The organism is Variovorax paradoxus, assembly GCF_000834655.1.
Taxonomy (GTDB): Bacteria; Pseudomonadota; Gammaproteobacteria; order Burkholderiales; family Burkholderiaceae_C; genus Variovorax; species Variovorax paradoxus_F.
Genome location: NZ_JXQQ01000039.1, coordinates 1 through 40988, shown reverse-complemented (window position 1 = coordinate 40988; position 40988 = coordinate 1). Strand labels below are relative to the sequence as shown.

37 protein-coding genes are annotated in these 40988 nt (G+C 68.0%); 16 read left to right on the top strand and 21 right to left on the bottom strand.

Annotated features, from left to right (window positions below):
- From RT97_RS17400 to RT97_RS17390, 3 genes are all read right to left on the bottom strand, one after another.
- Positions 1–1323, bottom strand: a 1323-nt coding sequence (locus RT97_RS17400; protein WP_042580053.1) for a sugar ABC transporter ATP-binding protein, incomplete at its 3' end; no start/stop codon positions are given.
- 25 nt (positions 1324–1348) lie between these two features.
- On the bottom strand, positions 1349–2269 hold the full coding sequence (locus tag RT97_RS17395) for an ABC transporter substrate-binding protein (RefSeq protein WP_042580052.1): 921 nt from the start codon (positions 2267–2269) through the stop codon (positions 1349–1351).
- A 117-nt stretch (positions 2270–2386) separates the two neighbouring features.
- Positions 2387–3277, bottom strand: coding sequence for a helix-turn-helix domain-containing protein (locus tag RT97_RS17390; protein ID WP_042580051.1), 891 nt, complete (start codon positions 3275–3277; stop codon positions 2387–2389).
- A gap of 302 nt (positions 3278–3579) precedes the next feature.
- On the opposite strand from RT97_RS17390, the gene RT97_RS17385 reads away from it, so the two are divergent.
- A complete protein-coding gene (locus RT97_RS17385; protein WP_042580050.1) occupies positions 3580–4836 on the top strand; it encodes a CaiB/BaiF CoA transferase family protein in 1257 nt (418 codons plus the stop codon).
- A gap of 90 nt (positions 4837–4926) precedes the next feature.
- Here RT97_RS17385 and RT97_RS17380 read toward each other — a convergent pair whose 3' ends face one another.
- Entirely contained in the window at positions 4927–5187 is a 261-nt protein-coding gene (locus RT97_RS17380) for an acyl-CoA-binding protein (protein ID WP_042580049.1), read from the bottom strand.
- A 63-nt stretch (positions 5188–5250) separates the two neighbouring features.
- Between RT97_RS17380 and RT97_RS17375 the strand changes: the two genes are divergently transcribed.
- Positions 5251–6132 carry a dienelactone hydrolase family protein gene (locus RT97_RS17375; protein ID WP_042580048.1) on the top strand — a complete coding sequence of 294 codons (882 nt, stop codon included), beginning with the start codon at positions 5251–5253 and terminating at the stop codon, positions 6130–6132.
- A 10-nt stretch (positions 6133–6142) separates the two neighbouring features.
- Here the strand turns inward: RT97_RS17375 and RT97_RS17370 are convergent, their stop codons facing one another.
- The 5 genes from RT97_RS17370 to RT97_RS17350 form a co-directional block, all read right to left on the bottom strand.
- The gene (locus tag RT97_RS17370; RefSeq protein ID WP_172672218.1) at positions 6143–6979 is read right to left on the bottom strand and encodes a hypothetical protein; all 837 of its coding nucleotides are present in this window, start codon (positions 6977–6979) and stop codon (positions 6143–6145) included.
- A 15-nt stretch (positions 6980–6994) separates the two neighbouring features.
- Positions 6995–7693, bottom strand: a complete 699-nt coding sequence (locus RT97_RS17365) for a TetR/AcrR family transcriptional regulator (RefSeq protein WP_042580047.1) — start codon at positions 7691–7693, stop codon at positions 6995–6997.
- A gap of 125 nt (positions 7694–7818) precedes the next feature.
- On the bottom strand, positions 7819–8301 hold the full coding sequence (locus RT97_RS17360) for a phasin family protein (protein ID WP_042580046.1): 483 nt from the start codon (positions 8299–8301) through the stop codon (positions 7819–7821).
- Between the two features lie 87 nt (positions 8302–8388).
- The gene (locus RT97_RS17355; protein WP_042580045.1) at positions 8389–8838 is read right to left on the bottom strand and encodes an acyl-CoA thioesterase; all 450 of its coding nucleotides are present in this window, start codon (positions 8836–8838) and stop codon (positions 8389–8391) included.
- Between the two features lie 98 nt (positions 8839–8936).
- Complete coding sequence (locus RT97_RS17350; RefSeq protein ID WP_042580044.1) at positions 8937–9833, bottom strand: LysR family transcriptional regulator; 897 nt, start codon at positions 9831–9833, stop codon at positions 8937–8939.
- Between the two features lie 132 nt (positions 9834–9965).
- Here RT97_RS17350 and gtdA point away from each other — a divergent pair, with 132 nt between their 5' ends.
- The 12 genes from gtdA (at position 9966) to RT97_RS17290 (ending at position 22313) form a co-directional block, all read left to right on the top strand.
- Positions 9966–11063: a gentisate 1,2-dioxygenase gene (gtdA, locus tag RT97_RS17345; RefSeq protein WP_042580043.1), complete on the top strand. Its 1098-nt coding sequence runs from the start codon at positions 9966–9968 to the stop codon at positions 11061–11063.
- Between the two features lie 70 nt (positions 11064–11133).
- Positions 11134–11838 (top strand): fumarylacetoacetate hydrolase family protein, encoded by a 705-nt coding sequence (locus tag RT97_RS17340; protein ID WP_042580042.1) that lies wholly within the window; start codon positions 11134–11136, stop codon positions 11836–11838.
- Positions 11839–11864: 26 nt separating this feature from the next.
- Positions 11865–13118 (top strand): 3-hydroxybenzoate 6-monooxygenase, encoded by a 1254-nt coding sequence (locus RT97_RS17335; RefSeq protein ID WP_042580041.1) that lies wholly within the window; start codon positions 11865–11867, stop codon positions 13116–13118.
- Between the two features lie 55 nt (positions 13119–13173).
- Positions 13174–14160, top strand: coding sequence for a Bug family tripartite tricarboxylate transporter substrate binding protein (locus tag RT97_RS17330; protein ID WP_042580040.1), 987 nt, complete (start codon positions 13174–13176; stop codon positions 14158–14160).
- 84 nt (positions 14161–14244) lie between these two features.
- A complete protein-coding gene (locus RT97_RS17325) occupies positions 14245–15222 on the top strand; it encodes a Bug family tripartite tricarboxylate transporter substrate binding protein (RefSeq protein ID WP_042580039.1) in 978 nt (325 codons plus the stop codon).
- Positions 15222–16577, top strand: coding sequence for an FAD-dependent oxidoreductase (locus RT97_RS17320; protein ID WP_042580038.1), 1356 nt, complete (start codon positions 15222–15224; stop codon positions 16575–16577). The genes RT97_RS17325 and RT97_RS17320 overlap by 1 nt, the downstream gene beginning before the upstream one ends.
- 136 nt (positions 16578–16713) lie before the next feature.
- On the top strand, positions 16714–17331 hold the full coding sequence (locus tag RT97_RS17315) for a hypothetical protein (RefSeq protein WP_080898336.1): 618 nt from the start codon (positions 16714–16716) through the stop codon (positions 17329–17331).
- 90 nt (positions 17332–17421) lie between these two features.
- Positions 17422–18330 carry an acyl-CoA thioesterase gene (locus RT97_RS17310; RefSeq protein WP_042580036.1) on the top strand — a complete coding sequence of 303 codons (909 nt, stop codon included), beginning with the start codon at positions 17422–17424 and terminating at the stop codon, positions 18328–18330.
- Positions 18327–18938 carry a glutathione S-transferase gene (locus RT97_RS17305; protein WP_042580035.1) on the top strand — a complete coding sequence of 204 codons (612 nt, stop codon included), beginning with the start codon at positions 18327–18329 and terminating at the stop codon, positions 18936–18938. Before RT97_RS17310 ends, RT97_RS17305 begins: the two co-directional genes overlap by 4 nt.
- A 271-nt stretch (positions 18939–19209) precedes the next feature.
- Complete coding sequence (locus tag RT97_RS17300; RefSeq protein ID WP_042580034.1) at positions 19210–19923, top strand: SDR family oxidoreductase; 714 nt, start codon at positions 19210–19212, stop codon at positions 19921–19923.
- 232 nt (positions 19924–20155) lie between these two features.
- The gene (locus RT97_RS17295) at positions 20156–21613 is read left to right on the top strand and encodes a SulP family inorganic anion transporter (protein ID WP_042580033.1); all 1458 of its coding nucleotides are present in this window, start codon (positions 20156–20158) and stop codon (positions 21611–21613) included.
- Between the two features lie 88 nt (positions 21614–21701).
- Positions 21702–22313, top strand: coding sequence for a class I SAM-dependent methyltransferase (locus RT97_RS17290; RefSeq protein WP_042580032.1), 612 nt, complete (start codon positions 21702–21704; stop codon positions 22311–22313).
- A gap of 13 nt (positions 22314–22326) precedes the next feature.
- Here the strand turns inward: RT97_RS17290 and RT97_RS17285 are convergent, their stop codons facing one another.
- The 12 genes from RT97_RS17285 to RT97_RS17230 all read right to left on the bottom strand — a co-directional run bounded on the left by RT97_RS17285 (position 22327) and on the right by RT97_RS17230 (position 38041).
- Complete coding sequence (locus RT97_RS17285; protein WP_080898335.1) at positions 22327–23055, bottom strand: ABC transporter ATP-binding protein; 729 nt, start codon at positions 23053–23055, stop codon at positions 22327–22329.
- A complete protein-coding gene (locus RT97_RS17280; RefSeq protein WP_042580031.1) occupies positions 23052–23807 on the bottom strand; it encodes an ABC transporter ATP-binding protein in 756 nt (251 codons plus the stop codon). Before RT97_RS17280 ends, RT97_RS17285 begins: the two co-directional genes overlap by 4 nt.
- Positions 23804–24766: a branched-chain amino acid ABC transporter permease gene (locus RT97_RS17275; protein ID WP_042580030.1), complete on the bottom strand. Its 963-nt coding sequence runs from the start codon at positions 24764–24766 to the stop codon at positions 23804–23806. The genes RT97_RS17280 and RT97_RS17275 overlap by 4 nt, the downstream gene beginning before the upstream one ends.
- Positions 24763–25683, bottom strand: a complete 921-nt coding sequence (locus RT97_RS17270) for a branched-chain amino acid ABC transporter permease (protein ID WP_042580029.1) — start codon at positions 25681–25683, stop codon at positions 24763–24765. Before RT97_RS17270 ends, RT97_RS17275 begins: the two co-directional genes overlap by 4 nt.
- Positions 25684–25807: 124 nt before the next feature.
- Positions 25808–27013: an ABC transporter substrate-binding protein gene (locus RT97_RS17265; protein ID WP_042580028.1), complete on the bottom strand. Its 1206-nt coding sequence runs from the start codon at positions 27011–27013 to the stop codon at positions 25808–25810.
- Positions 27014–27206: 193 nt separating this feature from the next.
- Entirely contained in the window at positions 27207–27446 is a 240-nt protein-coding gene (gene atpE / locus RT97_RS17260) for a F0F1 ATP synthase subunit C (RefSeq protein WP_013538854.1), read from the bottom strand.
- A gap of 142 nt (positions 27447–27588) precedes the next feature.
- Complete coding sequence (locus RT97_RS17255; protein WP_042580027.1) at positions 27589–32298, bottom strand: RICIN domain-containing protein; 4710 nt, start codon at positions 32296–32298, stop codon at positions 27589–27591.
- A gap of 226 nt (positions 32299–32524) precedes the next feature.
- Complete coding sequence (locus RT97_RS17250; protein WP_042580026.1) at positions 32525–33379, bottom strand: class I fructose-bisphosphate aldolase; 855 nt, start codon at positions 33377–33379, stop codon at positions 32525–32527.
- A gap of 58 nt (positions 33380–33437) precedes the next feature.
- Positions 33438–34424 (bottom strand): aldo/keto reductase, encoded by a 987-nt coding sequence (locus RT97_RS17245; protein WP_042580054.1) that lies wholly within the window; start codon positions 34422–34424, stop codon positions 33438–33440.
- A 14-nt stretch (positions 34425–34438) separates the two neighbouring features.
- Positions 34439–35455 (bottom strand): ABC transporter permease, encoded by a 1017-nt coding sequence (locus RT97_RS17240; RefSeq protein ID WP_042580025.1) that lies wholly within the window; start codon positions 35453–35455, stop codon positions 34439–34441.
- Complete coding sequence (locus RT97_RS17235) at positions 35452–36978, bottom strand: sugar ABC transporter ATP-binding protein (RefSeq protein ID WP_042580024.1); 1527 nt, start codon at positions 36976–36978, stop codon at positions 35452–35454. Before RT97_RS17235 ends, RT97_RS17240 begins: the two co-directional genes overlap by 4 nt.
- Positions 36979–36994: 16 nt before the next feature.
- Positions 36995–38041 (bottom strand): substrate-binding domain-containing protein, encoded by a 1047-nt coding sequence (locus RT97_RS17230; RefSeq protein ID WP_042580023.1) that lies wholly within the window; start codon positions 38039–38041, stop codon positions 36995–36997.
- A gap of 180 nt (positions 38042–38221) precedes the next feature.
- On the opposite strand from RT97_RS17230, the gene RT97_RS17225 reads away from it, so the two are divergent.
- Together RT97_RS17225 and RT97_RS17220 are read left to right on the top strand one after the other, a co-directional pair.
- Complete coding sequence (locus RT97_RS17225) at positions 38222–39769, top strand: FGGY family carbohydrate kinase (protein WP_042580022.1); 1548 nt, start codon at positions 38222–38224, stop codon at positions 39767–39769.
- Positions 39766–40988 (top strand): glycerol-3-phosphate dehydrogenase/oxidase (locus RT97_RS17220; RefSeq protein ID WP_042580021.1); only part of this gene is annotated, 1223 nt, incomplete at its 3' end. The genes RT97_RS17225 and RT97_RS17220, both read left to right, overlap by 4 nt.

Here is a 40988-nt window from a genome sequence, read left to right as displayed (position 1 = left end):
GCTGTAGATCTCGGCCTTGGCGCCGACGTCGATGCCGCGCGTGGGCTCGTCGAAGATCAGTACCTCGCTCGCGTGGCCGAGCCAGCGCGCGATCACCACCTTCTGCTGGTTGCCGCCCGAGAGCGTGGCCACGCGCGTCTCGATGCTCGGTGCCTTCACGCCGACACGCCTGGACAACTCTGCGGCCGACTGCTTCTCCGACTTCTGGCTCACGAGCCCGGCGCTCCTGTGCTTGACCAGGTTGTTCATCGAGATGTTGAAGCGGATCGTGAAGTCGGTGATCAGCCCCTCGACCTTGCGGCTCTCGGGCAGGAGGCCGATGCCGTTCGCGAGCGCTTGCGTGGGATCGTTCAGCCGCACAAGCTTGCCGTTGCGCAGCACCGTCTTGCGGTGCACGCGGTCGGCGCCCATCATCCCGAGCGCGAGCTCGGTGCGGCCCGACCCCACCAGCCCCGCGAAGCCGAGGATCTCGCCTTCGTGCAGGTCGAAGCTGTTGACCGGCCCGCCCTTGGCAAGCTGGATCTCGGGCACCTCCAGCACCTTGCGGCCGCGCGGGGCGGGCGCGGGCTTGGGCGGAAAGTTGTGCTCGATCTTGCGGCCGACCATCATCTCGACCAGCGCATCCACATTCGTTGCGCCCACGTCCGCATGCCCCGCGTTGGCGCCGTCGCGCAGCACGCTGATGCGGTCGCACACCTCGAAGATCTCGTCCAGGTGGTGCGAGATGAAGATCATCGCCACGCCCTTGGCGCGCAGCTCCCGCATGATCCTGAAGAGATGCCCGGCCTCGTTCGGCGTGAGCGTGGCGGTCGGCTCGTCGAGCACCAAGAGGCGCGCCTTCAGCGACAGCGCCTTGCCGATTTCCACGAACTGCTGCTGCGCCACCGAGAGCCGGCAGATCGGCACATCGAGGTCGATCTGCACGCCCAGTTCGTCGAAGAGCTGCTGCGCCGATCGCTTCATCGCCGCCTTGTCCATCAGCCCGAAGCGGTTCTTCAGGTAGCGGCCGAGAAAGATGTTCTCCACCGCGTTCAGGTACGGGATGAGGCTGAACTCCTGGAAGATGATGCCGATGCCCGCCGCGATCGCGTCGTTGTAGCCCGCGAACCTGCGCTCGCTGCCGTCGATGAAGATGCGGCCCTCGTCGGCCTGGTAGATGCCGCCCAGGATCTTCATCAGCGTCGACTTGCCCGCGCCGTTCTCGCCGAGCAGCGCGTGCACCTCGCCCTTGCGGATCGAGAGGTCGATGCCCGAGAGTGCCTTCACGCCCGGAAAGCGCTTGGAGACACCTTCCAGCCGGAGCATTTCTTCTGCGGAGTTCATGGCCAGGTCCTGAACTGTGGTGCAGTTACCAGGTGAAGGTCTTGGCGCCTTCGGCGTCGATCAGCTTCACATCCACCGGCACCGCGGCGGGCACGTTGGCGCCCCACTTCTTCGCGAGCGCGATGCCGATGGCCAGGCGGATCTGGTCGCGCGGGTACTGCGCGGTGGTGGCGACGAACTTGGAGCCTTGCTTCTGCATCGCCTTGATCGCTTCGGGCGCGCCATCCACGCTGGTGAGCTTCACGTCCTTGCCGCTCGCCTCGATGGCCGCGAGCGCGCCCATCGAGCCGCCGTCGTTCACGCTGAAGATGCCCTTCAGGTTCTTGTTGGCCTGGAGGATGTTCTCGGTCACGGTGAGCGCGGTGGCGCGCTCCTGCTTGCCGTTCTGCGTGCTCACGACCTTGATGCCGGGGTACTTGGCGAGCGCCTCGCGGCAGCCCTTCACGCGCTCCAGGATCGGCACCACCGGGATGCCGTCCAGGATCGCCACGTCGCCCTTCTCGCCGATGCTCTTGGCGAGGTAGTCGCAGGCCAGGCGCCCGGCGTCGGTGTTCTTGGAGCCGACGAAGGAGTCGACCGGGCCTTGCGCATTCGCATCGACGGCCACCACGATCAGGCCCGCTTTCTTGGCCGAACGCACCGCCGACTGCACGCCGGTGGAGTCGGTCGGGTTCAGCAGAAGGATGTCGACCTTCTTCTGGATCATGTCTTCCACGTCGCCGATCTGCTTGGCCACGTCGTGGCGCGCGTCGGTGGTGACCACGGTCGCGCCGATGCTGGCCGCGGCTTCTTCCAGCGCCTGTTTCATCGTCACGAAGTAGGGGTTGTTCAGTTCCTGGAAGGTCATGCCGATGCGCAGCGGCTGCCTGGGCGCCTGCGCTTGCGCGGCGGATGCGCCGCAGGCGAGGGCGGCGGTGAGGGCGGTGGCCTTGAGAAGGTTCTTCATGGTTGCGGTCTCCTTGGGTTCGAGTGGACTGTCGAAAAAGCGCGGGCAAAGGCGTGCCCCGCGCGGCGCCCGATGCGCCGCGCCGGTGACGACGCGGGAACGAAAAGCGAACGCCGGCTACGGCGTGCTGGCGGCACGCGAGGCCGCGGCCTGCATGCGATGGAAGTTGCGGAACTTGGTCGGCGGCATGCGCTTGTGCAGGAGGAACTGCCGGTTGAAGTTCGAGACGTTGTTGAAGCCCACGTCCATGCAGACGTCGAGCACCGGCTTCTCGCTGTTGGTGAGCAGCTCGCAGGCGCGGCTGATGCGCAGCCGGTTCACGTAGCGCACGAACGACTGGCCCGTGTGCTTGCGGAACGACCGCGAGAACGCACTCGGGCTCTGGCCCACCAGCTCGGCCAGCATCGGTTCGCGCAGCTCGTCGCCCAGATTGGCCGAGATGTGCGCGAGCACGTTGTTGATGGCGTGCGACATGAAGGCCTTCGGGTCGGGCTTGAACGCGGGGCTCGCGAGCCGCTGGCGGTCGTGGCTGTCGACCAGCAGCTCGAGCAGCGAGAGCAGCAGGATCACGCGGCGAAGGCCCCGCGCCTCGAGCAGCGACTCCATCATCGGCTTGGCCGCGAGGGCGGTTTCGGCGGAGAACAGCAGGCCCGAGCCCGACTCGGCCAGGAGCGGCGCGATGCGCTCGAATTCGGGGAAGGTGGCGGCCATGTTCTTCACGAGCCCGGCGGGGAACTGGATCACGATGCCGCGCCGTTCCACGCTCTGGCCAGCGGGCACGTCGCTGATCCAGTTGTGTGGAAGGTCCGGGCCCATCAGCACGAGGTTGCCGGGCTCGAAGTGGCCGACGTGGTCGCCCACGAAATACACGCCCCGGGTCTCCACGATCAGCTGGATCTCGTACTCGGGATGGAAGTGCCAGCGCACCGTGCGGTACGGATAGCCGTGCGCCCAGGCGGTGAACGATTCGTCCCCGCGGACTTCGACGATTTCCAGATCAGGCTGCATGAGCGGGTCCCTTTCCTTGTCTCTTTGTTGTGGTTGCGACGCGTGACAGTGGAGCGGACTGTACGAATCGCCCAGGACGTCAACAACCAGACTCGGTGTTCGAAATCGATACTTTTTTGACCTTTGCGCGAGTGCCAGGACGACGGCATTGCGGTGCAGCAACTGCCTTTCTCCTCGGGGGAGAGGCGCGCTCGGCGCCCGATTGCTGCGGTGCGGAAAGCGGGCGACGTGGGGTGTCAAGAATTCATAGGTGTTTTCCCGCCCCGCGGAGGGCATGCCGCGACACGGCACACTCTGGCGCCATGACGAATACCGCTTCTTCCCAGGCAATGCCGCCCGCCGCGGGCCCGCTGGCCGGCCTCAAGGTCGTCGAGCTCGGCCAGCTGATCGCCGGGCCTTTCGCCGCGCGCACGCTGGCCGATTTCGGTGCCGAGGTGGTGAAGATCGAGCCGCCCGGCGCGGGCGATCCGCTGCGCACCTGGCGGCTGCTCAAGGACGGCACCTCGGTCTGGTGGCAGGTGCAGTCGCGCAACAAGCGCTCGCTGGCACTCGACCTGCGCGAGCCCGAGGCGCAGGCCATCGTGCGGCAACTCGCGGCCGAGGCCGACGTGCTGATCGAGAACTTCCGCCCCGGCGCGATGGAAGGCTGGGGCCTCGGCCCCGATGAATTGCTGGCCGCCAACCCAGGCCTCGTGATGCTGCGCATCAGCGGCTACGGCCAGACCGGCCCTTACCGCGACCGTCCCGGCTTCGGCGTGGTCGCCGAGGCGATGGGCGGGCTGCGCCACCTCACGGGCGAACCCGGCCGCGTGCCGGTGCGCGTGGGCGTGTCGATCGGCGACACGCTGGCCTCGTTGCACGGCGTGATCGGCGTGCTCATGGCGATGCAGCACCGCCATGCGACGGTGAGCGCGCAGTACCCGAAGGGCAGGGGGCAGGTGATCGACGTGGCGCTGTACGAGGCGGTCTTCAACTGCATGGAGAGCCTCCTGCCCGAGTACGGCGAATTCGGCGCGGTGCGGCAAGCCGCCGGCAGCGCGCTGCCGGGCATTGCGCCGACCAATGCGTACCGCTGCGCCGACGGCGGCTACGCGATCGTCGCGGGCAACGGCGACAGCATCTTTCGCCGGTTGATGGAATGCATCGGCCGCCCGGACCTGGCCGCCGATCCGGCGCTGGTGGGCAATGCGGGCCGCGTGGCCCAGGTGGAAATGCTCGATGCCGCCATCGGCGACTGGACCGCCACGCGCACCGTGGACGAGGTGCTCGCCGCACTCGATGCCGCGCATGTGCCGGCCGGCCGCATTTACACCATCGCCGACATCGCGGCCGACCCGCACTACGCCGCGCGCGGCATGCTGCAAGAGGTGCGGATGCCCGACGGCAGCGCGCTCGCGGTGCCCGGCTTCGTGCCCAAGCTCTCGCTCACGCCGGCGAGCCACCGGCACAACGCGCCGGCACTGGGCGCTGACACGGACGATGTATTGAGGGAGATCGGCCTGAGCGCCGAGCAGATCGCCGCGCTGCACGCCCGCGGGATCGTCGGCTCGCCTTCGTGAATCGCGTAACCGGCTTCGCCGGGCCGCAGGTGTTGCCCCTTGAAGGGGGTTGGCGCCGCGACACGAAGTGCGGCAAGCCTGGGGGGGCGCCTAGCCCGCGCGCAGGGATTCGATGAGGTCGATGTACTTCTGCTTGGCTTCGTCGGCGCTCGCGCCCTTCTGGGCGGTCCACGCATCCCACTTGGCACGCGCGACGATGTCGCTGAAACTGGGCTTCTTGGCGGTGTTGTCGCCTTCGGTGGCCTGCTTGAAAAGGCCGTAGATCTTCAGCAGCGTCGGATTGTCGGGGCGCTCGGCCAGCAGCTTGGAGTTGGCTTGGGCGGCTTCGAATTGGGCGTTGAGGTCGGACATGGCGGGTGGGAAGAGGATGAATCGAAACGGCGATCTTAATAACCGTGAGCGGGAGGAGCATTCGTGAAGAAGACATCCGCACGCTGGTGGGCCGTGCTGCTGCACTTCCTGCTGGCCGCCATGAGCGCCCATGGCGCCTTGCGCGAGGAGCAGCTCGACGTGCCGGTGCAGGTGAGCGACATCTACGGCAAGCGCGTCGAGCAGTCCATCCGGGTCACGGTCTTCTCGGACGACGCGAACCCGGTGCCGGCTCCGCTGATCGTCCTGAACCACGGCCGGGCGGCAGAGGCCGCGGAACGTGCGGCCATGGGGCGCGCGCGCTATTCGGTGGCGTCGCGCTTCTTCGTGGCGCAGGGCTTCGTCGTGGCGGTGCCGACCCGCATCGGCTACGGCGTGACCGGCGGCGAAGACGTGGAGGCCAGCGGCCAGTGCGGCGCCAGGCGCTACGCACCCGCCTACGAGGCGGGGCTGGCGCAGACGCTGCAGGTGCTACAGCTGATGCGCGCGCGGCCCGATGTCGATCCGGCGCGCGCGGTCATCGTCGGGCAGTCGTTCGGCGGAACCATCGCCATCGCGGCGGCCGCCCGGAACCCCGCGGGCGTGGTGGCAGCCATCAACTTCGCGGGCGGCGGCGGCGGCAATCCGAAGACCCAGCCGCAGCGCCCGTGCTCGCCGCAGGCCATGGAGCGCCTGTTCGGCCAGTACGGCAAGACCGCGCACATCCCCACGCTGTGGATCTACACCGAGAACGACCAGTACTTCGGGCCCACCTATCCGCAGGAGTGGTTCAAGGCCTTCAGCGATGCGGGGGGCAAGGGCGAGTTCACGCAATTCCCGCCCCATGGCGAGGACGGGCATGCGCTGTTTTCGCGCTATCCCGAGGTGTGGCAGCCGCGCGTGCGGGCGTTTCTGGACCAGATCGGATTGATTCGCCAGCAGCGGTGACGCGCGCCGCTCAGTCCGACAGCCCGGCCCGCGCCAGCTCCACGTCCAGCCGCTCCCGCGCATCCGCCGGCTTCAGTGCCGCGGCCTCTTCGTAGAGCTGCGTGGCTTCGGCCATGCGCGAATCGCCGTGCAGCATCAGGAGGGCGCGGGCGTATTCCATCATTCCGGCGGCCGAATGCGGATGCAGCTGGAGGCCGCGCTCGAACAATTCCACCGAGGTCTCGGCGCGCACGCCGTAGGTCATGCGCCCGACCAGCGCGCCCACCTTGTCGATCACCTCGGCGTGGAACGCGGCCAGCGCGATGTGCGCGTCGGCGTGCTCCGGCTGCAGCGCGATCACATGCTCCAGCGCGCCCTTGAGCTTGCTGCCCAGCCCCTGCGCCAGCGCGCGCGCCACGCTGATGCCCTGGCTGTAGCGACCCAGGGCGTAGGCCTGCCAGTAGAGCGCCTGGCAGTTGTCGGGCTCGGCGGCGACCTGGGCGCCGGCGCGCTCGATCACCTGGCGGAACATCGCAAGCCGCGTGGCCTCGCGCGGCTCCAGGTAGTTGGCGTAGATCGCGGTGGCCTGGTTGGCGAGCACCAGGCCCTCGGAACCGTGCAGCAGGCCGATGGCGGCGGCGCGTTCGAATTCGCCGCTGTGGTACAGCGCCCAGCCCTCGGCCAGCGGCGCGTCGGCGTCCGGCGGGGGCAGGTGGTGGCCGGCATGCAGGCGCGGCCAGTGCGGCAGTACGCTGCGTGCGTCGAAGCGCGGCACGTCGGCGTAGGGGAGCGGCTTCCACGGTTCCGCGTTGGCGGCCACCGGGCCGGCGGACATCAGCGAGAGCGGTTTGAAATCGGGGTGGGGCATGGGTTGAACGAGGCCCTAGGCCGCCATGTCGACAGTGGGAACCACGTTGTGCGTGGCATCTTCGCCGTTGTAGGCATTGCTCAGTGTCAGCAGATGCCGTCGCTGTTCGCGCCCGAGGTAGGGCGCGAGCAGGTGCAGGGTGTGGTGGCCGCCTCGCATCAGCGCGCCCTGGGCGTGCGCCGGTTCGAGGGCCTCGCGCGGGTTGCGCACGTATTCGTAGCTCAGCCAGTAGGTCAGCACCACGACCATGCTCTGGGCCAGCGGGTCGATCTCGTGCGCGTCGATGTCCAGGTGGCCGGCGCGGCCGAGGCCCGCGATCAGCTGGCGGATGGCGCGTGCCTTGTTCTTGAGCACCAGCTGGAACTGGGTCTCCAGGTGCCGGTTCTTGCTCAGAAGGTCGTTCAGGTCGCGGTAGAGGAAGCGGTAGCGCCAGATCAGCTCGAACAGCGTGTGCATGAAGAACCACGCGTCCTCCACGTCGTGCACGCCTTCGCTGGCATGCAGCAGTTCGTTGAGCTCGGCCTCGTAGCCCTCGTAGAGCTTGTTGATCAGCTCTTCCTTGGCGGGGTAGTGGTAGTAGAGGTTGCCGGGGCTGATGTTGAGATCGCCCGCGATCAGCGTGGTCGAGACGTTCGGTTCCCCGAAGCGGTTGAACAGGTCCAATGCGGCTTCGAGGATGCGTTGCGCTGTGCGGCGTGGCGCCTTCTTTGCCATGTCGGTGCCCCCGGTGTGTCTCTTGCTCTTGGGAACACTCTAGCGTATGTGCACTGCACCATGAACGGTGCGGGACATGTTTTGCGGCGCCGGATTTTTGTGCAGCGCCGCAATTCGGGAGCAGGTCAGCCGGCCTTGGGGCGGCGCAGCGTCTTCTTGGCGGCGGGCACTGCCGCCGCCTTGCGCGCGGTGGTCTTGCGGGCGGTTGCTGCGGTCTTCGCGCTGCCCTTCAATTGCGCTTCGAGGGCGTCGACGCGCGCCTGCAGCGCGGCCATGTCGGCGGCCGAAGGGGCGCCGAGTTTCTCGAGCGCGCGCGCCACGCGCTCCTCGAAGATGTTCTCCAGCTTGCCCCACTGGCCCGCGGCCTTGGTGCCGAACTCGCTGGCGAAGCCGGCCATGCGCTGTTGGGCCTGGGCGAGGGTTTCTTCGGCGGCCGTCTGGGTCTTCTTCTGCATGCCGGCGCCGTCCTTGACCAGCGCCTCGAAGGCCTTGCTGCCTTCCTGCTGCATCTTGGCGAAGGCCCCGAGACCGGCCAGCCAGATCTGCTGCGCGGAATCCTTGATGCGGTCGGAGGCCTTGTTGTTGCCGTCGTCGTCTTGAGTCGCCATGCGAAGTAGTCCTTTGAAAACAATCGCCTGACTCTAGCTGCTGGCCATCGCTCCTGTTAGAGCCTGGCCTCTACGGCGACTGCTCGACTACGGCGTGGCGCCGGCGGCGCGGCTGGCATCCAGGTGCGCCTTGGCGCGTTCGGCCAGCGCCATTTCGCCGGGCGTGCCGGGCACGAAGGCTTCCACCGGGAGCGGCCGGCCGTGCGAATCGACCGAAACGAAGACGATCAGGCACTCGGTGGTCTTCTCCATCATTCCGCCCTTCATGTCACCGCTTCGCACCTCGACCGAGATGTTCATGCTGGTGGTGCCGGTGTAGGCGAGGCGGGCTTCGACCTCGACGAGGTCGCCGATCATGATCGGCCGGTGAAAGCGGATGCTGCCGATGAAGGCGGTGACGCAGTAGCGCTTGGCCCAGCTGGTCGCGCAGGCGTAGCCGGCTTCGTCGATCCACTTCATGACCGTGCCGCCGTGGACCTTGCCGCCGAAGTTGACGGTGCTGGGCTCGGCCAGAAAACGCAGGGTGATCGAAGACATGGGGCGCCGCCTTTGGTGTGTGGCTGTGGAAGGGAGCCGCGATTATGCGAGCGGGCGCCCGCTTGCAGTCGCGCCGCCCGTCGCACGGGCGCGCACGCTCAGCTGCCGCTGAAGAGCTGGGCCAGCGTGCGCCGCAGCCAGGCGTTGCCCGGGTCGGCATGAAAGCGCTCGTGCCAGTGCTGCTTGACCGCGTAGTCCGGCAGCGCGAAGGGCAGCTCCAGCAGCTTCACCGGCTCCTGCGTGGCCAGCACCTTGCCGAGGATTCGCGGCACCACCACGAGCAGCTCGGTGTGCGCCACGATTCGCGCCACGCTCAAAAAGCTCGACAGCCGCACCACCACGTCGCGCTTCAAGCCCAGCCGCGCGATGGTCGTGTCGACGATGGCATGCCCCGTGCCGGACGTGGACACCACCGCATGCGCCTCCGCCTCGAAGCGCTTGCGCGCGAGCCTGGCGCCGATGCGCGGATGGTTCTGCGCCGCCAGGCACACGAAGTTCTGCATGAAGAGCGTCTGCTGGTAGAAGCCCGCGTCCAGCTGCGGCATGAAGCCCACGGCCAGGTCGACCTCGCCGTCCTGCAGGCGGCGGCCGCTGTTGGTGGAGATGATCTCGGTCTCGATGTGAACGCCCGGCGCCACGTGCCTCAGGTGGTCCAGCAGGCCGGGCAGCAGCACCACCTCGCTGATGTCGGTCATGCAGATGCGAAAGCGCCGCTGGGCCGCGGCGGGCTCGAAGCTGCTGCGGTTGCCCTGGGCCTGCGCCAGCTGGGCCAGCACCTCGCGCAGGTTCGGGTAGATGCGCTCGGCGTGCGGCGTGGGCTGCATGCCCTGGGCGGTGCGGGTGAAGAGGCGGTCGTCGAAGTGCGCGCGCAGCTTGTTGAGCGCGGTGCTGGCCGCGGCCTGCGCCATGCCCAGCCGCTCGGCCGCCTTGGAGACGTTGCCGGTCTTGTAGACCTCGTCGAACACGGCGAGCCATTCGAGATCGAGCTTGGACATGGTTGATTTCCGGCGCTTGTTTTCGTAGGGCGAAAGACACCATTATCGAAATTTCGAATTCCGTGTATTGGCTACCGGTCTTGAGGAAATAGTGGGGCGACCCAACAATGCCGCAACGGAGACACCCACGCCATGAACCCCGCTTCCCAAGGCAGCGCGAAAAGCGCCACAAAAAGCGCCCCGGCCAATGCCGCCGAACGCAGCGACTACTACGCCCGCATCCGCCCTCTGAACCTCACCCCGCTGTGGGAATCGCTGCACGCACTGGTGCCCCGCGAGCCGCAGACGCCGTGCGTGCCGGCCCTCTGGCGCTACGACGAGATCCGCCCGCTGCTGATGGAGTCGGCCGACCTCATCACCGCCGAGGAGGCCGTGCGCCGCGTGCTGGTGCTGGAGAACCCGGCGCTGCCCGGCAACTCGTCGATCACGCAGTCGATCTATGCGGGTCTGCAGCTCATCATGCCGGGCGAGGTGGCGCCGTCGCACCGCCATGTGCAGTCGGCGCTGCGCTTCATCGTCGACGGCAAGGGTGCCTACACCACGGTGGGCGGCGAGCGCACCACCATGTACCCGGGCGACTTCATCATCACGCCTTCGTGGGCCTGGCACGACCATGGCAACGAAGGCATCGAAGGCGTGAGCGAGCCGGTGGTGTGGCTCGACGGGCTCGACATCCCGATGCTGCGCTTCTTCGATGCCGGATTCGCCGAGAACGACGACGCCAAGGTGCAGCACGTGGCGCGCCCCGAGGGCCACAGCCTCGCGCGCTTCGGCCACAACATGGTGCCGGTTCGGCACGACCATGTCTCGGCCACCTCGCCGATCTTCAACTACCCGTATGCGCGCAGCCGCGAGGCGCTTGCGCAGCTGCAAAAGCAGGAAGCGCCCGATGCGTGGCTGGGCCACAAGCTGCGCTACATCAACCCGCTGACGGGCGGCTCGCCGATGCCGACGATCTCGACCAACCTGCAGCTCTGCCCCAAGGGCTTCGCCGGCAGGACGCATCGTGCGACCGACGGCACGGTCTACAGCGTGGTCGAAGGCCACGGCATCGCCGAGATCGCGGGCCAGCGCTTCGAGTTCGCACCGCGCGACACCTTCGTCGTGCCGTCGTGGGCGCCGCTGCGGCTGCTTTCGCCCATCGCCGACGTGGTGCTCTTCAGCTTCTCCGACCGCCCCGTGCAGCAGGCCATGGGCATCCTGCGCGAAGCCTTCCTCGAAGACGCCTGAACGCGGCGGCCGACGTCTTTCTCCTTTTCATCGTTTGACCGTGTGCCGCCGCGTGCGGCAGGAGCCTTCCATGTCCTTCGTTTTCACACCCCCTTCCATCGTCGGCCTGCCCATCGCCGATTCCGACAAGCTGTTCCCCGTGCGCCGCGTCTACTGCGTCGGCCGCAACTACGCGGCACATGCCCGCGAGATGGGGTTCGACCCTGACCGTGAGCCGCCGTTCTTCTTCTGCAAGCCCAACGACGACGCCTCGGTGGTGCCGGTGGCCGAAGGCCAGACGGGCGCCATTCCGTACCCGCCGCTCACGAGCAACTACCACTACGAAGCCGAGCTCGTGGTGGCCATCGGCAAGGGCGGCAAGGACATCCCGGTCGACCAGGCCTCGGGCCACATCCACAGCTACGCCGTGGGCCTGGACATGACGCGCCGCGACCTGCAGATGAAGATGCGCGAGCAGGGCCGGCCGTGGGAAATCGGCAAGGCCTTCGACTTCTCGGCCCCCATCGCGCCGCTGCGCACGCTCGCCGACGTGGGCGAGATCAACGCGGGCGCCATCACGCTCACGGTCGATGGCGAGGTGCGCCAGAACAGCGACATCGCGCACCTGATCTGGTCGGTGAACGAGGTGATCGCCAATCTCTCGACGCTCTTCACGCTGCAGCCCGGCGACCTGATCTTCACCGGCACGCCCGAAGGCGTGGGCGCGGTGAAGGCGGGGCAGACGATCAAGGTGAGCATCGAGCGGCTGCCTTCGCTCACCGTTCGCATCGACTGATTCCACCGAAGCGCAAAGGCCACGCGATGAGCACATCCCCCAGCAAGAACCCGCCCTCCGTGCTGCTCGTCGGCGGCGGCATCGGCGGCATGGCCGCGGCGCTCGCGCTCGCACGCCTCGGTGTTTCCATCGACCTGCTCGAGCAGAGCGCGGCCATCGGTGAGATCGGCGCCGGCCTGCAGCTCGGTCCCAACGCCTTCGCCGCGCTCGACGCGCTGGGCGTGGGCGAGGCGGTGCGCCGGGGCTCGGTCTTCACCGACCGGCTGGTGATGATGGACGCGGTCGATTGCAGCGAAGTCGCCTCGGTGCCCCTGGGCGAGGCCTTTCGCGCGCGCTTCAGGAATCCCTATGCGGTGAGCCACCGCGCCGACCTGCACGGCGCGATCCACGAGGCGGTCAAGCGGCACCCGCTGATCCGCTTCCACACCTCGGCGCAGGTCGAATCGATCGACACTGGCGCGCACGGCGTCACCGCAGTCACGCGCGACGGACGCCGCTTCCAGGCCGATGCGATCGTGGGCTGCGACGGCGTGAAATCGGTGGTGCGCGCCAGGCTCATCGGCGATGCGCCGCGCGTCTCGGGCCATGTGGTGTACCGCGCGGTCGTGCGCGCGTCCGACATGCCGGCGGACCTGCGCTGGAACGCGCCCGTCGTCTGGGCCGGCCCCGACTGCCACCTGGTGCACTACCCGCTGCGGCATGGCGAGCAATACAACCTGGTCGTCACCTTCCACAGCCGCGACGAGGAAGAGTGGGGCGTCACCGACGGCAGCAAGGAAGAAGTGCTGTCGTACTTCGAAGGCGTGCATGCGCGCCCGCGCCAGCTGCTCGACCGCCCCACCTCATGGCGCCGCTGGAGCACCGCCGACCGCGACCCGGTCGACCGCTGGAGCGAGGGCCCGGCCACGCTGCTGGGCGATGCGGCGCATCCGATGATGCAGTACCTCGCGCAGGGCGCCTGCATGGCGCTGGAAGACGCGGTGACGCTGGGCGCCGCGGTGAAGGCGTGCGATTTCGACATGACCGCCGCGTTCAAGCTGTACGAAGCCGCGCGCGTCGCCCGCACGGCGCGCGTGGTGCTGTCGGTGCGCGAGATGGGGCGCCTGTATCACGCCAAGGGCGTCGAGCGGCTGGTGCGCAACAGCCTCTGGGTGGGGCGCACGCCGGAGCGGTTCTACGATGCCGTCGAGTGGCTCTATGCGTGGCGGCCCGAGCACTGCCTGGACGATGCGCCCGCATCGCTGCAGCCCGCCGCCGCGGTCGAGCTTTCGTTGCACTGAAACAGGTTTCTTCCATCATCACCATTCGAGGCCGAAGGCCCAGGAGACAAGCACCATGAATTTCTCGCGCGCATTGCTGACGGGCGCCCTCGCCCTCACCGCCACCCTCGCCGCCACAGGCGCGCTGGCGCAGGCCGGCGACTTCCCGAACAGGCCCGTGACGCTGGTCACCCCCTTCGCCGCCGGCAGCGGCCCCGATGCGGTGCTGCGCCTCGTGTCCGACAAGCTCTCGCGCCTGTGGAACCAGCGCGTGCTGATCGACAACAAGCCCGGCGGCGGCGGCTTCATCGCCATCGACCAGGCGCGCCGCGCCGCGCCCGACGGCTACACGCTGCTGCAGCTGGACAGCGAGCACGTGGCCGCGCTGCCGCACCTGTACAAGTCGAAGAACTTCGTGACGCTGCAGCACTTCGACCCGGTGGCCTCGCTCTTCCGCACGCCCTTTTTCGTGGCGGTGGGCACCGATTCGAAGTGGAAGACCATGGGCGACCTGATCGCCGCCGCCAAGGCCGAGCCCGAAGGCGTGGTGTACGGCTCATGGGGCGTCGGCAGCCCCGGCCACCTGGGCGCGCAGCAGCTGGAGGCGCTCACCGGCATCCGCATGCGGCATGCGCCGTACCGCGAGGTGTCGCAGCTGTATTCGAACGTCGGCACGGGCGAGGTGCCGTGGGCCTTCGCCAGCATTCCTTCGAGCCAGGGCATCTACAAGGCCGGCAAGCTGCGCTACATCGCGGTCGCTGCACCCAAGCGCATTCCACAGATGCCCGACGTGCCGACCATGGCCGAGTCGGGCGGGCCGGCGTCGCTGGAAGTCAATTCCTTCGTCTCGCTGCTCGCACCCAAGGGCGTGCCGGCGGCCGTGAAGGCAAAGATCAACGCCGACGTCGCCAAGGTCATCGCCGACCCCGAGATCCGCGCCCGCTTCGACACCTTCGCCTTCGAGCCGCTGGCGTGGTCTCCGGAAGAGATCCAGCGCAACGCCGAGGCGAAGTCGAAGGTGTACGGCGAGCTGGTGCGCAGGGGCAACATCAGCCTCGAATAGAGGGAGCGTTTCTTGCCCGCCTTTCCTCTCGGCAGTTAAGCTGGCTGACTCCGGTTTTTGTTAACTTATTCACTTCTTTTCGCCATGCACGCCAAAAAGAGAGCCCTGCTGATCGCCTGCGGTTTGGCAGCCGCCACCCTGCTGCCCATCGCCGCCAGCGCACAGAACAACGCCTGGCCGACCAAGCCCATCCGCCTCTTGGTGGGCTTTCCGGGCGGCTCCACCCCCGACATCGCGGCGCGCACCATCGCCGAGCCGCTGGGCAAGGCGCTGGGCCAGCCGATCGTGGTGGACAACAAGGCCGGCGCCTCGGGCAACATCGCCGCCGACCAGGTCGCCAAGGCCACCGACGACCACACGCTGGGCATCGTCATCAACGGCAACCTCACCTCGTCGAAGATGCTGTATCCGAAGCTGCCTTACGACCCGGTCAAGGACTTCACGTACCTCTCGCTGATCGCGACCGCGCCGCTCGTGCTGGTGGCGCAGAACAACCTGCCCTCGGGCACCGCCTTCTTCGACGCCGCGCGCAAGGCCGGCGACAAGTGGAACTACGGCTCGGTGGGCATCGGCTCGGTCGGCCACCTGGGCATGGAACTGCTCAAGAGCCGCGCGGCCGGCTTCAAGCCCGAGCACGTGCCCTACCAGGGCAACCCGCAGGTCATCACCGCCATGCTGGGCGACCAGGTGCAGATGGGCCTCATCCCGCCGGGCGTGGCCATGCCCCAGATCCGCGCGGGCAAGCTCAAGGCCATCGGCCTGACGGGTGGGCGCAGTGCGCTGGTGCCGGAGATCCCGCCCCTGGCCGAAGCCGGCGTGAAGGACTTCAACCTGGAGGTGTGGGTGGCGCTGCTCGGGCCGGCCAATCTCTCCAAGACCGCGCAGGCGCGCATCAGCCGCGAACTCGAAATCGTCATGAAGGACCCGGACGTTCGCCGCAAGCTCTTCGAGCAGGGCTGGCAGGCCGTGGGCACGTCGCCGGACGGCATGCGCACCCGCGTGACGGAAGAGGCGGCCATCATGACCAAGATCATCTCCACCCGCGGCATCAAGCTCCAGTGATGACAGTCCAGCAGAAGACCCTGACCGAGCCGGCACGCGAGCTGCCGGTCTTCGGCGAATACGACGTGGTGGTGGTCGGCGGCGGCCCCGCCGGCATCGCGGCTGCCGTGAGCGCCGCGCGCCATGGCGCCAACACGCTGCTGGTGGAGCGCTACGGCTTCCTCGGCGGCATGGGCACCGCGGGCGGCGTGACCAACTTCGCGGGCCTCTACGGCAAGCGCAACGGCGAGATGACGCTCCTGGTGCGCGGCGTGGCCGACGACCTGCTCGATCGCATCGGCGCGCTCGGCGGCCTCAACAAGCCGCAGGACGGCATGCAGGGCCGCATCCGCGTGCGCTCCTACGACACCTCGGCCTACAAGATCGCGGCCGACCAGTTGCTGCTCGACGCGGGCGTGAACCTCCTGTTCCACGCGTGGGCGGCGGCAGTGATCCGCGACGGCGACCGCATCGCGGCCCTCGTGGTCGAGACGAAGTCGGGCCGCCAGGCGATCCGCGCCAACGCCTTCATCGACGCGAGCGGCGACGCCGACGTGGCCGCCTTCGCGGGCGTGCCCTTCGAGGTGGGCGATGGGCACGGCAGCGGCCTGTTCCCGACCACGATGTTCCGCGTCGGCCAGGTCGAGGCCGAGCCCGCGCTCGCGGCCGTGGGCGAGTTCAAGGCCATCAACGACCTGATGGCCAGGGTGCAGCAGCAGAAGCCGGGCACCTACAGGTTCCCGCGCGAGGGCGCGATCCTGCGGCCCAACATCGATCCGCGCGAATGGCGCGCCAACGTCACGCAGATCCGCAACGCGGCCGGCCGCGCGATGAACGGCGTCGATGCGCGCGAGCTCACCGAGGGCGAGCTCGAAGGCCGCCGCCAGATCGCCGAGTACTTCAAGTTCATGAAGGCCGAGGTGCCGGGCTTCGCGCACTCGGCCATCGTGGAGATCGCGCCGCAGGTGGGCATCCGCGAGACGCGCCGCATCGAGGGTCTCTACGCGCTCGCGGGCGAAGACATCCTTTCGTCGGCGAAGTTCGACGACAGCATCGGCATCAACGCTTGGCCGATGGAGATGCACGCCGACGGCCGCATCGAGTGGGCCTTTCCGCGCGACGACAACCGAACCTACAACCAGCTGCCCTGGCGCATGCTGGTGCCGCGCCGCGTCGGCAACCTGCTGGTGGCCGGCCGCTGCGCCGCCATGACGCACGAGGGCCAGTCGGCCGCGCGCGCGAGCGGCGGGTGCTTCGTGATGGGGCAGGCCGCAGGCACGGCGGCGGCGTCGCTGGGCAGCGCGAATTTCGCGGATGTCGATGTGCCGGCGCTGCAGAAGAAGCTGGTGGCCGACGGCGCCGACCTCGACCGCTGAGCGCCCGGCACGCGGGGATGGCGCTAGAGTCCGGGGCTTGATGAACTCCAACCCCGGACGAAAAGTGCACCTCCTTTCGTTTTCGACCCCCGCGCGTCGTCTCCTCCTGGCCCTTTCCTGCGCCGCGCTCGGCCTTATGCAATGGGGCTGCGCGAGCACCCCCGAAGGCGAACCCGTCCACGGCAAGGACCGGCTGGTGAGCTTCCTGGCCGCCAAGGACGGCCGCAAGGTCGTCATCGCCGGGGAGAACTACCACTACGTGTTCGACGGCGACCCCTCGGTGGCGGCGCTGCTGCGCTGGAGCGGGCGCGCCAAGGTCACGCCCAGCCTCAACGGCGAACTCAAGGTGGCCCGCAACCAGAGCTTCGAGGGCTCTTACGTGCTGATGGCCTTCGACGCCGACCTGACGCCCGAGGACCGCGTCTTCCTGGCCCAGACCGGCTTTGCGAAGACCGAGGTGAAATACGGCGACCGCACCGGGCCGGCGCTGCGCTACTTCGGTACCGTCTACGGCACGCGCTATGCGGCCGCGCCGCTCAAGTCGGCCGACACGCTCGATTTCTCCCGGGCGAACTACGTCGCCTACGTCGAGCAGGAAACCGCCACCGGCGCCGCCGCCCAACCCGCGCGCACGCCGCTGATCTACAACGACGACGGCAAGCCGCTGCTGGCCGGCGTGCCCGTGTTCCTCGTGCAGGGCGGCACGGACTACCGCTGCCGGGCCCGTTTCATGGGCATTTGCTTCTACAAATAGCGGGGCGTCGCTGACCGGGCCGCGACAGCGCGCCGGCCCGTCCTTTGCTATGGTCGAAGGCTGCCTTCTTGCACTGACCGCCCCCGACCGATGACCACCGATCCCGCCACCGCCGCCCGTCTCGTCGACGAACTCGTCGCCCTCATGCACCTCGAGCCGCTCGGCGGCGACCGTTTTCTCGCCCAGAGCGAAGACATCGGCACCCCGGCCGTCTTCGGCGGCCAGGTGCTGGGCCAGTCGCTCGCGGCCGCGAGCCTCACGGTCGGCGCCGACCGGCCGGTGCATTCGATGCACGCCTACTTCCTGCTGCCGGGCGAGCATGCGCCCATCGAGTACAGCGTCGACCGCGTGCGCGACGGCCGCAGCTTCACCACCCGCCATGTGGTGGCGCGCCAGCAGGAGCGCATCATCTTCGAGATGTCGGCGTCGTTCCAGACGGTGGACGACGGCGTCGACCACCAGCTTGCGATGCCCGCCGTCGAAGGCCCCGACGGGCTGGCCAGCGAACTCGACCAACGCCTGGCCATGGGCGACCGCCTGCCCGAGCGCTGGCGCATCAAGGGCTTGGAGCCGCACGGCATCGAGTACCGCCGCGTCGAGGCCGACGACCTCCTCACGCCCATCGTGCAGCCCTCGGAAAGCGCCATCTGGATGCGCGCCATCGCGCCGCTGCCCGACGACCCGGTGGTGCACCGCGCGCTGCTGGCCTACGCCTCCGACCACGGCCTCTTGCGCGCCGCGATGCTGCCGCACGGCCTGAGCTTCATGAGCGGCCAGGTGCGCCCCGCCAGCCTGGACCACGCCATGTGGTTCCACCGCGATTTCCGCATGGACGACTGGCTGCTCTACGTGCTCGACTCGCCCAGCGCGAGCGGTGCGCGGGGCCTGTGCCGCGGCAGCCTCTTCACCCGCGATGGCCGGCTCGTGGCGTCGACGGCGCAAGAAGGCATGCTGCGCATCGTGCGTCGAGAACCGCAATCCAAGGACACACCGAAATGAAGATCTTCCACTCGCCCGCCTCGCCGTTCGTGCGCAAGTGCATGGTCGTCGCGCACGAGCTCGGCATTGCCGACCGCATCGAGAAGCTGCCCAGCGCAGCCGGCCCGGTCAAGCGCGACGCCACCATCCTTCCGAAGAACCCGCTCGGCCAGGTCCCGACCTTCCTGTGCGACGACGGACAGGCGCTGTACGACAGCCGCGTGATCTGCGAATACCTCGACGCCACGCATTCGGGGGCGCTCTTTCCCGCCGATGGCACCGAACGCTGGGCCCGCCTCACCGAGCTGGCGCTGGCCGACGGCATGACCGCCGCCGCGCTGCTCGCGCGCTACGAAACCATGCTGCGCCCCGAAGCCCTGCGCTGGAACGACTGGACCGAGGGCCAGCTGGCCAAGGTGCGCACCGGTCTCGAATGGCTCGAGACGGCGGCGCCCTCTTTCGGCGATCGCGTCGACATCGGGACCGTCGCCTTCGGATGTACGTTGGGCTACATGGACTTCCGGTTTCCGTCGGTGGATTGGCGTGCCGAAGCGCCGAATACCGCGAAGTGGTTCGAGACGTTCAACCAGCGGCCGTCGATGCAGGCGACGCTGCCGGCTGTCGCCTGAGTCCGTTCAGGGCAGCACTCGCGCCGACGGTGGGCTCTGTTTCGCGAATGTCCTCCGGCCTGCGGCCTCCCCCTTGATTTCACGAAACAGAGCCCACCATCAGCGCGAGCGCATTCAGAGCGGTGGTTGATTGCCGATCACCAGCAGCGTGTCCAAGTGCGCAGGGCATCGGGTGCTCCCCGCAGCCAAATCAAGGGGGAGCCTGTGCACCCGCCCCGCAACCTCGGGCTAAAAATGCACCCCTCGCATGAACTCCAACCAAGGACCCCGCATGTCTTCTGAAGCACAGAAAAAAGTAGCCATCGTCACCGCCGGTGGCAGCGGCATGGGCGCCGCTGCGGCGCGCAAGCTCGCAGACGACGGCTTCCGCGTCGCCATCCTCTCGTCGTCGGGCAAGGGCGAAGCGCTGGCCCAGGAGCTCGGCGGCATCGGCGTGACCGGCTCCAACCAGTCGAACGACGACATCAAGCGACTGGTCGACAAGGTCACCGACGAATGGGGCCGCGTCGACGTGCTGGTCAACAGCGCGGGCCACGGCCCCCGCGCGCCGATCCTGGACATCACCGACGAAGACTGGCACCGGGGCATGGACGTCTACCTGCTGAGCGCCGTGCGCCCCAGCCGCCTCGTGGCACCGCTGATGGTCAAGCAGGGCGGCGGCACGATCATCAACATCTCCACCTTCGCCGCCTTCGAGCCCGACCCCGTGTTCCCGACCTCGGGCGTGTTCCGCGCGGGCCTTGCGGCATTCACCAAGCTCTTCGCCGACAAGTACGCCGCCGACAACGTGCGCATGAACAACGTGCTGCCCGGCTTCATCGACAGCCTGCCCGAGAAGGCCGAGTTCCGCGGCCGCATCCCGATGGGGCGCTACGGCAAGATGAGCGAGATCGCGGCCGTGATCGGCTTTCTCGCCTCCGACGGCGGGGGCTACATCACCGGGCAGAACCTGCGGGTGGACGGCGGCATCACGCGCTCGGTGTAAAGGTTGAGGCTGGGGCGCTCTCTACAATCGCGCCCCATGTGTCCGAGGATGCCCCGCTTTCCCATCCGCCGCCGGCAGTCCGGCTGCTCCCGGCCGACGCCTCCTTGACGATCGCGCAGTGCCGCGCCATGGCTGCGGCCATGGCGACACCCGGGCCGCAGCGTCGGCCATCTCTTCTTGCCCCCGACCCGCATCGCCTTGCCGGCGCGTGCGGGCCGCATTGCCTTTTTCCATGTCCTCCCCACACAGCCGCCTGCGCACCGAGTGGTGTCCGAGCATTCCGCGCGAACTGATGGCCGGCGCCGTCGCCACCTTCGCACTCATTCCCGAAGTCATCGCCTTTTCCTTCGTCGCGGGCGTCGATCCGGCCGTCGGGCTGTTCGCGTCGTTCGTGATCAGCCTCGTCATCGCCTTCACGGGCGGGCGCCCGGCCATGGTGTCGGCGGCCGCGGGGTCGGTCGCGCTCGTGGCCGCGCCGCTGGTGCATGCGCACGGGCTGCAGTACTTGCTGGCCGCCGGCGTGCTCGCGGGCGCGATGCAGGTCGTGTTCGGCCTGCTGCGGCTCGGCGTGCTGATGCGCTTCGTCTCCACCTCGGTGCGCACCGGCTTCGTGAACGCGCTCGCGATCCTGATCTTCGCGGCGCAGATGCCGCACTTCATCGGCGCCAATACCGCGACCTGGGCGATGGTGGGGCTGGGCCTCGCCGTCATCTACCTGCTGCCGCGCATCACGCGCGCGGTGCCGTCGCCACTGGTGTGCATCGTGGTGGTGACGCTGGCCGGCCACTGGCTCGACCTGCCGCTCAAGACCGTGGCGGACCTGGGGCACCTCCCGGATGCGCTGCCGGCGTTCGCCTTCCCGTCGGTGCCGTTCACGCTCGACACGCTGCGCATCATTGCGCTGCCTGCGTTCGCGATCGCGATGGTCGGCCTGCTCGAATCGATGATGACCGCCAGCGTGGTGGACGAACTCACCGACACGCCGAGCTCCAAGAACCGGGAGTGCAGCGGCCTGGGGCTTGCGAACGTCGCGGCCAACTTCTTCGGCGGCATCGCGGGGTGCGGAATGATCGGTCAGACGGTGAGCAACGTGCGCTACGGCGGGCGCGGGCGGCTGTCGACGCTGTTCGCGGGCGCTTTCCTGCTGATCCTCATGGTGCTGCTCAAGCCCTGGGTGTCGCAGGTGCCGGTGGCGGCGCTGGTGGCGATCATGGTGATGGTGTCCGCATCGACCTTCGACTGGGGGTCGCTCCGCACGCTGGTGCGCCATCCGCGCATGTCGAGCGCGGTGATGCTCGCGACGGTGGCTGTCACCGTCGCCACCGACAACCTGGCCGCGGGCGTGGCTGTCGGCGTGTTGCTCAGCGGCGTGTTCTTCACCTTCAAGGTGGCGCGGCTGCTGCACGTGCATGCCGAAGCGGGCGAAGGCGGCCTGCGCATCTACCGCATCACGGGCCAGGTGTTCTTCGCCTCGGCCGACATGCTGGTGGACGCATTCGACGTGCGCGAGATCGACGGCGCGCCCGTGCACATCGACGTGGCGCAGGCGCATTTCTGGGACGTCACCGCCGTGGCCGCGTTGACCAAGGTGGTGGAGCGGTTGCGCAAGCACGGCAGCGCGGTGGATGTGACCGGGCTCAACCAGGCGAGCCGCGACCTGATCCTGCGGCTCGACGCCGCGCCCGAGTGAGCTAGGTGGTTTTCCTCATGAGCCGGGTGGTGGCTTGCGCCTAGCCTTTCCGGTTCCCGCCGGATGCCTGGCGGAGCGGAAAGGCCCCATGGAAATTCCCGCCTCGGTGCTGAAGAACATGGATCGCACCATCCAGTCCTACGAGGACTCCGCGCGCGAATACAACGCGATCGTGGCAGGCCATCGTCCGCCCGAGATCGTGGACGCGCTGCGCCGGATGATGCAGCACGTGCCCGCCGGCGGCACCGTGCTGGAGATCGGTTCCGGATCGGGGCAGGACGCTGATTTCATCGAGTCCCTGGGCGGCGTCGTCCTGCGCACCGATGCGGCGCAGGCCTTTCTCGACCTGCAGGCCGAGCGCGGCAAGAAGGGCGAGCGGCTCAACGTCGTGACGGATGCGCTGGGCGGGCCCTACAGTGCGATCCTTGCCATGGCGGTGTTGATCCATGTCGATCGCGCGCAGGTTGCGCCGGTGCTGCGCAAGGTGTTCGATGCGCTCGAGCCCGGCGGGGTTTTCCTCGCGGGCATGCGCATCGGCGAAGGCGAGACCAACGGCGACTACCAGACCGTGTACTGGTCGAAGGACCGGTTCGCCGAAGCGCTTGCAGCAGCGGGGCTGCAACTGCAATGGGAAACGCAGTGGATCGGCTGCAAGGACGTGGCTTGGGCCGGCTTCCTCGCGTGCCGTCCGCCGGAGTGAACGCGGGCCTGGGCTACACGCCCAGGTAGCGCGTCCAGAGCGAGCGGTCGGCGTCGAGCGCGGCCGAGTCGCCCTGCCACACCACGCGCCCGCGTTCGAGGATCACGTGCCGGTCGGCCAGCGGCAGCAGGCGCTGCACGTACTTGTCGACCACCAGGATCGCCTCGCCTTCGGACTTGAGCGTGGCGATGCAGTGCCAGATCTCCTCGCGGATCACCGGGGCGAGGCCTTCGGTGGCTTCGTCCAGGATCAGGAGGCGCGGATGCGTGGACAGCGCGCGCGCGATCGCGAGCATCTGCTGTTCGCCGCCGGAGAGCTGGTTGCCCGCGTTGGCCTTGCGCTCTGCCAGGCGCGGGAACAGGCCGTACAGCGCGTCGACCGTCCAGCGCGGCGCGCTGCCGGGGCGCGGCCGCGCGAAGGCGCGCAGGTGTTCGTCGACGCTGAGGTTCGGAAACACATGCCGGCCCTCGGGCACGATGGCCACGCCGCGCCGTGCGATGGCATCGGGCTTGTGCCCGCCGATGGCCGCGCCGCCGAACTGCACGTCGCCGCGCATCGGCGAAAGCGTGCCGGTCAGCACCTTCAGGAGCGTGCTCTTGCCCATGCCGTTGCGGCCCAGCAGCGCGAGCACCTCGCCCGCGCCGATCCGGAGGTCGATGCCGAACAGCACCTGGCTTGCGCCGTAGCCGGCCTCGATGGACTTCGCTTCGAGCAAGGTCTTCGTCATCGTCGTCGTGCTCATGCGTGTCCTTCCGCTTCGGTGCCCAAATACACCGCCTGCACGTCGGGGTGGCCGCGCACTTCGTCGGCCGTGCCGCTCATCAGCACGCGGCCCTGCACCAGCACGGTGAGCCGGTTGGCCAGGCGGAACACCGCGTCCATGTCGTGCTCGATCAGCAGGATGGCCATCGATTCGCGCAGCGATTCGATCAGGTCCACCATGCGCGCCGATTCGTCCGGGCCCATGCCGGCCATCGGTTCGTCGAGCAGCAGCAGCTTGGGTTCGGCCGCGAGCGCCAGCGCCACGTCGAGCGCGCGCTGCGCACCGTGCGGCAGCGTGCCCGCGATGCGGTTGCGCTCGCCGCCCAGGCCCACGCGGTCGGCCAGCGCGATGGCGCGCTGCACCAGGTCGCGCTCGGTCGCGCGCGGCGCCATGAAGCGCAGGCTGCTGCCCGCATGGGCCTGCGCCGCGAGCATCAGGTTGTCGTGCACGGTCTCCTTGGCGAACACGCGCGTCACCTGGAAGCAGCGCGACATGCCCGCGGCCACGCGCTGGTGGTCGCGCAGCTTGGTGATGTCGATCTCGTCCAGCAGGATGCGGCCCGCGTCGGCCTTCAGGAGGCCGGTGATCAGGTTCACCAGCGTGGTCTTGCCCGCGCCGTTGGGGCCGATCAGCGCATGCACCTCGCCGCGTTCGACGGTCAGGCTCACATGGTCGGTCGCCAGCAGGCCGCCGAAGCGCTTGACCAGTCCTTCGATTCTGAAAAGACTCATGGCGTTGCCTTGTTGAGTGGCGCTGCGTGGCGGCGGCGCGCGAGTGCTGCCAGTCCCTTGGGCGCCCACAGCGCGACGGCGATCAGGAGCAGGCCCAGCGGCATGTGCCAGTGCTCGGTGTGCTGCTTCAGGAACTCCTCCAGCAGCAGCCAGACGATGGCGCCCACGGGCCCGCCCCAGCTGCGGCCGAGGCCGCCGATCACCACCATCACCAGCAAGGTGGCCGATTGCGTCCAGTGCATCGTCGCGGGACTGACGAAACCGTTGCCACCTGCAAGAAGCGCACCCGCGAGGCCGGCAATGGCGCCGGCGATCGCGAACGCCACCAGTTGCAGCCGGAACACCGGGTAGCCCAGCGCCCGCATGCGCGTCTCGTTGTCGCGGATGCCCATGAGCGCATGGCCGAAGCGCGATTGCGTTGCGCGGTGCAGCCACCAGAGCGCGAGCGCCACGATGACCAGCACGACCCAGTAGAAGTTCGATTCGTTGCCCAGGTCGAGCCCGGGCAGCAGCGTGGGCCGGCTCATGAGCGTGTAGCCGTCGTCGCCGCCATAGCGGCGCAGCGACACCACCACGAAGTACAGCATCTGCGCGAAGGCCAGCGTGGTCATGATGAAGTACACGCCGCGCGTACGCAGCGCCACGGTGCCGATCAGCGCGGCGACGACGCCGGCCACGAGCGCGGCCAGCGGCCACATCACCCACGCCGACATCACGCCCGCGTCGCTGAGGGCCACCACCGTGTACGCGCCCATGCCGATGAAGCCCGCATGTCCGAGCGCCACCATGCCGCCGAAGCCGAGGATGAAATTGAGGCTCGCCGCGGCCAGTGCCACGATGAGCACCCGGCGCACGAAGCCGATGTAGAAGTCGAGCCCGAAGAGCGGCGCGACCAGCGGAAATGCCGCGAGCAGCACGAAGACCAGCCCGAGGCCGATGGAGCGTGAGGAGAGCTTCATGCGCGTGCCGAGAAAAGCCCCGAGGGCCGGAAGATCAGGACGACCACCATCAGCGCGTACATCGCGACTTCGGCGAAGAGCGGGCCGAGGTCGGCCGCGGTGGCCGGCGGAAGCGTGGCGCGCAGCAGCATCGGCACGAACGCGCGGCCGATGGTGTCGACCACGCCCACGAGCAGTGCGGCCACGAAGGCGCCGCGCACCGAACCGATGCCGCCGATCACCAGCACGACGAGCGCCGGGATCAGGATGGCTTCGCCCATGCCTACCTGCACGGCGACGATCGGCCCCATCAGCGCACCGGCCAGCGCGGCGAGCGCCGCACCGAGCAGGAACACGCCGTTGAAGATGCGGCCCACGCGCACGCCCATGAGCTCGGCCATCGGCCGGTCGGAGGCGCCCGCGCGCACCCGCATGCCGATGCGCGTGTGGTTCACCAGGAGGTAGAGCGCCAGCGCCACCAGCAGCCCGCCGACGAGGATCACCAGGCGGTAGGCCGGGTAGGGCAGGCCCTCCATCAGGTTGACCGGCCCCGAGAGCGCAGCGGGCGTCGGCGCCATCACCGGCGAGGGGCCCCAGGCCATCGTCACGATGTCGTCGGCCACCAGGATCACGCCGAAGGTGGCGAGCACCTGCGCGAGGTGGTCGCGTGTGTAGAGGCGGCGCATCAGGAGCACTTCGAGCAGCAGCGCCACCACGACCGTGACCGCCACCGCGATCACGATGGCGGCGGTGAACGAACCGGTGCGCGTGTGCGCCTCGGCGGCTACGTACGCCCCCGACATGAACAGCGAGCCGTGCGCGAGGTTCAGCACGTCCATGATGCCGAACACCAGCGTGAGGCCCGCGGCCAGCAGGAACAGCATCAGGCCGTAGCCCAGGCCGTTGAGCAGCTGCTCGAGAACAAGAATTCCACTCATAGGATCAGAAGGTTGCCCGCATTCATTCAGGAGACACCGAGGCACCGGCTCTGCCGGGCCTCAGGTGTCGCCCCCCGGTAGGGGGAAGGAGTAGCGACACGAGTGCGCGAAGCCTGGAGGCGAGCTACTTGAGTTGGCACTTGTCGGCGTAGCTGTCGCCGTAGTTGGTGAGCACCGTGTTGATCAGCTTGTTCGTGACCTTGCCCTGCGCATCCTTGCCGATCACGCGCAGGTAGAAGTTCTCGATGGGGTAGTGGTTGTTCGCGTACTTGAAGGCACCGCGCGTCGAGGCGTAGTTGGCCTTCTTGAGCGCCGCGACCACGGCTTCGCGGTTCTGCGCGTTGCCGCCAGATTGCTTCACGGCCGCGTCCATCGCGAGGATCGCGTCGTAGGCTTGCGCTGCATACACCGACGGGTAGCGCCCGTTGTACTCCTTGCGGAACGCGGCCACGAATGCCTTGTTGGCGGGGTTGTCCAGGTCGTGCGCCCAGTGCGAGGTGTTGAACAGGCCGAGCATCGGCTCGCCCACGGCGCCGATCACGTCCTCGTCGGCCGAGAAGCCGCTGGTGACCAGCGTGATGTCCTTGGACAGGCCCGCGCCCACGAACTGCTTGATGAAGTTGATGCCCATCGCGCCGGGCAGGAAGAAGTAGATCGAGTCGGGCTTGGCCGCGCGCAGCTGCGCGAGTTCGGCGGCGTAGTCGATCTGGCCGAGCTTGGTGTAGAGCTCGTCGGCCACCTGGCCCTTGAACTGGCGCTTGAAGCCGCCCAGCGCATCTTTGCCGGCGGGGTAGTTGGGGGCGATCAGCACCGTCTTCTTGAAGCCGCGGTCCTGCGCAAACTTGCCGGCCGCCTCGTGGAACTGGTCGTTCTGGTAGGCGGTGCCGAAGAAATATGCATTGCACTGCGCACCAGCGAACTGGCTCGGGCCGGCGTTGGCCGAGAGGTAGGGCACCTTGGCGTTGAAGAGCGTCGGGCCCACGGCCAGTGCCACGTTGGAGCCGATGGGGCCGCTGAAGATGTCGATCTTGTCGCGCTGGATCATGCGGTCGACCAGCTGCTTGGCCTGGTCGGGGCTGCCGGCCATGTCGGCCTGCACGAATTCGACGTCCTGCCCGCCGAGCTTGCCGTTCAGCTGCTTGATGCCGAGCGCGAAACCGTCGCGCGCCTCGGCGCCCAATGCCGCGAAAGGCCCCGAGATGTCGAGGGCCAAGCCCACCTTCACGGGGGCGGCCATGGCCGTCGCCGCGGTACCAAGGGCTGCGCCGCAGAGCAGCAGCGAGAGCAGGGTGCGCGGCAGCGCGGGCGACTTCGGGGACAGGTGGCTCATGGATTCTCCGAGGGAGGAAGGATGAAACGACGCATCGGCACCGCGTCATGCAGCACCGGCAACATCGAACCGTTGATAGCTAAATACTTTAACCATAAACGATTCAGTGTCAACGGTGCTAGCACGAATGGTGCCAGTGGATCGTGTCACTTCCTGGTGCGCGGGCCCCGTTTTTCAGGGGCCGGGCGACCGTTCAGCCGAACGGATTTGCTGTCGCGAACCAGAGGCCGATGCCCGTTGCGATGATGAAGGCACCGTCGGTCACGCCCGCGATCAGGAAGAACTTGGTCTGCAGCACGTCGACCATCTCGGGCTGGCGTGCGGTGCTTTCCAGGAACTTCTGCCCGACCAGTCCGATGCCCAGGCAAGAGCCGAGCGCTGCGATGCCGATCAGCAGGGCGACTGCGAGCGGAAGGATATTGAAGCCGGTCATGGTGTTTTCTCCTGGTGGTTGGTTGATCGATGGACGTACTTTCCCGCAACGGGTGCGCGAGGTCCATGACGTGGGAGGTCATGGGCTGGACGAAAAAAAGCCGGCCGCGAAATGCGGCCGGCTTTCAGGGAGCGTCAGACGGTCAGGGCAGTTGCGTCCAGCTCTGGTTGGTGCCGCCGTTGCAGGTCCAGGTGATCAGCGCAGTGTCCTGCGTCGTCGAGCTGTTCGGAACGTCCAGGCACGAACCCGAGGCGCGGTTCTTGATCGCACCGCCCGCGAGGCTCCACTGCGTCGTGTCGCCGGCCGAGCAGGCCAGCTGCACCACCGCAGCGTTCGTCGTCGCGGTGCCGCTCTGCGCCAGGCACAGGCCGCTGTGCTCGGCCTTGAACTGCACGTAGCCGCCCGTGAGGTTGGTCACCGTGAACCGCTCGTTGTTCGCATTGCCGCACGGCCACTGCACCGCCGTCGCGCCGCTGGCGGTCGATACGCCCTTGATGTTCACGCAGAGGTTGCTGAGGTTCGAACGGATGCGGGTGATCGTCGGCGTCGGGTCGGTGTCCTGCGACCGCACGTACTCGCGGATCGCCACCACGTCGGCCGCCGGCAGGCTGCTGGCGTTGCCGTGACCGCTGGCCAGCACGTCCTGCAGCGTGGCCGCCTGGCCGTTGTGGAAGAAGGCCGAGGTGTTCCAGGTGCCCACGAGCGTCGGGGTGTCGAAGCCCACGCCCGCCAGCGGCTGGTTGCTGCCCTTGCCCGACGAGAGCTGGATGGTGCCCACGTCGTGCCGCTGTCCGTCGCGGAAGGTGGCTCCGGTGTGGCAGGTCACGCACTGCGCCGAAGCGAACAGTGCCTGCCCCCGCGCCGCATCGACGCTCAGGCTGCCGTCGGCGTTGCGAGCGGGGCTGCGCATGTACTTGTTCAGCGAGGTCAGGTAGGCCGCCAGGTCATCGAGCTGCGCGTTCTTGCCGGCCTTGGGTGCGCCCAGCGGGTCCTGCGTGGCCGTGAAGTCCGCGTTGCTCAGGAAGCCGGTGCCGCCGAACTCGTTGCGGATGTCGTTCTCGAAGTCCTGCACCTCGTCGAAGTTGGCCGTCCAGTGCAGCTTGCCGTGGCCGAGGCCGCGCTTGCCCATGAGGCTGATGGTGCGGCGCAGGCCCTCGCCGCGCTGGGTGAAGTCCCACACCATGCCATCGTCGCCGGCATCCGCGTGGCAGCTTGCGCAGGAGATGTAGTTGTCCTTGCTCATGCGCCGGTCGGACGCGTTGTAGAACACCTGCTTGCCGCGCAGCGCCGCGGGTGACATCGGTTCCTGCGCGACCGTCGAGACGTTCTGCAGGAAGATCGGCGCCGCCGTCTCCGAGGCCAGCACCGAGGCCACGTCGTGCACCGACACCGAGCGTGCGAGGAAGTTGTTGACGTAGAGCCGCTTCCTCGCCGCGTCCAGGTACAGGCCGTGCGGCGCGCTGCTGGCGTTGATCTCGCCGCGCACCGAGCGGCTGTACGGATCGACGATGGCCACGCGGTTGCCTTCCATCTGCGCGACGAAGAGGTAGTCGCCCGACGGCGAGTACAGCGCCGCGCGCGCGGGTGCCCGGTCGTCGAAGTCGATCTGCTCGCCGAACACTTCCGCGGCCGTCTGCAAATTGACCTGCGAGAGGATGGAACGCACCGTCTGGTCGTGCACCAGGTTGTTGCCGTCCCTGAACTTGCCGCGCACGATGTTGTCCTTCTTCGAAGGCAGCACCGCCCGCGTGCCGTCCGGCGAGATGATCACCTGGCTCAGGTAGTTGGCCACGCCGCGCGCCCGGCTCTCGGTGTCCACCGTGGTGGTGTCCACCGGCAGCGCGATGGTGGTCATGGCGCTCATGCTCTGCAGGTTCACCTTGTGCAGCTGGCCGCCCGTCATCTTCGACTTGAAGCGCGTGACGTAGGCCACCTGCGCATCGGAGCTCACCGCGATGCCGCGCAAGTTGCCTTCGAGCGCAACCGCGCCGGTGGTGGCGCCGTTGCTCGGGTCGAAGCTCATGAGCACCGACTTGCTCTCCAGCGTCAGCAGGCCCTTGGCGCCGTCGGGCGTGAAGGCCACGCCGTAGGGGCCGCTGCCGTAGGCGAGCGGCACGGTGGCCGAGACGCTGCCGTCGGCCGCATTGAGCGCCACCAGCTTGTCTTCGCCCTGCACCGTGACCCAGACACGGCCGTCGGGGCCGACCGCCAGCGTCTTGGCCTCTTCGCCCACGCGCACTTCCCAGCGCTTGGCGAGGGTCTGCGCATCGATGGCGGCGACCGTGCCGCTGTCGGGGTTGACCGAGTACACCGAGTTCGCATCGCCCGCGATGTTGGTCGTGTGCGTGGGCGCCCGCGCCGTCGTCGGGACGATCACTGTCAGGTTGTAGGTGTAGAAGGTCTCGCGTCCGTTGGCATCCTTCACCGTCAGCGTCACCGTGAAGTGGCCGGGGCGCGTATAGGTGTAGGTGTAGTTCGGCTGGTTGGAATAGGCGGTCTGCGTGCCGTCGCCGAAGTTCCAGCGGAACTGCGCGCCGCCACTGCCGAGCGTGCCGGGGTTGAACACCAGCTGGCCGTTGACGAGCTTCGGCCCGCCGCCGATGCCCGGGTCGCCGATGATGGCTTGCCCGCGCAGCGTGTTCACCTCGGTGTCGGAGAGCACGCGACCGTAGACGCGCACTTCCGCCAGCGTGCCCTTGAAGAGCGCCGCATTGCCCTGGATCTGGCCGAGCACATTGAACTTGTTCGCGAGGCCCTTGGTGCCCGTAAGGCCGGCGGAAGTGGTCTTCACGCCGTCGACGTACACCGCCTGCGCACCGGAGGCCGCGTCGCGCGTGAGCACCACGTGATGCCAGTTGCCGTCGTTCACCACCGCGGTGGAAGTGGTGCCGCCGTCGTTGCCTACGGACAGCTTGATGCGCCCGTTGCTGTCGAGCCAGCCCCAGAACACGTCGTCAGCGCCGCCCGACTGGTCGCGCCCGAAGATGCCGGGCGCGGTCCACGAATTGGGGCCGCCCGCCTGGGTGGTCTTCATGTAGAAGCTCAGCGAGGCGGTGCCGCCCAGCACGGTGGCCACGCTGTCGTTCTTCAGCGGCACGCCGGCAGTGCGGTTCGCGAAGTTCATGCCGATGCTCTCGAACGCATCGCCCGCGGCCGGCGTGCCGCCGTTGTTGCCGATCTGGTCGGAGAGGTTGCCCGCCAGCGTCCAGTAGTGCATCAGGTTGATGTCGGTCGCGTTGCCGGTGTTGAAGGTCGATCGGTAGTCCGCGGCGATCGCGTTGCCCGCATAGTCCTTCAGGCCGTTGGCCGGAAGGAACACCTCGTAGCTCGTGCCCGGCAGCAGCGGCTGCTCGGGGTGGAAGTTGACGATGCCCAGTTGCACGCTGTAGGTACCCGCCAGCGTGTTGCCGCCCACCGGCCTCACGATGAAGGTGTTGGCGTTCACGCTCTCGGGCCGGATGTTGTCCGTCATGCCGAGGCCGATGCGCGAGGTCAGCGCCTGCTGCTTCGCACCACTCGCGGGCGAGACCTGCTTGACTTCAGGCTTGGTGATGTCCGGGTCCACCGAGTGCACGACGAAACCGCTGCCCGAGCCGTGGTCGTTGCCCACGAAGACCAGGTTGCCGAACATCGCGACCTGCCCGTTGTCCGAGTGCGAGAAGTTCGGGTCGTCCTCGCGCAGGATGCTGCCGCGGCCCACCTCCACGTGGTTGAGCGGATTGCTCACGTCCACCTTGTGGATGCGGGTCTGCGCGCCTTGAATGACGTAGTTGTCCTGCGTGGCGCAGTAGAGCTGCTCGTCGATGACCAGGCGGTTGTCCTCGGCCACGAAGCGCGAGCGGTCGGAGAGGTCGTAGCTGTACATCTTCGCGCCGCTGTTGCGCGTGGAGACGTGCAGGTTCTTGCCGTCGAAGCAGGTCGCGTAATAGAACGGCGTGGTGCCCACGATGGAATCGAGCACCTTGGGGTTGAGCGGGTCGGAGATGTCCAGGCTCGCGAAACCGCCGTTGCTTTCCATCGCGGTCAGCACCATGTGGTTGCCCATCGTGAAGATCGGGCCGAGGCGAAAGCCGCCGAGCTCGCCGGTAGGCACCGGGTTGGGCTTGCCGGCGCCGCGGTTGGCGACGACGGCGTTCGCGGGGTCCCTCGCGTCGACGATGAACATGCCCCGGCCCGCCGAGGCCACATACAGGTAGGGCGCCTGCCACCAGAGCTGCCAGGCCACGTTCTCGTAGTCGCCGGCGTTGACGCCGGGCAGCGCCAGCTTCTTCACCTGCTTGATGTCGTTGATGTCGGTGAAGTCCCAGAACTCGACGCCGTTGATGCTGGGCAGCACCACGTAGGTCTTGCCGCCGATCTTGGCGGTGCCGAAGGAGTGCGTCTCGCGGAACTCCTTGGTGCGCGCCTCGGGCTCGTAGATCTTCTTGACCAGCTGGATCTGGCGCGGGTTCGACACGTCGTACAGCAGGAAGCCGCCCGGGCCGAGGCCGCTGTCCGGCGCGAAGGAGGTGAGGAAGTAGCCGTTGACCATGATGCCCGCGTTCATCCCGTAGTCCTTGCGGCCCGGGTAGGTGGCGGGCACCTCGCGCGACTCGTAGGCGCTGCTGTGCGCCGGGTCGAGCGGGTGGTTGGGGCTGGTGATCATCGACACCGGCTTGAACAGTTCGGCCGAGGTGTAGGTGAGGTTGCCCAAGCCCGGCCCCTGCAGCGGGAGCGGGTCGGCGACGGCTGCGGAGACCGCCGTCGCCATGTTGCCGAGGGTCGTCATCGGACTGACCCCGGTGATCGCCGCGTGCGTCAGCAGTGTGACGAACGGCACCATCAATGCCATCACGTAATACCGGATCTTCATCGTTGCCTCCAGGTTGTTAGAAGTTCGCAGGGAAACCCACTGACTCGTTTTCTTCTCTGGCTCGACTTGCAAAGTGCGCGCGCAGGACGCACCCCGGCGGACGACGGGTGATCGCCTGCCGTAAACCCTTTTGGAACCGTTCGCGCCGAGCTTGTCGAAGCACTGCGCAAGGCTTCGACAAGCTCAGCCCGAACGGTTCTGGTTCTCTCTCCCTCTGGCGACGGCCCTACTTGTTCGCGCCGCCCGATTCGTAGATGTTCCAGGCCGCCTCGGCGCTGGCATCGCGGTGGATCATGGCCATCAGCGCACTCACCACCGCCGACGGATTCGCGTGCTGGTACACGTTGCGCCCGTACACCATGCCGACCGCGCCCTGGTCCAGCAGCGTGCGCGAGCGCGCGAACACCTGTTGCAGTTCTTCGCGGCCGCCACCGCGCACGAGCACGGGGCAGCGCGCGGCCTGCACCACGCGGTGGAAATCCTTCGGGTCGCTGGTCGGGTCGGCCTTGACGATGTCGGCGCCCATCTCGCGCGCGAGGCGCACGAGCGTCACGATCTTCTCGGCGTCGCCGTCGACCATGTAGCGGCTGCCCGGCGTGGGCGACTGCATCACCAGCGGCTCGATCATCAGCGGCATGCCGTAGCGGTCGCAGTCGGCGCGCACGCGCGCGATGTTCTGCACGCACTGGCGAAAGAGATCGGGCTCGTTCGGCAGCATGAAGAGGTTGACGACCACGCAAGCCGCATCGCGCTGCACGGCCGGCAGCACCGGGTCGTGCTCGTTCTGCAGCTGGGCCCACATCACGCGGTGCAGCGTGGCGTTGTAGGGGTTGCCCATGTCGATGCGCATCACGAGCGCGGGCTTGTCGCGGCCCGGTCGGTCCTGCAGCAGGTCGGACTGGCCGTAATTCAGTTGCAGCGCATCGGGGGCGGCGGCCACGAGCTTGTCGATGACCTGGGGCATGTCCTCCAGGCCGTCGAGGAACGAAGGCTCGTTGCACACGCCGTGGTCCAGGGCGATGTCCAGGCAGCGGCCGTTGGTGAGCAGGCGGTTGAGCCGTGCTGTATTGTCTTTCGACATGGGAAAGAACTCCTTGTTGGGGTCGGGAATGAAGAGGGTGTGCGGGGAGGCAGGGGTCTCAGGCGAGCGCGGAGAGGTGGCGCTTCGCCGCGGCGTCGATCAGCCGCAGGGCCTCGTCGTCCAGCGCGACCGCACCGGCACCGGCGTTCTCGATGGCCTGCTGGCGCACGCGCGCGCCGCAGAGCGCGACGGCCACGTTGCCGCGCGCGACCGTCCACGCGATCATCATCTGGCCGAACGAGCAGCCGAGCTTGGCGCGCACGGGTTCGAGCTCTTCGAAGAAGGCCTTGAGCGTCGCGCGGTTGGCGGCGCTGAAGCGCGGGTTGCTCGCACGCTGGTCGTCGCCCTTGAATTCGCGCTCGGGATCGATGGGGCCGGCAAGAAGGCCCAGCGCCAGCGACGAGTAGCCGAGCACCGCGACGTTGTGCTCGCTGCACAGCGGCGCGAGCGTGGCTTCGATCTCGCGGTCGATCAGGCTGTAGCGCTCCTGCGCCGCATCGACCGGGCCGTAGCGCAGGTATTCAGCGAGTGTTTCGGGGCTCACGTTGCTCACGCCGATGGCGCGGATCTTTCCCTGCTTCTTCAGGTCGAGCAGCGCGTCCATGGTCTCGGCCACGGGCGTGGTGCTGTCCTGCCAGTGCGTGATATAGAGGTCGATGTAGTCGGTCTGCAGGCGCTTGAGGCTCTCTTCGCACTCATGGAAGATCGATTCGCGCCCGAGGAAGCGGTACACCGGGTGGCCGTCTTCTTCGAAGAAGTGCGTACCTTGTTGTGTGTGCCAGACGAGGCCGCACTTGGTGGCGATCACCGCCTCCTGCCGGCGTCCCTTGAGCGCGGCACCGACGATGCTCTCGGAGCGGCCGAGGCCGTAGGCCGGCGCGGTGTCGATCAGGTTCACGCCCGCGTCGAGCGAGGCCTGGATCGCGATGACGGCGGCCGCGTTGTCCCCGCCGCCCCACATCCAGCCGCCCATGGCCCAGGTGCCCAGGCCGATGGCCGAGCATTCGATGCCCGACGGGCCCAGCGTTGTCTTCTTCATCTGCATCATCTGCGGTTGGCTCATCGCGTTTTCTTTCTCGTGTTCATGATGTGGTCGATGGTCACGGCCGCGAGCAGGATCAGGCCCTTGATCACGTCCTGCCAGTAAGGCGACACGTCCAGCAGGATCAGGGAGCTGGTCACCACCGAGAGGAGGGCCAGGCCGAGCACCGCGCCCAGCACCGTGCCCGAGCCGCCCTTGAGGCTTGCGCCGCCGATCACCGCGGCGGCGATCACGTTCAGTTCCATGCCCATGCCGAAGGTCGGCGTGGCGGCGCCGAAGCGCGCCGTGTAGATCACGCCCGCGAGACCGGCGCAGGCCGAGCACAGCACGGTGACCCAGAACTTCACGCGTCCCACGCGGATGCCCGAATAGAGCGCCGCCTTCTCGTTGCTGCCCGTGTAGAACACGCGGCGCAGCAATGTCGAGCGGCGCAGCACGAAGTCGCTCACCACCACGATCGCCAGGAAGATCAGGATGACCGCCGGCACGCCGAAGAGCGTGCCTTGCCCGATGAACTTGAATTCCGCGGGCAGCGAGAACAGCGACTGCGGCGTGCCCTGCGTGAGCGCCAGGCACAGGCCCCGCACGATCACCATGAACGCCAGCGAGGCGATGAAGTGATTGAGGCCGATGCGCGTGACGCAGCCGCCGATCATGGCGCCGATGAGCCCGCACATGCCGATGGCCACGAGGCTCGCAAGCCACGGGTCCACGCCCATCAGGAAGAGCTTGCCCGTCACCACCATCGCGAAGCACACCACCGAGCCCACCGAGAGGTCGATGCCGCCGACGATCAAAAGGATCGTCATGCCCACCACCACGATGCCTTCGATGGAGAAGGACAGCAGCATCGCGCGCACGTTGTCCCAGGTGAGGAAGTAGGGCGATGCGAAGCTCATCGCGATGCACAGCACCGCGATGATCAGAAGCAGCCCTGCTTCGCGCATGCTCGTGAGTTTGTTGGCGGGCTTCACGGGGTCGCCTCCTGATTGCCTGGGGGGAAGGCCCGCATCGAGTTGTGCCGGGTAGTTCATGCTGTTTCCTGTTCGCAGAGTCCGGAAGCCAGCCGCAGCAGGGCCTCTTCCGTCATTTCGTTCGATTCGAGTTCGCCCGCGACCTGGCCGTCGCGGATCACCAGGGCCCGGTCGCACAGGCCGATGATTTCGGGCAGTTCCGACGAGATCACAATCACGCCCACGCCCTGGTTCGCGAGCTCGCGCAGGATGTGGTGGATCTCCGATTTCGCGCCCACGTCCACGCCGCGCGTGGGCTCGTCCATCAAGAGCACCGACGGGTTGGTGGCCAGCAGCTTGGCGATGGCCACCTTCTGCTGATTGCCGCCCGAGAGGCTGGAGACCTCGATGGCGACACCGTCGGATTTCAGGTTCAACTTGGCGCCTAGCGTCTTCGCGAGCTTGTGCTCGGCCGAGCGCTGCAAGAGGCCCCAGGCCGAGCTCACGCGGCCGAGCGCCATCGACGACACGTTCTGCGCGATCGGCAAGTCGAGGAACACGCCGGCTGCCTTGCGGTCTTCGCTGAGGTAGGCGATGCCTTCGCGCAGCGCGTCGCTGTACTTGCGGATGGTCAGCGCCTTGCCGGCCAGGCGCACCGTGCCGCGCCTGGCGACGCGCAGGCCGCAGATGGTTTCTGCAAGCTCGCTGCGGCCGGCTCCCATGAGGCCCGCGATGCCGAGGATCTCGCCGCGCTTCAGTGCAAAGGAAACGCCGTGCACCCGCTCGCCGTCGGCGATGTCGCTCACTTCGAGCACGGGCCCGGAGGATTCCGCAACGGATTGCTTGGGCGGGTAGTAGTTGCCCAGGTCGCGCCCGACCATGCGGCGCACCAGCTCGTCGGGCGTCGACCCGGCCAGCGGTCCGCAGTGCACATTGCGCCCATCGCGCAGCACGGTGACACGGTCGCAGTGCGTGAAGATCTCGGCCATGCGATGGCTGATGTAGATGATGCCGATGCCCTGGGCCTTCAGGTCGTGCAGCACGCGGAACAGCGCCGCCGACTCGTTGTCGGTCAGCGCGGCCGTGGGCTCATCGAGGATCAGCACCTTGCAGTCGAGCGTGAGCGCCTTGGCGATCTCCACCAGCTGCTGGCTGGAGATGGAGAGTTCGCCCACCGGCATGGCGGGGTCGATGTCCTGCCCCAGGCGGCGCAGCACCTGGGCCGCGCGTTCGTTGAAGCTCGCGTAGTTCATCCACGCCGCCTTGCCGGCGTTGATCTCGGGCATGAAGATGTTCTCGGCGACGGTCGCGTCGGCGCACAGCGCGATCTCCTGGTGGACCAGGCCGATGCCCAGGCGCATCGCATGCGCCGGGCCGTCGATCACGACCTTCTGGCCGTTCAGCAGGATCTCGCCCTCGTCGGGGCGGTGGATGCCGTCGATGATGTTCATCAACGTCGACTTCCCGGCGCCGTTCTCGCCGCACAGGGCGTGGATCTCGCCCGCGTGCAGCGAGAAGTCCACACCCGAGAGCGCGCGCGAAGCGCCGAAGCGCTTGCTGATGCCGCGCAGTTCGAGCAATGCAGAAGGGCCCACAGCGCTCATCGGGCAACCTCCGCGCTCATTCGCCGATTCCCTTGGTGCCGCGGCGCGCGAGGTACTTGTCCCAGTAGAAGTCGTCCGCGTTGGCCTTGCTCACCACTGCGAGGCCGTTGTCCAGGAAGGGGACCGACATCGGGTTCGTGCCGTTGCGCTTGGCGTCGTTCATCGGGTCGATGAGCGAGGGGTTCTTCGCCAGGAACAGCATCATCATGCCCATGTAGCCCTGCATGCCTTGGTTCGGGTTGATCGCGCCGAACACGTCGCCCGACTTGATCATGTCCAGGATCTTGGCGTTCACGTCGCAGCACATCACCTTGATGTTCTTCTTGGTCTCGACCTTGGCCTGCGCAGCGCCGAGCGCCGAGTTGGCCTCGGGCATGAAAAGTGCGCCCAGGTTCGGGTTGGCTTGCGCCAGGCTCAGCACCGCCTGGTAGGCCTTGTTCGGGTCCTGGTTGCTGGCGGCGCGCCCGACCAGCTTCATGCCCGTGTGCTTGGTCTTCATGCGATTCACGAAGGCGGCGATGCGGCGGTCGTGGTTGTCCTGGCCCGGGTTCTCCAGCACGGCGTATTCGCCCTTGCCGTTGAGCGAGGCGGCAATCGCATCGGCCGCCTGCGTGCCTTCGCGGTCGTTGTCGGAGGTGACGAACGAGGTGCGCTTGGAGTTGGGCGAATCGGCCGCGAAGGTGACCACCGGGATGCCCATCGCCGCGGCGCGGTTGATCGGCTCGATGAAGGGGTCCGGGTTCATCGGGTGCAGCAGGATGCCCGCTGGCTTGCGAGCCAGTTCCTGCTCGAACGATGCGAGCTGCTTGTTCACGTCGTACTCCGGCGTGCCGGTGTAGCGCGTCTTCACGCCCAGCGTGCGGCCGAGCTGCTTCATCATTTCGTAGACCGGAAACCAGTACTCCACGCCGGAGACCATCACGTTCATCACGTAGACGTCGCTGGCGTTGCCGCGCAGGCCCGCGCCTGCTGCAGGGGCAGCTGCTTGCTGTTGCGCGAATGCGCTCGCACCGGCCAGGCCGATACCGGCGGCGGCTGCGGACTTCAGGAAATTACGCCTCATTCTTTGTCTCCTCACGTTGACTGGCAGAGCTTGCGACCTCTCTTTTCGAGCAGGTCTTCGGGACCTCAATGTCACATCAGTTGTTATGACAGGCTAGAATGTAATCCCGGCCTGATTGCGCCGAGTACTAGGGGAAACGCTACTGGCGATGGGCTTTTTTTCCGCCGAAGCTGTTATGACATGATGCCAAACATACTGATCGGCGTGGACATGGGCTCGAGCAGCCTGAAAGCGCTTGCCCTCGAAGCCGGAAGCGGCCGCGCCGTTGCCCTGTCCCGCATGCCTTTGCCGCACGACCGGCTCGCCGGCGGCGGCTGCGAAGTGCGCGCCGCGGCCATCCGCGCCGCGCTCACCCACGTGCTGCGCGACGTGGCCCACCAGCTCGGGCCGCGCGCGGCCGAGGTCCGCGCCATGGCCTGCACCGGCCACGGCGCCGGCCTCTACGCGCTCGATGCGAACAACGAACTGGTTGGCGGCCGCGCCGTCGCCTCCACCGACCAGCGCGCCGATGCCCGGGCACGAACGCTCGCCAGGAGCCACGGCACGCGGCTCTTCGACGACGTGGGCTGCGGCCCCTGGCCCGGCCAGCCGACGGTGATCGCCGCCGAGCTGCTGGGCGCCGATGCCGTGCAGCGCGGCGAGCTGCGCCGGCTGCTCTTCGCGAAGGACTACCTCGGCTTCCTGCTCACCGGCGAAATCGCCACCGATGCGAGCGATGCGAGCACCGCCGGCCTCGTGTCGCTCGCCACCGGCGGCTGGTCGCAGATCGCCTTCGACGCTTCGGGCCTCACGGACCTGGGCGCGCACAACTTCGGCCCGATCCTGCCGAGCGGCACGGTGCTCGGCAAGCTGCGCCCCTCCGAGGCGGCGCTGTGCGGGCTGCCGGCGGGCATTCCCGTCGCGATGGGCGCCATCGACCTGCTCGCCTCGATGACCGCGATCTGCGCCGAAGGCCGCGGCCGCGCAGTGCAGGTGTTCGGCACGTGGTGCGTGAACGCGGTCATCGGCCCGGTCATGGAGCCCAAGCCCGCCGTCGCCTCCGTGGTGAATTTCGGTCGCACGCACGAGCGCCTCTACATGGAGAACAGCCCGTCCTCGATGGCCAACATCGCGTGGCTCGCCGGCGTGCTCGCGCTGCCCGATGCGCGCGCGGTGGTCGACCTTGCCATGACCGTGCCGCTCGGCGCGAACGGCCTGCGCTTCGCGCCCTTCATCAACGGTGGCGGTGGCGTGACGGCGGGCTTCGTGGGCCTCAAGAGCCATCACACCCGCGCCGACATGGCACGCGCCGTGGTCGATGCCGTGGCGGCGCTGCATGTGCGCCAGACGGCGCGCCTGGCAGCCGGCGGCCTCGCCGTTTCCGCCTCGACCGTGCTGGGCGGCGGCGCGAGCGACGCGCGCCTCGTGCGCCTGCTCGCCTCGCTCCTGGGGCGCCCGGTCGAGCGCTGCGCCGACGACGAAACCGGCGCGCGCGGCGCCGCGCTCTACGCGGCCCTATCGCAGGGCCTGGACGACGGGGCCGAGGGCAGCGCGCTGCTCGCGCCGTGCGACCTCATCGAACCCGATGCAAGGGACGCACGCGCCCATGCGGATTTCAACGCCGATTTCAACGAACTGATCGACAGCATGTCACCTGTTTTCACCCACATCGCGGGCGGTGCGCAGAGCGCCGCACGGCCGCCCGAAGACGCCCGCACCGCAGCGCGCAGCGCGGAGGTTTCTCCATGAGCGCATGGCAACTTCCCTTCGTGCGTCCTGCTTCCCTGGCGGACCGCCATTTCTCCACCGTCATCGTCGGTGCCGGCATCAACGGCGTCGGCGTGTTCCGCGATCTTTCGCTGCAGCGCGTCGATTGCCTCATCGTCGACAAGGGCGACTTCGGCGCGGGCGCCAGCAGCGCGCCCTCGCGCATGATCCACGGCGGCCTGCGCTACCTGGAAAACGGCAGCTTCTCGCTGGTGGCCGAGGCCACGCGCGAGCGCAACCTGCTGCTGCGGAACGCCCCGCACCTCGTGCGCCCGCTCAAGACCGTGGTGCCGCTCGCGAACTTCTTCGGCGGCCTCATGAGCAGCGCGCTCAAGTTCTTCGGCCGCACGCCGCCGCAGCGCACGCGCGGGCTCCTGGCGGTGGCGCTGGGCCTGCGGCTCTACGACATCCTGGGCCGCCGCCAGCGCATGATGCCGGGGCACCGCATCAGCCGCGTGCCGACCAACGACCGCAGCCTTTTCCGTGCGGCGATCCGCTGGACCGCGACCTTCTTCGATGCATGGATCAGCCATCCCGAATGGCTCATCCTCGAACTCATCGGCGACGCATGCCGCGACCAGCCGCGCTCGGCCGCCGCAAACTACTGCCGCGTGATGGGCTGCGCGGGCAACATCCTCACCTTGCGCGACGAACTCACCGGCGCACTCGTGCGCGTGACGGCCGACACCGTGGTGAACGCCACCGGCGCGTGGCTGGACCGCAGCGCAGCGGTGCTCGGCGGCGCCGGCCCGCGCGTGATGGGCACCAAGGGCTCGCACCTCGTGCTCGACCATCCCGCGCTGCGCGATGCGCTCGACGGTCGCATGGCGTATTTCGAGGCGGTGGACGGGCGCGTGTGCATCGTCTATCCCTTTCTCGACCGCGTGCTCGTGGGCTCGACCGACATCCCCGTCGAAGACCCGGACCAGATCGTCACCGAGCCGGCCGAAGTCGACTACCTCATCGACGTGCTGCGCGAGGTGTTCCCCAACATGGCCTTCGGGCGCGACAACGTGGTCTACACCTATGTCGGCGTGCGGCCGCTCGCGCGCTCCGACGCGGACAAGCCGGGCCAGATCTCGCGCGATCATTCGGTCGTGATCGATCCGCCGAACGCGACGCGCGACATTCCCATCGTCGGCCTCGTCGGCGGCAAGTGGACCACCTTCCGCTCGCTCGCCGAAGAGGCGACCACCGAGGT

What these genes read in the sequence shown, in the direction of transcription:
- RT97_RS17290 (WP_042580032.1), top strand. Translation starts at nt 21,702, where the DNA reads ATGGAAATTCCCGCCTCGGTGCTGAAGAACATGGATCGCACCATCCAG.
- RT97_RS17285 (WP_080898335.1), bottom strand. Translation starts at nt 23,055, where the DNA reads ATGAGCACGACGACGATGACGAAGACCTTGCTCGAAGCGAAGTCCATC.
- atpE (WP_013538854.1), bottom strand. Translation starts at nt 27,446, where the DNA reads ATGACCGGCTTCAATATCCTTCCGCTCGCAGTCGCCCTGCTGATCGGC.
- RT97_RS17235 (WP_042580024.1), bottom strand. Translation starts at nt 36,978, where the DNA reads ATGAGCGCTGTGGGCCCTTCTGCATTGCTCGAACTGCGCGGCATCAGC.
- RT97_RS17270 (WP_042580029.1), bottom strand. Translation starts at nt 25,683, where the DNA reads ATGAGTGGAATTCTTGTTCTCGAGCAGCTGCTCAACGGCCTGGGCTAC.
- RT97_RS17310 (WP_042580036.1), top strand. Translation starts at nt 17,422, where the DNA reads ATGACCACCGATCCCGCCACCGCCGCCCGTCTCGTCGACGAACTCGTC.
- RT97_RS17380 (WP_042580049.1), bottom strand. Translation starts at nt 5,187, where the DNA reads ATGTCCGACCTCAACGCCCAATTCGAAGCCGCCCAAGCCAACTCCAAG.
- RT97_RS17385 (WP_042580050.1), top strand. Translation starts at nt 3,580, where the DNA reads ATGACGAATACCGCTTCTTCCCAGGCAATGCCGCCCGCCGCGGGCCCG.
- RT97_RS17230 (WP_042580023.1), bottom strand. Translation starts at nt 38,041, where the DNA reads ATGAGGCGTAATTTCCTGAAGTCCGCAGCCGCCGCCGGTATCGGCCTG.
- RT97_RS17225 (WP_042580022.1), top strand. Translation starts at nt 38,222, where the DNA reads ATGATGCCAAACATACTGATCGGCGTGGACATGGGCTCGAGCAGCCTG.
- RT97_RS17275 (WP_042580030.1), bottom strand. Translation starts at nt 24,766, where the DNA reads ATGAAGCTCTCCTCACGCTCCATCGGCCTCGGGCTGGTCTTCGTGCTG.
- RT97_RS17265 (WP_042580028.1), bottom strand. Translation starts at nt 27,013, where the DNA reads ATGAGCCACCTGTCCCCGAAGTCGCCCGCGCTGCCGCGCACCCTGCTC.
- RT97_RS17305 (WP_042580035.1), top strand. Translation starts at nt 18,327, where the DNA reads ATGAAGATCTTCCACTCGCCCGCCTCGCCGTTCGTGCGCAAGTGCATG.
- RT97_RS17395 (WP_042580052.1), bottom strand. Translation starts at nt 2,269, where the DNA reads ATGAAGAACCTTCTCAAGGCCACCGCCCTCACCGCCGCCCTCGCCTGC.
- RT97_RS17315 (WP_080898336.1), top strand. Translation starts at nt 16,714, where the DNA reads ATGCAATGGGGCTGCGCGAGCACCCCCGAAGGCGAACCCGTCCACGGC.
- RT97_RS17370 (WP_172672218.1), bottom strand. Translation starts at nt 6,979, where the DNA reads ATGCCCCACCCCGATTTCAAACCGCTCTCGCTGATGTCCGCCGGCCCG.
- RT97_RS17340 (WP_042580042.1), top strand. Translation starts at nt 11,134, where the DNA reads ATGTCCTTCGTTTTCACACCCCCTTCCATCGTCGGCCTGCCCATCGCC.
- gtdA (WP_042580043.1), top strand. Translation starts at nt 9,966, where the DNA reads ATGAACCCCGCTTCCCAAGGCAGCGCGAAAAGCGCCACAAAAAGCGCC.
- RT97_RS17330 (WP_042580040.1), top strand. Translation starts at nt 13,174, where the DNA reads ATGAATTTCTCGCGCGCATTGCTGACGGGCGCCCTCGCCCTCACCGCC.
- RT97_RS17335 (WP_042580041.1), top strand. Translation starts at nt 11,865, where the DNA reads ATGAGCACATCCCCCAGCAAGAACCCGCCCTCCGTGCTGCTCGTCGGC.
- RT97_RS17255 (WP_042580027.1), bottom strand. Translation starts at nt 32,298, where the DNA reads ATGAAGATCCGGTATTACGTGATGGCATTGATGGTGCCGTTCGTCACA.
- RT97_RS17250 (WP_042580026.1), bottom strand. Translation starts at nt 33,379, where the DNA reads ATGTCGAAAGACAATACAGCACGGCTCAACCGCCTGCTCACCAACGGC.
- RT97_RS17355 (WP_042580045.1), bottom strand. Translation starts at nt 8,838, where the DNA reads ATGTCTTCGATCACCCTGCGTTTTCTGGCCGAGCCCAGCACCGTCAAC.
- RT97_RS17320 (WP_042580038.1), top strand. Translation starts at nt 15,222, where the DNA reads ATGACAGTCCAGCAGAAGACCCTGACCGAGCCGGCACGCGAGCTGCCG.
- RT97_RS17245 (WP_042580054.1), bottom strand. Translation starts at nt 34,424, where the DNA reads ATGCAGATGAAGAAGACAACGCTGGGCCCGTCGGGCATCGAATGCTCG.
- RT97_RS17360 (WP_042580046.1), bottom strand. Translation starts at nt 8,301, where the DNA reads ATGGCGACTCAAGACGACGACGGCAACAACAAGGCCTCCGACCGCATC.
- RT97_RS17325 (WP_042580039.1), top strand. Translation starts at nt 14,245, where the DNA reads ATGCACGCCAAAAAGAGAGCCCTGCTGATCGCCTGCGGTTTGGCAGCC.
- RT97_RS17240 (WP_042580025.1), bottom strand. Translation starts at nt 35,455, where the DNA reads ATGAACTACCCGGCACAACTCGATGCGGGCCTTCCCCCCAGGCAATCA.
- RT97_RS17300 (WP_042580034.1), top strand. Translation starts at nt 19,210, where the DNA reads ATGTCTTCTGAAGCACAGAAAAAAGTAGCCATCGTCACCGCCGGTGGC.
- RT97_RS17390 (WP_042580051.1), bottom strand. Translation starts at nt 3,277, where the DNA reads ATGCAGCCTGATCTGGAAATCGTCGAAGTCCGCGGGGACGAATCGTTC.
- RT97_RS17350 (WP_042580044.1), bottom strand. Translation starts at nt 9,833, where the DNA reads ATGTCCAAGCTCGATCTCGAATGGCTCGCCGTGTTCGACGAGGTCTAC.
- RT97_RS17280 (WP_042580031.1), bottom strand. Translation starts at nt 23,807, where the DNA reads ATGAGTCTTTTCAGAATCGAAGGACTGGTCAAGCGCTTCGGCGGCCTG.
- RT97_RS17295 (WP_042580033.1), top strand. Translation starts at nt 20,156, where the DNA reads ATGTCCTCCCCACACAGCCGCCTGCGCACCGAGTGGTGTCCGAGCATT.
- RT97_RS17365 (WP_042580047.1), bottom strand. Translation starts at nt 7,693, where the DNA reads ATGGCAAAGAAGGCGCCACGCCGCACAGCGCAACGCATCCTCGAAGCC.